We start from the raw sequence: 50993 nt of genomic DNA, 5'->3' as shown, positions 1-50993 counted from the left end.
GGGGTGGGTGGGTGTTCGGCTCCGCCCGGCAACCGCTTCTGCTGCTTGCAAGGGAAAGGTTAGGCAACGCAGGGGAGCATTGCAAGAAAAAATTCTCCCTAAAGTTGTAAAAATCGAAGGCAGTTTCGAGACGTTTCGTTAACCTTTTGAAGGGGCAAGCCGGATGGATGCAACTTGCGGACGGCGACCACTTGAAGGTGAACAAAAAGCGATCATTCTAAGGGTCTGCAGGAGAAGACCGATGCATAACAACTCGCCCGAACAGATGCCGGACACGGGCCGGTCGGTGGACCGGCTGCGCGACCATCTGAAGCTCGAGGGTGGCCGCCCCTTCGTGATGCATTCGGAGTTCAAGCCCGCGGGCGACCAGCCCACGGCCATCGCCGAGTTGGCCCAGGGCATCCGCGACCTCGACCAGAACCAGGTGCTGCTGGGCGCAACGGGAACCGGCAAGACCTTCACCATGGCCAAGGTGATCGAGGAGACGCAGCGCCCCGCGATCATCCTTGCGCCCAACAAGACGCTGGCCGCGCAGCTTTACGGCGAGTTCAAGAGCTTCTTCCCGGAGAACGCGGTCGAGTATTTCGTCAGCTACTACGACTACTACCAGCCCGAGGCCTACGTCCCGCGTTCGGACACCTACATCGAGAAGGAAAGCCAGATCAACGAGCAGATCGACCGGATGCGCCACTCGGCCACCCGTGCGCTTCTGGAGCGCGATGACGTGATCATCGTGGCCTCCGTCTCCTGCATCTACGGCATCGGCTCGGTCGAGACCTACGGGGCGATGACGCAGGACCTCCATGTCGGGCGCGAATACGATCAGCGAAAGGTGATGGCCGACCTCGTGGCACAGCAATACCGCCGGAACGACGCCGCGTTTCAGCGTGGCTCCTTCCGCGTGCGGGGCGACAGCCTGGAGATCTGGCCGGCGCACCTAGAGGATCGCGCCTGGAAACTCTCCTTCTTCGGGGAGGAGCTCGAGAGCATCACCGAGTTCGACCCGCTGACCGGCGCGAAGACGGACACGTTCGAGAAGATCCGCGTCTACGCCAATTCGCACTACGTCACCCCGCGCCCGACGCTCCAGCAGGCGGTGAAGGGCATCAAGGCCGAGCTTGCCCAGCGGCTGGAGCAGCTTGTCGGCGAGGGCAAGCTACTCGAAGCCCAGCGGCTTGAGCAGCGGACGAATTTCGATCTCGAGATGCTGGAGGCCACCGGGTCGTGCAACGGGATCGAGAACTACTCGCGCTATCTGACCGGCCGCGCGCCGGGCGAGCCGCCGCCCACCCTCTTCGAATACATCCCCGACAACGCCATCGTCTTCGCCGACGAAAGCCACGTGTCCGTGCCCCAGATCGGCGGCATGTATCGCGGCGACTACCGGCGCAAGTTCACGCTGGCCGAGCACGGGTTCCGCCTGCCCTCGTGCATGGACAACCGCCCCCTCAAGTTCGAGGAATGGGACGCGATGCGCCCGCAATCGGTCTTCGTCAGCGCGACCCCGTCCGACTGGGAGCTGGAACAGGCCGGCGGCGTCTTCACCGAGCAGGTCATCCGGCCCACCGGCCTTCTCGATCCGCAGGTCGAGATCCGGCCGGTCGAGACCCAGGTCGACGACCTGCTCGACGAGATCCGCCATACCGCGCAGAAGGGTTACCGCGTGCTCGCGACCGTGCTGACCAAGCGCATGGCCGAGGACCTGACGGAATACCTGCACGAACAGGGCATCCGCGTGCGTTACATGCATTCGGACATCGACACGCTCGAACGCATCGAGATCCTGCGCGACCTGCGCCTTGGGGCCTTCGACGTGCTGGTCGGCATCAACCTTTTGCGCGAAGGGCTCGATATCCCGGAATGCGGGCTCGTGGCGATCCTCGATGCCGACAAGGAGGGGTTCCTGCGCTCCGAGACCTCGCTGATCCAGACCATCGGACGCGCGGCCCGGAACGCCGACGGCAAGGTCATCATGTATGCCGACCGTGTCACCGGCTCGATGGAGCGCGCGATCCGCGAGACCGACCGGCGCCGCGCCAAGCAGCAGGCCTACAACGAGGAACACGGGATCACCCCCGAGACGATCCGCAAGAACGTCGATGACGTGATGGCCGGCGTCTACAAGGGCGACGTCGACATGAACCGCGTGACGGCGAAGGTCGAGAAGCCGCTGGTCGGCGCGAACCTGCGGGCGCATCTCGACGGCTTGCGCGACAAGATGCGGAAGGCGGCGGAGAACCTCGAGTTCGAGGAAGCCGCGCGGATGCGCGACGAGATCAAGCGGCTGGAAGCGGTGGAACTGGCCGTGGCGGACGACCCGCTCGCGCGGCAATCGGCGGTGGAGGCGGCGAGCGAGGAGGCCGTCAAGGCGCGCGGTCGGAGTACGGCCGGACGACCCGGGCAGCGCGGGGGGAAGGCCAGAAGGGGGAGGTGAGGCTTCCAATGGCGCGCGTCATGCCGGAGGCATTCCACAGGCCGTGGCGCTTGCTCGGTAGCCAGGCGCCACTCCTCGCGATCGCCAGCCGAACTTGACCGGCGGCCAATAGCCTGGGGCAGGACTTGTCCCGCCACCCCCTCCCCATGCTATCCTCGCCCAAACCGCTCCGACCCAAGGCCCACACCATGCGCCTCCTTCCCCTCCTTCTCCTTCTCCCCACCGCCGCGCTGGCCGACGACTGCACCCAACGCCTGCAATCCCTGCTGGCCACCGACCTCACCGCCGATGGCCCCTACACCGCCATGAACACCAACGTCATGGCGGGGATGGAACAGACCTACCGGCAGTCCTTCGTCTCCGACCGGCATTTCCTGGTGGAACCGCTGACGCCACCCGGTCAGCCCGCGACGCTCCACCACGAGGGCGCCGCCTGGACCGCCGACGGCGCGGGGGGATGGACGCTCGCGTGGGAGACCGATGCCGACGAGGCCGCGCAAGGCATGGAGGATCAGCGGCAGGCCGCGGCGGCCGCCGTGGAAGGTGCGACCTGCACCGAGGGCGACGGGACGGTGGCGATCGAAGGCACGCTCGGGCCGACGCCGCATTTCGGGCCGCAGGCGACGGTGGGCTACCTCGTCGACGCGGCTACGGGGCAGGTGCTGGAAATCTCCTACGCCTATGTCATCAACGGCATGCCGGTGACCGCGAACTACCAGATCAGCCGCGCGCCGGGCCTGACGCTGCCGCTGCCGCCGGACAAGTGACCGCGCCACAGGACCTCGCCGCGACCCACAGCCACCTCTATCCGGGAGCCCGCGGGACGGCCGGGGCGCCGCTCGGAGATGGGCCCGTTTCGCTGACCTTCGCGGACGGGACCCGCGTGGCAGGCAGGCTGACGGGCGACCGGCTGACCATCGACGCGCATCGCACGGCAAAGGGCACGTCGATCCCGCTCAAGACCTGGGTGATCGCGCGGGGCGCCACGGATCCGGACGGGCGGATGCACTTCGTCGTCAGGGCACGGGACGGGGGTGTGGATTCCCTCCGTTGATCGGCGACGCACACATGGGCGAGCATCGGGCATTCTGAAAGGGAGGCCTGCGCAGCTGACGCAGGGCATGGTGCAATGCCTCAATTCCTCATGGGTCTCGGATTCATCACCTTCACCGCGACGGTCGTGATCGTCGGCGACTACGTCCTCAAGCTTGCCGCGGACCGGGGCCACGGGGCCTTCTCGGTCGCCGTGGGCCTCGGGGTGCTGCTCTACGCTGTCTCGGCGCTTCTGTGGTTCGCGGCGATGCGCCACCTCACGCTCGGGCAGGCGGGGGTCGCCTACTCGATGCTCACGCTCGTCGCGCTGGCCCTGATCGGCGCGCTGTTCTTCGGCGAGCGTCTGGGCCTGCGCGAATGCGCCGGCATCGGCTGCGCGCTGACGGCGATGCTGTTGATGGTGCGGGTCGGCTGACCGTACGGGTCCGGCTGACGTGGCGGCTTCAGCCGCCCGCGCCGCCCGGCACCACGGTCAGGCCCAGCATGTTCCAGTTCTGCATGCCGCCACGGTAGTAGCTGATGTTCTCGGCCGGAAAGCCCGCCTCGATCATCCGCCGTGCCGCCGTCGGCGACTGCCCGCACCATGGGCCGTTGCAGAACAGGACCACCTTCGCGACGTTCTCGCCTTCGCAGAGCCAGCCGTCGAAATCGACCTCGCAGCCAAGCTCGCCCAGGCGGTCGGCGGCCTCCGTGTAGGGGACCGAGACGGCGCCGGGGATGGTGCCGGCCTCGAACTCGGGGCGGATACGGCCATCGATCACGACGGTGTCCGGATCCTGCAGCGCGGCCAGAACCTCCAGCTCGCCCACGGGCGTCACGCCCTCGGCGGGGATCATCGGCTGGATGCAGAAATTCGGACATGGCCGCGACGTCAGCGTCCAGTCGCCTTCAAGACGGTGGGCGTTGTCCTGCTCGCGCATGATCTCGACCGAACCCGAGGTGGTCTCGACCGTGACCGACATCATGTCGGGGGTCAGGCCCACCGGATCGGCCAACGCGGTTCCAGCGGCGAGCAAAGCTGCCAGCGCCGTGGCGCCGGGCAGGGTCCATCGTGCCATAGTCGTCCTCCCTTGACTCATGTTGACAGCGTCACCTTTCCAGCGTGTTCCGTCAACCTCCGGCTGCACGCTGCCCTTGCCCCGGGCGCGATACGCCCCACAATGCCGTAGATGACACGCTCCATCGCAATTGCCGCCCTTGTCTTCGCCGCGTCCCACACGGCCGCCTCCGCCTGGGAGGCCGGAGTGGACGGCCCGCTCTGCACGCTCGAGCACGCGGGCGACGGCGCCGAGGTGCGGCTGACCTACGATCCGAGCCTGCCGCTCTACAGCATATCGATCAGGCGGGCGGAGCCCTGGCCCGAAGGTCCCGTTTTCGCCATGCGGTTCGAGGGCGCGCAGCCAAACATGATCACCACGACGCGGCATGTCCTTTCGGAGGAGGGGCGCACCCTCGGCGTGACGGACAGGGGCTTTGGCAACGTTCTGGACGGGTTGGAGTTCAACGACGTCGCGCTGGCGTTCGCCGGAACCGCAGTCGTGGCGCTCGACCTGTCGGGCGCTGCGCCGGAAGTCGCGGCCTTCCGCGCCTGCACCACCGCACCCTCGGCCTGACCTCTAGGGTTCGGCCACAAGGGCATAGCCAACGCCCCGCTCTGTCCTGATCGGGTCGCGGCCGAGCGCGGCAATCACCTGCCTGCGTGCGCGGCTGATGCGCGTGTCGATGGCACGGATATCGTTGTCGGAGTCGCGCCCGAAAACGAGGGCGTGCAGGCGCGCGCGGTCCCAGGTCCGGCCGGGATCGTCCATCATCGCGCCGAGAATGCCGAAGGCCTCGAGACTGAGCGCGACGCTTTCGCCCTTTATGGCGAAGGTCAGGCAGGCCTCGTCGAGAACGAGATCGCCGTGTTCGGCCCGGCCCAACATCGACTGCGGCCTGCACCGCCGCATGAGCGCCCGGAGCGTCAACGCCGTTTCCAGCGGGTCTTCGCCCGGCGCGATCCGGTCGGCGATGAGACCGGGGGGCAGGTTGCCCGGCGACGTCTGGCCGACGGTCAGGACCCCGAGCGTGGCGGTGCGTGCGGCGGCCGCGATTTCGCGCAGAAGCGCCCTTGCCTCGCCGGTGTCGGACACAAGCACGTAGTCGGGCCGTGCGGCCGTCACGTCGAGAAGAAGGTCGCCCTCATCCACCGCTTCGCTGAGCCCGGTGAGGGCCTTTCCCGGTCCTTCGAGAAACGGGCGCAGCGCCGGCTCGAAGGCTGCGGCGAACCCGCGGAAACCGACGTAGAGCCGAAGGCCGGAGTCAGGCGCGGCGGCCATTCCCGTACCGACCGGTTCAGCCAAGCGCGTAGCCGGCGCCCCGCACGGTCCGGATCGGATCGCCCGCATCCGCGGCCCTGAGCGCCTTGCGGAGGCGTCCCACGTGAACGTCGACGGTTCTGCTGTCGACGTAGATGTCGCGGCCCCAGACCCGGTCTAGAAGCTGCTCGCGGCTCCAGACACGGCCGGGGCGTTCCATGAACGCGGTCAGAAGCCGGAACTCGGTCGGCCCGAGGCTGAGGCTGATGCCGTCGCGATAGACGCGATGCTCGGCCAGGTCGACGACGATATCCTCGAACTCGAGACGCTCGCCCACCGCCGCCGGACGGGTGCGGCGCAGCTGCGTCCTGAGCCGCGCCAGAAGCTCTGCGATCGAGTAGGGTTTCACGACATAGTCGTCGGCCCCGGTCTCGAGCCCGCGGACCTTGTCCGTTTCCTCCGAGCGCGCCGAAAGCATGATGACAGGAATGCGCGCGGTGTCGCCCGACATCTTGAGCTGCCGGCAGACCTCGATCCCCGAGACGTTGGGCAGCATCCAGTCGAGGATGATGACATCGGGCGGCGTCTCGCGCACCACGACCAGTGCCTCGTCGCCCGTCTCCGCGGTCACGACCTCGTAGCCTTCCGCGCGGATGTTGTAGGCCAGAACCTCGCGCTGTGCGGGTTCGTCCTCGACCACCAGGACCAGGGGTTCGCCGGCCATGCCTCAGCCTCCGCCAGCTCTACCGCGGGACACCGCCCGCGGCGGACACGTTGTCCTGCTTGGGCCGGTCCTCGCCGGGCATGTCGCCCGTCACCATGTAGATCACCTGCTCGGCGATCGAGGTCGCGTGGTCGCCCATGCGCTCGATGTTCTTGGCCATGAAGTGCAGATGCATGCAGGTGGTGATGTTGCGCGGGTCCTCCATCATGAAGGTGAGGTATTCGCGGAACAGCGCCGAATACATCTGGTCCACCTCGATGTCGCGGTCGCGCACGTCGAGCGCCTTGTCTGCGTCGCGCTGGATATAGGCGTCGAGCACGTCCTTCAGCATCAGTTCCACCTGCCGCGCCATTCGGCGGAGCGAGGCGCCGGTGCCGTTGACCGGGGGATGGTCCATGATCGCCTCGGCCCGCTTGGCGATGTTCTTGGCATAATCCCCGATCCGCTCGAGGTTCGAGGAGATGCGGAACACCGACAGGACGGTGCGCAGGTCGCTCGCGATGGGCTGACGCTGGGCGATGATGCGCGCGGCCTCCTCGTTGATCTGCACGTCGAGCGCGTCGATGGCCGCGTCGCCCTGCCGGACGGCATGCGCCAGCTCGGGATCGCGGGCCTCGAAGGCCTGCGCCGCCTTGGCGATGGCATCCTCGACGAGGCCGCCCATGCGCATGATGTTGGCCTGGATGCCTTCGAGGTCACGGTCGAAGGACGAGACGATGTGTTCGGAAGGAGCCATGATGCAAATGCTTTCCTGGGAGCGCCTCAGCCGATCCGCCCGGTGATGTAGCTTTCGGTGCGGGGATCGTCCGGGTTGGTGAAAATCTTCGACGTGGAATCGAACTCGACGAGCTCGCCGAGGTGGAAGAACGCGGTCTTCTGGCTGACGCGGGCGGCCTGCTGCATGGAGTGGGTGACGATGACCACCGAGAAGCGGGAGCGCAGCTCGTCGATCAGCTCCTCAACCTGCGCCGTCGCGATCGGGTCGAGCGCCGAGCACGGCTCGTCCATCAGAAGGACCTCGGGATTGGTGGCAACAGCCCGCGCGATGCACAGGCGCTGCTGCTGACCGCCGGACAGGCCGGTGCCGGGCGCAGCCAGCCGGTCCTTCACCTCTTCCCAGAGCGCGGCGCGGCGAAGCGACCGTTCCACGATCTCGTCGAGGTCGGCCTTGTTCCTGGACAGGCCATGGATGCGCGGTCCGTAGGCCACGTTGTCGTAGATCGACTTGGGGAACGGGTTGGGCTTCTGGAACACCATGCCGACCTTGGCGCGCAGCTGCACCGGGTCCACGCGCTTGTCGTAGATATCCTCGCCGTCGAGCGTGATCTCGCCCTCGACGCGCGCGACGTCGATGGTGTCGTTCATCCGGTTGAGGCAGCGCAGGAACGTCGACTTGCCACAGCCGGAGGGGCCGATGAAGGCGGTGACGGTCTTGTCCCGGATATCGACATCGACGTGCTTGATGGCATGGGTCTCGCCGTAGAAGACGTCGACATTGCGCGCCTTCATCTTGATTTCCAGGTCGTCCACTTCGCGCTCCGTCACTCTCATGTCGTTCATATTGGCATCCTCCACGGGCGTTACCACCGGCGCTCGAAGCGGCGGCGCAGGATCACGGCCACGGCGTTCATGATGATCAGGAAGACCAGGAGCACGATGATCGCGCCCGACGCCCGCTCGACAAAGGCGGGGTCCGAACGCTGGGTCCAGCTGTAGACCTGAACCGGCAGCGCCGAAGCGGCGTCGAAGAGGCCCTCGGGCGGCGCGGCCGGGAACTCGCGGACGAAGGCCACCATCCCGATCAGGAGAAGCGGCGCGGTCTCGCCCAGCGCCTGCGCAAGCCCGATGATCGTGCCGGTCAGGATACCGGGCGCCGCCAGAGGCATGACATGGTGAAACACGCTCTGCATCCTGGAGGCACCGAGGCCAAGCGCGGCCTCCCGGATCGAGGGCGGCACCGCGCGCAGGCTCGCGCGGGTGGCGATGATGATGGTGGGCAGCGTCATCAGCGTCAGGACGAGGCCGCCGACGATGGGCGCCGATTGCGGCAGGCCCGCGAAGTTGATGAAGGTCGCGAGGCCGAGGATGCCGAAGACGATCGAGGGAACGGCCGCGAGGTTCGAGATGTTCACCTCGATGAGGTCGGTGAACCGGTTCTTCGGCGCGAATTCCTCAAGGTAGATCGAAGCTGCCACACCGATGGGAAGTGCCAGCGCGAGGACGACCAGCATCATGTAGAACGAGCCGACGATGGCCACGCCGAGGCCCGCCGCCTCGGGACGCTGGCCGGAGGCATCGGGCGCCGTCACGAAGGACCAGTTGAACCGCGTTTCCATCGAGCCTTCTTCGGCCAGCGCCTGGGCGAGGACCAGCTGAGCGGGCGTTACGTTGCGGTCGCGCTCGGCCGAAGCCAACGTGACCCGCCCCTTGAAGAAGCCGTCGATGCGCCCGCCGGCCAGCACCTCGACCTCGATGGTCTGGCCGATGAGGTCGGGGTTCGCCAGAACCCGCGCCCTGAGTTGCGCCGGCGCCTCGTCCGAGATCATGGCGGCCATGTCCCGCAGCCCGACGTCATGCTCGATGCCGAGGCTTTCGACATGCTCGACGAATGCCTGCGCCAGGATCGGGAGGTATCCGAAGGTCGTGACCTCGGCCATTTCTGCCGGATTGCGGTTTCCCTCGGGGTCGAGCCGTTCGGCCTGAAGCATCACCGGGAAGGTGATGAAAGTCTGCCGGAAGGAACTCAGACCGTTCGACAGGATCGAAACCAGCAGCAGCACGAGCGCAAGGATGCCGATGATGACGGCGGAAAGGCCATAGGCGCGGAACCGCGCCTCCGCCTTGTTGCGGCGGCGCGTGCGTTCGTCCTGAGCCAGGAGCGAGCCCGCCCCGTGCGGCCGGGGCGCTGCGGTCGCGGTCGCGTCGGTCATTCGTACTGCTCCCGGTACTTGCGGACGATGTAGAGGGCGAGAACGTTCAGCCCCAGCGTGATGACGAAGAGCGTCAGGCCCAGCGCGAAGGCCACCAGCGCCTCGGGGCTCTCGAAGTTCGTATCGCCCGTCAGCTGGCCGACGATCTTGACGGTCACCGTTGTCATCGCCTCGAACGGATTGAGACTGAGCTTGGCCGCGGCGCCCGCGCCGAGGACCACGATCATCGTCTCGCCGATTGCGCGCGAGGCGGCGAGAAGGATGGCGCCGACGATGCCCGGAAGGGCGGCGGGCAGGATCACCTGCTTGACGGTTTCCGATTGCGTGGCACCGAGGCCGTAGGACCCGTCGCGCAGCGACTGCGGCACCGAGTTGATGATGTCGTCACTGAGCGACGAGACGAAGGGGATCAGCATGATGCCCATGACGATCCCGGCGGTCATCACGCTCGACGACGACTGTCCGAGGCCCAGAGGCTCGGCGAAGTAGTCGCGCAGGAGGGGCCCGACCGTGATCAGCGCGAAGAGGCCGTAGACGATGGTCGGAATGCCGGCGAGAATCTCGATCAGCGGCTTGGCGACCGAGCGAAGCCGCCTGGACGCGTATTCCGCGAGGTAGATCGCTGCGAAGAGCCCGATCGGCACCGACACCAGCAGCGCGATCACCGAGATGTAGAGCGTCCCCCAGAGAAGCGGGATCAGGCCGAGGTCGGACCCGCCCTCGAAGCTGGGCCGCCATTCCAGGCCGAAGAAGAATTCGCGCCAGGGATAGAGCTCGAAGAAATTGAAGGTCTCGAACAGCATCGACAGGACGATGCCGACCGTCGTCAGGATGGCGATGGTGGAGGCAAGCAGCAGGATCGAAAGGATGGCGTATTCGACGGCGTTGCGCGCGCGGAACTCCTGGTGCGTGCGCGCATAGGCGAAGGCCAGCCCGAGACCGGCCAGCACCAGAACCACCCCCGTCATGATGGCCTGACCGGTCGCCTTCATCGCCCGGTATTCCTGCGCCGCGACGAGCACCTGGGGCGTGACGTCCGAGCCGAGCGCGACGCCGACCTCGCCGAGACGGGCGCGAATGTCGGTGAACTCCGTGCTGAGGGCGCGCGCATCCCCTGTCGTCAGGGCACCGACCTCGATCGCGGTGTCGATCCCTTCGGCCAGCCGGCGCACCTCGGTCATGACGAGGCTGCGCGAGCCGATTTCCTCCACGGTCGTCGCGGGGATCAGGCTCGTGACGCTGCGCTCGATCACGAGCGGCTGCACGATCAGCCAGACCGCCAGCACCAGAAGCGCCGGCACCACGGTCAGGATCATGGCGTTCGCACCGTAGTAGCCCGGCAACGAATGGAGAAGACGGGTATCCCCGCCGGCGCTCGCGATCGCCTTGCGGCGTCCAAGCACGTAGCCCACGGCCCCGAGAACAAGGATGATGGTGAGCGTCCAGAGAAGCGGCATGGTGCGGGGGCCCGGTCAGGTGAGAAGGACGGGGCCGCGTCGTTGCGGGCCCCGTCCGGGTCTTGGGGGTCTCAGGAGGCGATCACATGCCGCCCATGGTGACGCGCTCGGCGACCACGCGCTGGGTTTCGGCCAGCTCGGGGTCGGAGACGAGGCCGTAGGCGGCCAGCGGGCCGAACGGGCCTGCGATATCGTCGGAGATGAAGAACTCGGCGTATTCCTGCAGGCCCGGGATCACGTCGAGATGTGCCGCCTTGATGTAGAAGAACAGCGGGCGCGACACCGGGTATTCGCCGGTCGAGATCGTGTCGACGGTCGGCTCGATGCCGGACATCGTTGCGACCTGAAGGCGGTCGGTGTTGTTCTCGTAGAACGCCAGACCGAAGACGCCGATCCCCTCGGGGTTGGCGTTGATGCGCGCGAGCGTCTCGGTGTAGTCGCCGTCGATGTCGACCGACACGCCGTCGGCGCGGATCTCGAGGCAGGCTTCCTCGGCGGCGTCCTCGTCCATGCCCATGTCGAGCATGGCCTGCATCGAGCCGGTGTCCTCGCAGCCGGTGAGGATCACGTTCTCCTCGAACACCTCACGGGTGCCGTGACGGGTGCCGGGGATGTAGGCGGCGATGCTCTGGGCGGGAAGCTCGGCGTTCACCTGGTCCCAGGTCATGTTGGGGTTGGCGACCATGGCGCCGTCCACGGGCAGGTTCGCGGCGAGCGCGAGGTACCAGTCCGAGGGAGTGAAGGCGAAAGAGGGGCCGTCGATGTCCGAGGCGAAGACGATCCCGTCATAGCCGATGCGGACCTCGATGATGTCCGTCACGCCATTGGCGGCGCAGGTCTCGATCTCCGAGTCACGGATCGAACGCGAGGAGTTGGCGATGTCGGTCGTGTTCTCGCCCACGCCTTCGCAGAAACGGCGAAGACCCGTCGAGGAGCCACCCGATTCGACGACCGGCGTCGGGAAGTCGAAGTTCTCGCCGAAGGCTTCGGCGACGATGGTGGCGTAGGGCAGCACGGTGGAGGAACCGGCGATCTGCACGGTGTCGCGGGTCTGTGCGGAGGCTGCGACTGCCGTAACCGCGACGATGGCGGCTGCGGCCGTGGAAAGCTTCAGATGGGACATGACTACTCCATGGATTTTGTCCGGGACGACGAGCGTCCTCGGGCGCTGCCTACCTGCCCTGCGCGACGGTTCTTTAACAGTTTTGTAACGGCTGTATGACACTCGACGTGGCAAGGATTACCCCCCTGAACTCCAAGGGGTTTTTGTCTGTGGAGATATGTCCGCGATGCCGAATCTGCGGCCCAGGGGCGTCGACTCGGGCGCCTGGAGCTCAGGCCGAGGCCGAAACCTCGGCTCGCGCGTTCAGGTGTCCGGCCGCCCATGCGGACACGAGAACCATGATCGCCGCCGTGCCGAGCGTCAGGGCAAGTCCCCCCACCTGGTAGGTGAGCCCCGACAGAAGCGTTCCCATCAGCCGCCCCCCTGCGTTCGCCATGTAGTAGAAGCCCACATCCATCGTCACCCGCTCGGCCCGCGTGAAGGCGAGGATCAGGTAGGAGTGGAGCGAGGAATTCACCGCGAAGAGCCCACCGAAGCAGAGCAATCCCGCCACCAGCAGCGTGGTGAGCCAGGATGCGGGGCCGCCGGCGAGTAGAATCGCCGCCGCCAGGACGGCGGGCACCGCCGCGAGGGCCAGCGCCCAGCCACGTGCCGCCGCGATGAGTTCCGCCTGCGGACGGCGCGCCGCCCCGAGCAGCCGCGGCGCCGCCGCCTGCACGCCGCCGTAGAGGATGATCCAGCCCGCCATGAAGGTGCCGATCAGGAAGAAGGCCGCGCGGTTGCCTTCGGTCGTGCCATCCGAAAGGACCGCGTAGAAGTAGACCGGGATGCCGACGACGAACCACACGTCGCGGGCGCCGAACAGGAACACCCGGGCGGCGCTCAGCCAGTTGACGTTGGAGGATCGCGAAAAGACCTCGGTGAACTTCGCGCCCTTGCGCCCGGAGGGCAGCCCCGCGGGCATTGCCACGAGGACCGCCAGCAGGATCACGGCGAGAACCGCGGCCATGCCCAGCACCGAGGCCGTGAACCCCGCCGTGGCCAGCAGGGCGGCACCGAGGAGAAAGCCCAGCCCCTTGACCGCGTTCTTCGACCCCGTGAGCCACGCAACCCAGCGGAAGAGCCCGTCGCCCTCGGTCGGCGCCAGAAGCTTGACCGCCGACTTCGAGGACATCTTGGCCAGGTCCTTGGCCACGCCCGACGCGCCCTGCACCAGCATGACGTAGGCGACGGAGACCCCGATGGCCCAGGACGGGTCGAGCCGCGCCAGCGCGAGAAGCGCCAGCACCTGTAACCCGAGCCCGACGTATAGCGTCCGTGTCAGGCCGAACCTTGCCGCGATCCAGCCCGCCGCGAGGTTCGTGACCATGCCCGCGATCTCGTAGAGCACGAAGAGATAGGCGAGCTGCACCGGCGAGAAGCCGAGCGTGTGGAAATGCAGCAGCACCAGCATCCGCAGCGCGCCGTCGGTGAGCATGAAGGCCCAGTAGGATGCGGTGACCGCGATATAGGCCGACAGACCGTCTGGACGGCTTGGGGTGCTCACACCGAGGCCCCGACCATCAGCGCGACATCGACAAGGCGGTGGGCATAGCCCATCTCGTTGTCGTACCAGGCGTAGACCTTCAGCTGGGTTCCGTTGACGACCATCGTGGACGGGCCGTCGACGATCGAGGACCGCGTGTCGTTGGTGTAGTCGGCCGAGACGAGCGGTCGGTCCTCGTAGCCGAGAATGCCCTTAAGCGGCCCCTCGGCAGCGGCGCGGAACAGTGCGTTGACCTCCGTCGCGGTCGTCGCCCGCTCCAGCTCGAAGACGCAATCGGTGAGCGAGGCGTTCAGGAGCGGGACGCGCACGGCATGGCCGTTCAGCCGACCCTTGAGCTCGGGGTAGATCAGCGTGATCGCCGTGGCGCTGCCCGTCGTGGTCGGAATGAGCGAATTCAGCGCCGAGCGGGCGCGGCGCAGGTCCTTTGCGGGCCGGTCCACGATGGTCTGGGTATTCGTCACGTCATGGATCGTCGTGATCGAGCCGTGGCGAATTCCGAGGTTCTCGTGAACCACCTTCACCACCGGGGCGAGGCAGTTCGTCGTGCAGGACGCCGCCGTCACGATCCGGTGCCGCGCGGGGTCGTACGTGCCCTCGTTGACCCCGTAGACGATGTTCGCGGCCGGTCCGTCCTTCACCGGGGCGCTGACCACGACCTTCTTCACGCCCGCTTCGAAATAGGGGGCGAGCTTCGCCTCGGACTTGAAGACGCCAGTGCAGTCGATCACCACGTCGACGCCATCCAGCGGAAGCGCGCCGGGATCCTTCGCACCGATGAACGGCAGACGCGTGTCGTCGATCGTGACGCTGTCCGCATCGCTGGAGAAGTGCGCCGGCCAGCGCCCGTGCACCGTGTCGAACTCCAGCAGATGCGCGTGCATCTCCGGATCGCCGACCGCATCGTTGATCCAGGCGACCTTCGCCCCACGCTGCAGAAGCGGCCTGAGCGCGAGCTTTCCGATCCGGCCCAGCCCGTTCAGCGCGTAGACGGTCATTCCGTGCTCTCCTTCGTGCGGCCCAGAGCGTCGACAGCGCCCTGCAGCGACAGCGCGTCAAGTTCACGGAGCGGCAGGGCTACGAAGGCCGCGATCCGGTTGCGCAAAGCGCCGTAGACCTCCTGGAAGGCCAGTGCGCGCTCGGCCTCCGTCCCCTCGGCCCGCACCGGGTCGGGCATGCCCCAGTGGCCGCTGACGGGCTGACCGCGCCAGGGCGGGCAATCCTCGTTCGCGGCACGATTGCAGACGGTGAAGACGAAGTCGAAAGGCACCGCATCCGGCCCCTGGTACTCCGCGACGTTCTTGGCCCGGAGGCTCGACACGTCGTGGCCCTTGTCTTGCAGCACCCGCACCGCGAAGGGATGCAACTCGGACCGCGGCCTTGTCCCGGCCGAATGCACCTCGAAGCGGTCTCCGCCCAGATCGCGAAGGAGACACTCGGCAAAGATGGAACGGGCCGAGTTGCCGGTGCAGACGAAGAGCACCCGGAACGGTCTGTCGGTCATGCCACTTTCTCCCAAAGCCGGAAGCTGACCCGATGGCGGGCACAGGTCCGGTCGACCGCGGCAGCATTCCAGCAGAAGGTAGTCGAAGGTCCCGCGCACGGCCGACATGTCGGGCGCATAGAGCAGCGAGGTTCCGGCCCGTTCCTGCGTCACCAGCCCCACCTGCATCAGCGCGGCGAGATAGGCCGAAAGCGTACTGGCCTTGAGCGCGAGCGCCTCGGCGATCTCGCCCGCCGGAAGCCGGTCGGGATAGCGCCGGATAAGCAACCTCAGGATGGCGAGGCGCTGTGGATGGCCAAGGATGGCGAGCCGGCTGGATATGACTGATTCCATATTTCACGAATAACGGAAATATGTAACAGAATAAAGACAGCCTGCCCCGGCCTGGCCCGGAAACGCTCAGAAATCGAAGATGTCGTCGAGGAAGGAGCCGCGCCGCTTCTTGCGGTATCCGCCGTTGTCGTCGTCGTAGCCCCGATGCGGCGCAGGCGCGGCCGGAGCCACAGGCGCAGCCGACACCGCGGGCGCCGAACGCTCGATGATCTTGTCGAGTTCACCCCGATCGAGCCAGACCCCCCGGCATTCGGGGCAATAGTCGATCTCGACCCCCTGCCGGTCCGCCATGACCAGGGTGCTTCCGTCCACGGGGCATTTCATTTCTGCATCTCCAAGGGTCATGCGGTTGCTTCGATGCACATAGGGCTGCCCGGCTCCGCCGCAACGGACTTCGGGAAAACCTATGGCGCGCCACCCTCTTCGGAAATGGCACGAGAGATCTGCGCAGCCCATTCGCCGATGATGGGAATGAACGAGATCTGGCTGAGCGACCAGACGATGAGCGACAGAAGAACCGTCGCGCCGATCACGGTGCCGAGGCCCACGGCCATACCGGATGCAAAACGGAGCAGCAGGACACGCGTCACCGACTGGTAGAGAACGAACATCCGGTGCTCGCGCAGCATCGTCAGTTCCTGCCGGAGCGCGCGCACCTCCGCTTCGAGGCCACCCTGCCCCTCGCCGGATCCATCCCGGCCATTGTCGTCGTTGGTGCTGGTCTCACCGGTCAAGGATCACACCGCGTCGTGGGTCGCGAAGACTTCGTACATCACCGGCTCGAAACTCCGACACAGCGCGTTGATCCGGCGATTGCGCGCCCGCATCTCGTCGCTCTTCAGCATGGCCTTGAAGTCGTCGCGGCTCTGCCACTGGCTGTAGTTTGCGACACGCGTCTGGGCGTCGTTCACATGCAAAGCCGCGGCGATGAAGCCCGGCTGTTTCGAGATGAACTCGGAATAGGCCGCGCTCAACTCGTCGATGAGATCGGCACAATTGCCGGGCGAGGTGTCGAAGGTGGTGATCACGGTCTGAAGGCTGGCGTCCCGGGTGATGTGCGGCATGGCTGGCTCCTCCCCGGGGCCAGCCTAGCAACACGGGCGCCTTACGGCCAGACACGACTGTGGCGGACCGCTCCTCAGTATCGCACGTCCGCAGCGGCGCGGGCGGCCTGCTGCAGGCGCATCACTTCCTGCTCCGTGTCGAACCGGTCGTCGATCACGTAGCTTGACACCATGCCCTCGGCCTCCCGGGCGGTGCCCTGGCTCGTCGCCGAAATCAGGGCGATGGCACCAAGGGCGAGCCCCACCGAAAGGGAGGAGAACACGACCCATTCGACACCGAGGGCACCGGTTTCGCTTGCGGCAAAGGCGAGAATTGCGTTGGTCATGAAAAAATCCATCTGGGTCAAATCCGCTGTTTGTGGCGGTGGCCGCCTGACTTGCGGGCCGAAATTGACCGCCTGCGACCACAGCTTTGCCACATTTGGATAGCCGACCCTGCCCCCATCGATCTACCGCCAATCGGGAAACGGTCTGTCTCCCGTTACCGGATCACGCCAGCCAGGGCCGCATCGCCTGGTAGGCCACCGCCGTCACCGCGTTGGCGAGGTTGAGCGAGCGGATATGCCGGCCGGGCATCGGCAGGCGAAAGACGCGGTCGGCGAAGGAGGCAAGAAGGCCCGGCGGCAGGCCGACCGTCTCGCGCCCGAAGACGAGGTAGGCCCCTGCCGGGTAATCGGGGTCGTAGACAGTGCCGGCCGCGCCGTCATCCTCGAAGAGGAAAAGCGCCTCGCGCGGCGGGCGGCGATCGGCGACGAAGGCGTCCCAGTCGTCGTATTCGGCCAGGCGCACGTGTTTCCAGTAATCGAGGCCCGCGCGCCGCACCGTCTTGTCGCTGAGCTCGAACCCGTAGGGCCGGATCAGGATCAGCTCCATCCCGAGCGCCACGCAGGTACGCCCGATGGTGCCGGTATTTCCGGGGATCTCCGGCGCGACGAGAACGATCTTCATGTCCGGAACGGACAGGGCCTCAGGCATTCGGGCGCAGGCCGAAGCCGAAGCCCCTCGCGCGTCCCACGCCGCCGATGCGGGGCCGCGGCCGCGAAAGAACCGTCAGAAGCGCAGAGCGATCCGACGCGTCCAGACGGCCCGCCGCGTAGGCCTCGGCCCAGCCGAGCATCGCCTCGCGATCCTGCGGGCGCAGCCGCATCGCACCCTCGATCAGCAGGCCGAGGTTGCCCGGCAAAGTATACCAGGGGTCCTGTATCTCGCGCACCCGTCCCGGCAGGAGCGAGCCGATACCCCGGATCAGACCAGACTCCGAGAACCTGACAAGCAGACGCCCCATGTCGTCGCGGGAGTAGCCGATCAGCGGCGGGAACGTGTCCAGGTAGACCGCGCCCGCGGTGGCATCGATGGCGAAGTTATGGACGCTGGCATGAAGGCCGATCCGTTCGGGCCGCTGCGCCACGCCGGCCCAGAAGCTGCAGACTGAGTCCGCTGCGCCCTCAAGAAGCTGGAGCGCCGCGCCGAGGCCACGACCGGAGATGAGCGCCGACAGAAGCGCCTCGCGGGGGACGGCGTCCTGAACGACGACAGGCCGGAGAAACCCGTGCTCGTCCAGCAGCAGAAGCCGGGTCGGGGGCACAGGAAGGCCCGCCCGGTCAAGGCAGTCGAGATAGCTTTCGTGACGGCGCACGAGCTGTTCCAGCAGTTCGGGGTCGCGACCCGTCCTGTAGGGCTTGAGCACCTTGGTCGACAGGGGCCCGGACGAGGGACGGAACGGCGCGCTGAAATAGCCCATGCGGTCCGGCTCTCCGGCCCGGGCATCGGCAAGCGCCGCGCGCACCTGTCCTGCGAGTTCGCTCATCGGTGCTTGCCCACGCTCCAGCCGGTGGCTTCCACGAGGCGCGCCTCCCCCTTCGAGATCGGCAGATCCTCGAGCGCGGAGCCCATCGAGTCGTTCCAGCGGTTGAGGTAGCCGAAGAGCGCGACAACCCCCATGATCTCCACGATCGCCTCGGGCGCCCAGTGCGCCTTGAGACGGGCGCCCACCTCCTCGGTCACGGCGTTCGGCACGGCCGTCGCGGCCTGCGCGAAGGCAAGCGCGGCCTTTTCCGCATCCGAGAAATGTTCGCTTGCCTCGAAGTCGAAGACATCGGCCAGCCGCTCTTCGGAGGCGCCGAAGCGTTCGGAGGCAAGGATCATGTGTGCCTGGCAGTAGAGACAGCCCGAAGCGAAGCTGGAGACATAACCCAGGAGGCGTTTGAACTCCGGCGTCACGGAACCGTAGTCGGTCATGACCGCGACGTTGAGATCGGTGAATGCACGCGCGATCGGCGCCCGGTGCGCCATCGTGCGCACGGAATTCGGGATGACACCCAAGGGACCCTTGAAGAACTGCACATGGTCGCGCAGCGCGGGGTCCATCCCCTCTTCGTCGAGTGGATCGACAAGGGCCACTGCGACTCCTCCCCAGGCAGATCTATGGCAGAGTCGGAGGCTGCCCGAGCGGACTTGGCCGCGCAAGATGCCGCAAGCGCCGTTAGCGTTTCGTTAACCATGTCACAGGCATTCTTTTTCAATGCGTTGCGCCGCCGCCACGATTCCCGGGCAGAGGCTCGGGCCGCGGGGCGGCGACCGGGCGGGAAAGGCATGTGCGATCCTGCTTTCGGCGATTCTCTCGTCTTGGGCGGCCGCGAGCGACGCCGGACCATGGGCGCGCGAAGCCGGCGATGTGTTTCTGTCCTTCACCATCTCGGGCGAGGAGGCGCGCGCGGCGCTTCTCGCCGGACGGGTGGAGGCGGAGCCCAACCTCTCCGCATTTGCCGAAATCGGCCTCGGACACAGGCTTACCGGCGGGGCGGAGCTGAGTTGGGGCGATACCTCGCAGATGACCGTGCTGTTCTTGCGTCGGACCCTGACGCCGCCCGACACCGCCTGGCAGGTCGCGCTCGACGCCGGGCTCGGGATGCGGACGGTGGACGGACCGGGATCCGACGCGCTGGTACGGCTCGGCGGCTCCGTCGGGCGCGGCTTCGGCGGCTGGGAAGGCGCGATCGGCGCGTTGCCGTTCGGCCATGCCGGAGGCTGGGCCACGATCGAAGGCGCGGCCTATTTCGACACCGGCGGCACGCTCGCGATCTGGCAGACAGAGGCCACGCTGGGGCTGCGCCTTGCCGACCGTCTGCGCACCATCCTGGCGCTGAAGGCCGAGGAATGGCCCGGGGCCGACCCGATCGTGACCGTGCGGCCATCGGTGGTGCTGGACCTGCGCGAAGGGACGTCCCTTCAGGCAGGACTTCACGCAGGGATCGAGGGCAGCGACACCGTGGGCCTGTCACTCTCCCTCTGGCAGGAGTTCTAGCGACCCGCTCACCCCCCATGCTAACCTCGCGCATGGCCGAGAAAACGACCGATCCGATCCGCCCCACCGACGAGGAGGCCCGCGCACTCGCACGTGGCCTGATCGCGGGGGCACGCCACGCCGCGCTCGGCGTGATCGACCCCGAGACGGGATCGCCGATTGTCACGCGCATCGCGGTGGTGCCGGGACGGGATGGCGTGCCCCTGACGCTCGTCTCGACGCTTTCGAACCACACCGCTGCGCTCGAGGCGAACCGGGCCTGCTCGCTCCTGTTCGGCGAGCCCGGCGCGAAGGGCGATCCGCTGACCCATCCCCGCCTGACCCTGCAGGCCCGGGCGGAGGCCGCCGACAAGACCGCGCTGAAGGCGCATTACCTCGGGCACTACCCCAAGGCGCAGCTCTACTACGATTTCGGGGATTTCCGTCTTCTGCGCCTCGCCCCCGTCGCGGCATTCCTCAACGGCGGCTTCGGCAAGGCCTACCGCCTGACACCCGAGGATCTGCGGCCTACCAGTGCAGGGTCCCCGCCGCCCCCTTGATCCGCCCGGTCAGGTTCGGCGTCACCCATCCTCCGTAGAAATCGCCGGGCTGCGGCTGCACCCGGATATCGCCGACCCAGGCCTCGTCGACGGACCCTGCGTAGAACGACAGGTGGTCCTTCAGCGCGGCATAGCGGGCCACCGGCGCGGGATAGCACCAGGCCGCGTTCCGCGAACGGCGTCCATCGAGGACGATGTCGAAATAGGACGCCCTGCCCTTCCACTCGCAGAACGTCTCGCGCGATGTCGGCACCAGCGTGGCCATCAGCACGTCCTCGGGCGGGATGTAGTAGGAGGGCGCATGGTGCGTCTCGAGAATGCGCAGTCCGCGCGTCGTGTCGGCGATGATGACCCCGCCGAAAATGACCCGCAGGCGCTCGGAGACCGGTTCGAGCGCCGGCGGGCGCGGGTAGTCCTGGACATTCTCGAGCGGAAGCGCAGTCATCGGGTCGGCCCCTAGGGTTGGTTGCCGCCGTCAGCTAGCGCGGCAGGGGCCACAGGGAAACCCCCGCCTTGCGGCGGGGGTGTCAGAGGCTCGTGGAACCTGCGCGGAAATCGGGCCGGACCGGCGCATCAGGTGTCGCAGCGCGCGGTCAGGTGCACGGCGCCCCGGACCGGCTCGGACCATGTCAGCTCGATCGCCTGCCGGGTGGCCCCGGCCCGGGTCAGGGCGTAGGGCATGGTGAACACCGGCGCGTCGGCCGCGTTCCGCACCGCCCCGTCCGGCAACACCGAGAGCGCGGCCACCGCCTCGCAGCCGAAGGGAAGCGCATCCGAGAGGTCGATATCCCAGACCGTGGTTGCCGTGTTCTCGACCGCGCGGCGGATGACCGGGTTTTCCGTCCGCTTGGTCACCCCGTGGAACGTGTTTCCCTGGAACAGCACGTCGTTGGCCCGCGTGAGGTCGAGGGGCGCGATGGAGGCGTCCACCCCCTCCACGGCCTCCAGCGGCGGTCCGTTCGTCTCCTTGAAGAGGTTGTCGCAGACGGACACGCCATTGAGGTAGTGGTCCGGCCCGTAGGGCTTCACCATCAGGAACTTCATGAAGGGCGAGGCGTTCGAGGCGAAGAAGAGGTTGGCGTTCACCCTCAGCCCGTGGAAGCTGAACTCGCTGACCATCGCGGGCTCGGCGTCGTGCTCGTTGCCCCATTCGACGAAGCAGTTGTCGATGTAGTTCCCGCTCAGCGTCGTGCGTGCATTGGTCCGGGTGAAGATCAGCCCGGCCGAACGCAGGCCGTTCGTCTCGCCGTCGCCCTGGAACAGGTGGTTGCCGGACAGGATGTTGCCGGCGCCGCCCATCACGCCGAAATGGAGAAAGCGGACCGCCCGGTTGTCGCGCACCTTGATGTCCGAGGCATTGGCATTGAAGCCGATGGAGGCGCGATCCTGCACCCGCAGCGGTTGTTCGTTCGACAGGAACTGGCAGCGGTCGATCTGCATTCCCTGGCAGCCGGTGCCGGACGATGTGATGCCACGGTCCTTCGGCCCGGTGAAGAAGCAGTCCTGCACCTGGAATATCAGGCCGTCCACCGGCAGCATCAGCGCCGAACACCGGCCGGCGCAGAGAAACTCGATATCCGAGACGACGAAGCGTTGCAGGTTCAGGAAGCCCGAGAAGTCGAGCAGGTAGCGGAACCGCGTGAAGGTATATTCCTGCTGCGAAGGCGCCCCCCAGGGCGGCGCCGAAAGCGTGATCCGTCCCTGCGCCGCGTTCACGGAGGTGACATAGACCTCGCGCCCCACGCCCTGCGGTGCTGTCACCAGCGCGCCGACCGGGATGGTGGCCGCGTTCACCACGCCGGACAATTCGTTCGGCGCGGCGGCCGACCAGGTGCCGTTGCGAACATGCACCTCGTCATCCCAGCCCGTGCTGTCACCGGCCGAAAGCTGACCGTTCCGGATGACGCGACGGTTCGCATAGGTGGTCTTGTTGCCCACGACCGCCTGCACGTCGACCGGTTCGGTCAGGATCACGCGCCGCCCGCAGAGGTCGAAGGCCTCGAACTCGGACTGGTTGAAGAGGACCTGCAGCCCCTTCCTCAGTCCCGCGACGTCATCGCCGAAGGCCTCGGCATAACCGTCGAGGTCGTAGTTCTGCAGAAGCGAGAGACGCGCGAAATCCGGCATGACGAGACGGCCTTCGAACCGAACCGGGGCCGTCATCGTCAGGTGGTCGCCGATCAGGTAGTCGCCTGCCGGGACCAGCACCTCGCGCCCCGCCGCGGCGGCATCGGCGGCGAGGAAGGCGGCGCGGTCATCGGTGATGCCGTCGCCGACCGCACCGAAATCGAGGACATCGACCCAGTCCATCATCTTGCGGTGGAAGACATGGGTGACGTCCTCGATCCGGATGCTCTCGATGCGCACCTGGCCCGAGTTCGGCCCCGTCAGATCCAGACCAAAATGCCCGTAGGCCGCGCCGGGCCAGGCCATGTCCACGCCCGTCCGACCGCCGGTGCCGACGATGGCCGAGACGGTGACGACCTCGCCGTAGCCAGAGGGCGTGGCCACGGGCCCCATGAGCGTCAGCCCCGGCACGGCGGCACCGCCCGCGTCCCCTGCCCAACCCGCGACACGCAGGGTTGGCAGGTTGCCGGACAGGACCTTCACCCGTGCCGAAACGCGAAAGTACATGCCCGGAAGGACGGGTGTCTGCCCCATGTGACGCAATTGCGTGACGCTGTCGGTCTTCACGATTTCGAGGCAGGCGCCGAAATCGGCATCGGCGGGGACAAGCGCGGCGTTCGCCGCCGTGGCCCAGGTGTCGCTCCCCGGCAGGCCGTCCTGCCGTGACCAGACCGAAAGCCCCTCGGAAAAGGCGGGCGGCATCAGCGCCAGACCGTCCGTGATCACCTGGTTCATGTTGTATCCCCTAGCGGCGTGGCCGACGGGGCAAGCAAGGCGCGCCCCGGTCAAGGCCACCTCGATTGTGCATGCGATGTCTGAAAGAGGATCCGCCGGCGACGGCGGACCCTTTTGCGGTTCTAGTGCGGAGCGGTTAACGCCGGGTTAAGCGGCCGGGCCTCAAGCCCCGACCTGCGGCGCGCGCAGGACCTGCACGCCGTTGATCCGCCAGCCTTCGCCCGTTTCGATCATCTGGTAGCCGAGGTAATGGGCGGTACCGGCCTGATCGATCACTTCGACCCGCTGCACGAGGATGCCGCCAAGCGACTGCAGGTCGATGAACTCCACCCGCCCGGGCGTCCAGACCATCGGATACCCCTGCTCGACCATGCGGCCGAAATTCTCGGGGCTGCCGAAAAGGCTCTGGATGTTGGGGCTGGCATATTGCCAGGCCTCGCCGACGTCGCGATCGAGGAAAGCGTCGAACTGGTTCTGGATGGTGGTCTCGATGGCGGGGTTCGGGGCAAGCCGTTCCTGCGCGGAGGCAAGGGGAACGGTCAGAACGAGGGCCAGGCAGGCGATGAGAACGCGCAGCATTCCGGGGTCTCCTGTGTCGCGACGGTGTCCTGAAATGCCGAGATAGCGCGGCACGGCGCGGTTTCACGCCCATCATGGATCGAGGAAGGAAAACGCCCTTCTGAGTTCCTCGGCACCGTTCCGGGCATACCAGCGCCCGTGGGACAGGATCACCCGCTCGGGTGCCCACCCGATCATCCGCCGGACGGCGTCGGCAAGCGCCGCCTTGTCGAAGGTCAGCCGCATGTCGCGCGGCATCGATCCATCGGGGTCCTGGTTGCCCGCGACCCAGGTCGTCAGCCGAAGGTGCCAGGGAAGCTTGTGCGGCTCGAAGTTCTCGATCAGGTCGGTCAGGATCAGAGTGCGGCTGGACGTGTGGAAGAACACGGCCTCGCGGTGGATGCGACTTCCGGGAACGATCATCTGGACGAGATCGTCGGCCCAAGCGTCGGGCGCGGCATCCTGCAGCCCGTGGTCGACGCGAAGGCGCACGCCCCGGCCCTTCGCGCGCTCCGCGACACCGGGGGCGGCCCATGTCTCGGCGGCCGGAACGGCATCGGCCCAATCCTGCACATAGGCGTAGTGCAGCCAGTTCGGCGCGATCAGGTGGCGGACCGGGCCCAGCGCCTGCACCTCGTCCAGAAGAGCGGCCGAGAAGGCGATCGGCGAATGCAGCCACAGGGCGCCGGACGACAGCCGGACCACGGTCATCCGGGTCGGAAAGGGCATCCGGTAGAGGTCGATCTCGGGGCCATCGACGATCCAGACGTCACCGGCCACGGGCTTGAGCGTGAAGAGCGGCGGATATGTCCCCTCCGCCGCCATGCGCTCAGTCGGCGAGCCGCCCCGCAAGACCGTCGGCGATCAGCGCCTTCGTCTCGTCGATCCCGTAAAGCGCGATGAACCCGCCGAAGCGCGGGCCCTGGCTTGCGCCCATCAGCACCTCGTAGAGCGCCGAGAACCAGGCGCGCAGAGGCTCGAACCCGTGGATCTTGCCGACCGCGAAGACGATGGACTGCAGGAACTCGTCGTCATGCCAGTCGACCTCGGGCAAGGGCATGTCCTTGCCTTCCTGTGCGTTCTTGCGGGCGATCACGTCGAGCGCCTTCTCGGCATCCCCGAGGCAGGCCGAAAGCTCTTCCATCGCGGCGCGTTCCTGGTCGGTCGGCGCGCGGAAGACCTTCGTGGGCTTCACGAAATCGTTGTAGTAACGCACCGCGAAGCCGGCGGCGGCGTCGAGGTCGGGATGGGTCTCGGGGCTCGCCTCGGGTGCATAGCGGCGGATGAAGCCCCAGAGCGCCTCCTTGTCGTCGGCGTGCGCCACGCTGGCGAGGTTCAGCAGCATCGCGAAGCTCACGATCATCGTGGAGGCCGGAACCTCGCCCGAATGGATGTGGTAGACGGGGTTCGCCAGCTGCTGCTCGAGCGTCTGCTCGGGGTAGGCCCTGAGCTGCTGGTGATACTCGTCCACCGCCTTCGGGATCACGTCGAAATAGAGCCGCTTGGCCGTCTTCGGCTTGCCGAACATGAAGTAGCTGAGGCTCTCGGTCGCGGCATAGCTCAGCCATTCGTCGATCGAGATGCCGTTTCCGGACGACTTGGAAATCTTCTGCCCGTTCTCGTCGAGGAACAGCTCGTAGGTGAAATGCTCGGGCGCGGGCGCACCGAGGATCTCGCAGATCGAATCGTAGATCGGCGTATTCGTCGAATGGTCCTTGCCGTACATCTCGAAATCGACGCCGAGCGCCGCCCAGCGCGCGCCGAAGTCGGGCTTCCACTGAAGCTTGCACTGGCCGCCCGTGACGGGGACGGTCCATTCGCGGCCGGTCTCGTCGTCGAAGGTGACGGTGCCCTCCTTCGCGTCGACATGCTTGATCGGCACGTAGAGGACGCGCCCCGTCTCGGGATGGAGCGGCAGGAAGATCGAATAGGTCTGCTGCCGTTCCTCGCGCAGCGACTTCAGCATCACCTCCATCAGCGCGTCGTAGCGTTCGGCGGCACACAGGAGGATCTCGTCGAACTGGCCCGAGGTGTAGAACTCGGTCGCGGAATAGAACTCGTACTCGAACCCGAAGGTATCGAGGAACCGGCGCAGCATCGCGTTGTTGTGGTGTCCGAAACTCTCGAACTCGCCGAAGGGGTCGGGCACGCGCGTGAGCGGCTTCTGAAGGTGTTCGCGCAGCGCCTCCTGGTTGGGAACGTTGCCCGGCACCTTCCGCATCCCGTCCATGTCGTCGGAAAAGCAGATTAGCCGCGTGGGGATGTCCGAGATCACCTCGAAGGCGCGTCGGATCATCGTGGTGCGCAGGACCTCGCCGAAGGTGCCGATATGCGGCAGGCCGGAGGGGCCATATCCCGTCTCGAACAGGACGTGTCCCTTTTCGGGCGGCGCCTTCTCGTAGCGTTTGAGCAGGCGGCGCGCCTCTTCGAAAGGCCAGGCCTTCGAGGTCATCGCGGCATCGCGCAGCTCGGTCATGTCGTCCATCCTCGGTGGGGTCCGCCGGACCCGCTGCCCGGCGCGCACCCGCACCTATTGCTCCGGCCCCCCGCCGTCAATAAATACCGCCGTCGTAGCAGCCGGAAGGACAACGACGATGCAGGACCACACTCTCAGCCCGGAAGACGCACTCGTGGCGATCATGGTCGCCGTGTCCGTCTCGGACGAGTCGATCCGCACGGCGGAGCTCGTGAAGATCGAGCAGATCGTGAACAACCTGCCGGTCTTCGCCACCTATGACGCAGACCGGATGCGCGCGATGGCGCAGACGGTGTTCGAGCTTTTCGAGGACGAGGACGGGCTCGACGCGCTTTTCGGGCTTGTGCGCGAGGCGCTGCCCGAGCGGCTGAACGAGACGGCCTATGCCATCGCCTGCGATGTGGCCGCCGCCGATGGCGCGCTGGAGCAGACCGAACTTCGGTTTCTCGAGGAGTTGCGCTACGCGCTCAACATCGACAGGCTGCACGCCGCCGCCATCGAGCGGGGCGCACGGGCGCGGCACCTCACGCTCTGATCAGCGGAACATCGCGGCCCAGCGTTCGATCAGCGCCTGTTGCAGGCGCTTGGCCCGCCTGTTGTAGCTCCGCCCACCCGGTGGACGCTCCATCTCGTCGCGGCTGAGCTGGTCGCGGCGGTCGAGATCGGCGCAGAAGATCGAGAAGGCGAGCGTGCGGTCGGACGGCGTCTGCACGTAGCCCGCCAGCGTCGACACGAAGTTGAGCGTGCCGGTCTTGGCGACGACCTGAAGCGGATGGTTCACGATGGGGGCGCCGTTCGCGTCAAGCATCGCGATATCCCGCATCAGACCGCGCAACATCCCGTTCGGCCCCGCCGCGACCAGCGCGCTGGTCATGTCGTGGGGCCTGATGCGGCTGCCGACCCCGAGGCCCGAATGGTCGATGAACCGCGCCTGCCGTGCGCCGAGACGCTCGCGCATCCAGGCGCTCATCTCCGCACCGCTCTCGGCCAGGGTGGTCGGCCTGACCCCACCGGCCTGGGTCGCGGTCAGGCCGACCACCTCGGCCGTGAGGTTCGTGGACCAGCGCATCATGCCGCGCAGGATTTCGTCGAGCGGCGGGCTCGCGTGCTCGACCAGCACGCGCGCGGTTGCCGGCGCGCTTTCCGACAGAACCGGCGTGCCAAGCGCGATGCCGCGCTCTCGCGCGATCAGGCGGAACACCTCGGCTGCGTAGTCCGAGGGCCGCCGGACCGGAAGCCACCGCCCCCCGCCATCACCCAGCGCGGCACGCGCCACGGTCCATTCGTCGCGCGGCCCGTCGCTGTCGAAGGTGTAGACCGGGTAGTCGCGGTCCTCGACCGTCATCCGCGAAACCGTGACGGACGGCGACAACCGCTCGCCCCGGGCATCCATCCGGATGGTGTAATCCGTCCCCGAAGGCTCCCACTCGAAGAAGACGCGGTTGAAGTTGAGGTTCAGCGCCGAGACGGAAGGGTTGTACCCCGAATGCGGAAGCTGCGCGGGATCGATCTGGTCGATGAAGGGCAGCGCATCGGTCGCGACACGGAAGGAACCGGTCACCTGTGTCAGGCCGATGTCGACCAGCGCGCGGGCGATATCGTCCAGAGTGTCGGTATCCATCAGTGGGTCACCGCCGCCCACCAGCCACAGGTCACCCTCGAGCCGGCCATCGGCCAGCGTCCCGTCGCTGACCAGCGCGGTGCGGAACCGGTAGCCCGGCCCCAGCCGGTCGAGCGCATAGGCTGTCGTTATCGCCTTGGCGACGCTCGCGGGCGGAAGCGGATAAAGCGCTTGGTAAACCTCGAGAATTTCGCCGGTCGCGGCATCGGCCACGGCACACCCGACACGGCCCGGCAGGTTCGCATCGGCGATGGTCTGCGCCAGCGGCTGAATGGCCCGCCGGAACATCCCATCGGGCCTCAGCTGGGGATAGAGCGAGGTCTCCGGCGCACGCGCCCAAGCCCGACCGGCGGTCGCTGACAAGAGCAGGGAAGGCGTTGCTGATATAAATGTGCGCCGGGATAACATTTGCGACTGAACCCATTAAGCCTTCGGGACACTATGCAGACGAAAAGAGTCGTCTCAACCCCCGGGTTTCCCGACGCTACCACTCCCCGCGCGCGCGGATCTCGCTTGACGAGACATCCACCATCGGCACGTTGAGGAACGCCCAGGCCGGCGCCTCGGCATGTGCCAGCGTCCGTGCCGCGCCAGCCGGACGACGGGCGAACCGGTAGATCTGCGCCGCCTTCGCGGTCCGGGCCGAGATACGCTGACCGGGACGCGCGAGCACGCAGATCGGCACGGTGCGCATGATCCGCTCCCAATGCTGCCAGCGGTCGAACTGCGCCAGGTTGTCGGCCCCCATGAGCCAGACGAAACGGACGCCGGGATAAAGGCGGCGCAGTGCCGCGATCGTTTCGGCGGTATACCGGGTGCCGAGCTTGGCCTCGATGTCGGTGACGACGATGCGGGGATGGTGCACGAGCGCGCGCGCGGCCTCCAGCCTTCGCTCCAGCGGTGCAGGACCCCTGTCCTTCAGCGGGTTGCCGGGGCTGACCAGCCACCAGACCCGGTCGAGACCGAGCCGCTTTAGCGCTTCGCGGCTGACATGCAGATGGCCCGCATGCGGCGGATCGAAGGATCCGCCGAAAAGCCCGACGGTCTGGCCGGGCAGCGCAAGGGGCAGTTCGGAACGCAGCACGACGGGGCGGGCCCTTCCTGTGTCACTGGCGCCCGTTCATGGGTCGGTCCGGGGGCCGCTGTCAACGCGGCAGGCGTCCCGGCGCGAGTTGCCGCGCGCCGGGACAAGGCGCTCCCCGTCACATGAACCGCAACGGGTTCATGTCGGGGGGCGCGTGGGACCGCGTGATCCGGTACTTCGGCGGCAGGCCCAGATCCTCGCGCAGGCCGTCGGGAACCTCAGCACCGCTCAGCGGCGGCGGCTTGGCTTGCCGCCGGGGCGCGACGCGCGCGCGGAGTGCCGCTGCCAGGAGAACAAGGGGCTGAAAGAAGATGGTTTTTTGCATTTCTGGCTTTCCTTCTTTTCGAGGGAAAGCCGCCACGGGACGGGAATCGGAAGGCAAGAAAAAAGGCCGCGTCGCGTGGCGGCCTTCGGGAAACGGACAGGTTTCGCGCGCCGCTTAGCGGGTAAGGGGCTTTGCCCCGAGTCGATACGCGCGAATCGTTTTCATGGAACCTTCCTCGTCCGTGTGGGCGCGGGATACCCGCCCACCTCCGTTGCGGGCAACGCTCTCGGGCGGGAGGGGCCAATTCCGACCGAGACCCGCGCTTTCGCGGCCACACCGGGACCGGCAGAGGGGAACCGGCCGCTCCGCAGGGCCTCGCTCGGCGCCGCGTTCAACCGTTGCACCGTGAAAGGAATGACGTGTTGTGCGGGATCGGGATGTTGCCGCCGCCCCGGGTCCGCCGATTGCGAAGCGCGTGCCGGAAGGCTAGATGACCCCCAACGGTTCACGAAGGAACGCACGCATGGCCAGCTACCAGTACGTCTACCACATGGATGGTGTTTCCAAGACCTATCCCGGCGGCAAGAAATGCTTCGAGAACATCCGCCTCAGCTTCCTGCCCGGGGTGAAGATCGGCGTCGTCGGCGTGAACGGCGCGGGCAAGTCGACGCTTCTGCGCATCATGGCGGGCTGGGACAAGGATTTCTCGGGCGAGGCCTGGGCCGCCGAGGGCGCCCATGTGGGCTACCTGCCCCAGGAACCCCAGCTTGACGAAAGTCTCACCGTGCGCGAGAACGTCATGCTTGGCGTGGCGGGCAAGAAGGCGAAGCTCGACCGGTTCAACGAACTGGCGATGAACTACTCCGACGAGACGGCCGACGAGATGGCCACGCTCCAGGATCAGATCGACAGCGAGAACCTCTGGGACCTCGACAGCCAGATCGACATCGCGCTCGAGGCGCTGCGCTGCCCGCCCGATGACGCGATGCCCGAGAACCTTTCGGGCGGCGAACGACGCCGCGTCGCGCTGTGCAAGCTGCTGCTCGAAGCGCCCGACATGCTCCTGCTGGACGAACCGACCAACCACCTCGACGCAGAGACCATCGCCTGGCTGCAGCAGCACCTGATCGACTACAAGGGCACCTGCCTGATCGTCACGCACGACCGCTACTTCCTCGACGACATCACCGGCTGGATCCTCGAGCTCGACCGAGGGCGGGGCATTCCCTACGAGGGGAACTATTCCAGCTGGCTCGAGCAGAAGGCCAAGCGGCTGGAGCAGGAGGCGCGCGAGGACAAGTCCAAGCAGAAGACGCTGCAGCGCGAACTTGAATGGATCCGCGCCGGCGCCAAGGCGCGGCAGGCCAAGCAGAAGGCCCGGATCAACGCGTATAACGACATGGTCAACCAGTCCGAGCGCGAGAAGGTCGGCAAGGCCCAGATCATCATCCCCAACGGCCCGCGCCTCGGCGCGAAGGTGATCGAGGTGGACGGCCTGAAGAAGGGCTATGGCGACAAGCTTCTGATCGAGGATCTGACGTTCTCGCTGCCGCCGGGCGGCATCGTCGGCGTGATCGGCCCGAACGGCGCGGGCAAATCCACGCTTTTCCGGATGCTGACCGGGCAGGAGCAGCCGGACGGCGGCACGCTGGAATACGGCGACACGGTGAAGCTGTCCTATGTCGATCAGTCCCGCGACGCGCTCGACCCCGACAAGACGGTGTGGGAGGAGATCTCGGGCGGCGCGGAGATCATCGAACTTGGCGACGCCTCCATGAACTCCCGCGCCTATTGCGGGGCGTTCAACTTCAAGGGCGGCGACCAGCAGAAGAAGGTCGGCCTCCTGTCCGGCGGCGAACGCAACCGCGTCCACATGGCTAAGCTGCTGAAATCGGGGGGCAACGTGCTCCTCCTCGACGAGCCGACGAACGACCTCGACGTGGAGACGCTGCGCGCGCTCGAGGACGCGCTCGAGGATTTCGCGGGCTGCGCGGTGATCATCAGCCACGACCGCTTCTTCCTCGACCGGCTCTGCACCCATATCCTCGCCTTCGAGGGCGAGGCGCATGTCGAATGGTTCGAGGGCAACTTCGAGGATTACGAGGAAGACAAGAAGCGGCGGCTCGGGCCCGACGCCCTGGAGCCGAAACGGGTGAAGTACAAGAAGTTCGCGAGGTGAGGTCCCGCGCCGGCCTCTGACCGGTGTGAGATCGCTTGCTCCAAGGGCGGCTTCGGCCGCCCTTGCCGTTGCGGACGACCCCTTTGCGGAGTTCGCGGCATTTCCGTCCCCCTTGCAACGAATCCCCTTTTGCCCCATATCACCCCCGCGACCGTTACCGCACTCGATACCCTGTCTCCTCTACCCGGACGTCAGCCTCGATCTGCCTAGAACTGACGCCACCCCGCCGCACTTCCGCGGGCGGACAAAGACAGGAGACATCACGATGGCCACCGGCACCGTGAAATGGTTCAACAGCACCAAAGGCTTCGGCTTCATCGCACCCGATGATGGCGGCAAGGACGTGTTCGTCCACATCAGCGCCGTCGAGCGTTCGGGCCTCACCGGCCTCGCCGACAACCAGAAGATCAGCTACGATCTGGAATCCGGCCGCGACGGCCGCCAGAGCGCGGTAAACCTGCAGCCCCAGTAAGGCCGCGGCACCGACAGGATCAGGGGCGCGCCCACCGGGGCAGCGCCCCTTTTTCATGTCCGGTCGCTTGGAATGCGGGCAAAGCGGCATTAAGTTGACTATGACAACTTGATCAGAGGTCCGACCATGTCCCATCACCTCACCTGCCTGTCCTGCGGCTCCGTCAACCGGGTGCCGGCCGAGCGCCTGTCGGCCCATCCAAAATGTGGAACCTGCGGCGCGAAGCTGGCCGAGCCGCGCGTCCACGACATCGACACCGCGACCCTCAGGAAGGCCGAGACAAAGGACACCCTGCCCCTGCTCGTCGACTTCTGGGCACCCTGGTGCGGGCCCTGCCGGATGATGGCGCCCGAGTTCGAGAAGGCCGCCCGCGCGCTTGCGCCGAACGCCCGGTTCGCGAAGGTGAACACGCAGATCCATGGCGACGCCTCGCAGCGATACGGCATCCGGGGCATCCCGCTCCTGATCCTGTTCCGGGGCGGGCAGGAGGTCGCGCGCCTCACCGGTGCCCGGCCCGCGGCCGAGATCGAGGCCTTCGTGCGGAGTCACATGGCCGCGGCCTGACGAAAGCGCCGACTGGACAGACGCGCGGGCTGTCGCCTAGCGTTGGGACATGTTCAGGCGTTCATTCCTTCTTTGCGGAACCGCGAGCGTGGCGGCCTGCCAGCTGGCAGACCCGACGACCGTCCGGGGTGGTGTCTCGCTTTCGCCCGGAACGACGCTGATCGTCCTGCGCCATGCCGAGCGCGACGACGAGGCCCTGTCGCGGCAGGGGCATAACCGGGCGCAGGCGCTGGTCGCCGCGCTCGAAGGTGTGCCGGTCGACGCGATCTACACCCGCGACATTCCCCGCAACCTCGAAACGGCGGCTCCGCTTGCGCGTGCACGCGGGCTGCCCGTCTCGGTCATCGCTGCCGAAAACCCGGCGTCCGAACTTGCGCGGCTCGGCGCGGGGCGTACCGTCGTCTGGGTCGGCAACCGGGACAATCTCGCCGACATCTGGACCGCGCTCGACGCGCCGGGAGAAGCACCCGTCGTCTACGGAGAGCTGTTCTTCGTGTCCGCCGGCCGTCCGCCCCAGGTCGACAGACGGCGCTTCGGCGCCTGAGCCGAGGGCGCACGGCGCGTCACGATTCGGGCGGAGCGCGAACCGCTGGACAGGGCTGTAACCGGGCCTGACGGCCTTCATCGGCCCCCGATGGCCGCCAAACTCCTCATTTTTCGGCGGAAATCCGCCATTGTTCGCGTTTTGGAAACAACTTTGTATGCGCGCCCAAAATTTACCACATTTTTACCCTACGAACGTATCCGTGGGTTCATGCCGAACCCTTGAGGAGGGACTGCGTGGCAATAGGACTGGTCTTCCTTGCGGGCTTCATCGCGCTTCCAGTGGCACTTGGCGCCTGGATACTGGGCGGTGCTACCTTCGTGGGAGCCGTGTTGATCTATGTCGGCACGGGTTGGGCGGTCCTCAGCGCAGGTATGCTGTCCTCGATCCTCGCGTCGGTCTTTGCTCGGTCGAACGCCATGCCCCACGAACCGGCGCACGTCGCCATGAAGGTCAAGGTCGTAGACCGCGGTTGACCTGCCCGGCCGGTGTGCGCACCGCCTCGCTCCCATTCACCCGAAACCCGTCGCCGCATCGCGTCTGACGCAATGACCCGAACTGAATTCGAGTCACTGCGCCAACGACCCAGGAGCAGGTGATCACGACGAGGGGCGGAGCGGTCAGCACCGCCCCGCGCGGGCCGGTCCGCGTTCAGCGAACGGCGATGACGAGCAGCACGGGAATCGCCATCGCGCTCCAGATGCAGAAGAACATCGCCGCGCGGCCCATCTTGTTCCACAGCGCGATGTCGGCATCTTCCTCGGTCTGAGCGACGGCGATTTCGGGCTCGATATAATCCATCCGCGACATGTCTGGTCTTCTCCGTCTTTTGGTTCGTGCCATGTGGCTCGCGCCAAATCCAAGATAGCGCACCGGCCCGACGCGTCCAGCGTACATCGGCGATCTCGGCACAAGACGCGATCTCCCGCCGATGCGGCAGGCGGATGGCGCCACCGGCATCGGCCACGCCGAATGCCCATCCCGCCACTGGCCACGCGCCGTTTCGCGGCTATGCTGGACCAAAGCGGCGCGCCGGCCGCACCTGCCTTGCCGAGAGACCACGATGATCAGACGCGCGCTTCTTGCCCTGTCCGCCAGTATCGCCTTCGCCGCGCCCACCGCCGTCCTGCCGACGGCCGCAAAGGGCCAGAGCGCCGAGGAAACCGCCTTCGTGATGGCCTTGATGGAAGGGATGAACCAGCTCTCGGTACGTTTCGACCGGGAGGTCTGCGGCTTCATCCTGCGCGACGCGGAGGGGCGCTATTCCTCGACCAAGGTTTCCTGGGGCGGGTCGGCGAGTTGCGCGTCATTGCCGCTCGGCCACGGGGTCATCCCGGTCTCGTCGTGGCACACCCATGCCGCCTGGGCCCGCGGCTACGACGGCGAGGTTCCCTCGATCCAGGACGTGGAGGGCGACATGTCCATGGGCGTCAACGGCTGGGTGGCGACGCCGGGCGGACGCCTCTGGTTCGTCGAGGGCGCGACCGGAAGCCTGCGCCAGGTCTGCGGACGCGGCTGCCTTCCGGTGGACCCGGGCTTCGTGCCCGAGGAACATGGGCCTGTCCCCGAGGGCTTTTCCCTCGACGGCCTCTACGCGCGGTTCGGGCGGTCGCGCTAGGCAGGACCGCCCGAAGAGGCGCCTACTCGGCCGCGTCGAGGTATTCCTCGACCGGCGGACAGGTGCAGACGAGGTGGCGGTCGCCGTAGACGTTGTCGACCCGGTTGACCGGTGGCCAGTACTTGTCGACCCGGAAGGCCCCCGGCGGGAAGCACCCGGCCTCGCGGGTGTAGACGCGGTCCCAGTCGCGCACGAGGTCCTCCATCGTATGCGGCGCAAGGCGAAGCGGGCTCTCCTCCACCGCGATGGAGCCGCTTTCGACCGCCGCGATCTCGTCGCGGATCGCCAGCATGGCGGTGACGAAGCGGTCGAGCTCGGCCTTCGTCTCGCTTTCCGTCGGCTCCACCATCAGGGTGCCCGCGACCGGCCAGCTCATCGTCGGCGCATGGAAGCCGTGATCCATCAGCCGCTTGGCGATATCGTCGACGGTGACGCCCGCCTCCGCGAAAGGCCGCGTGTCGAGGATGCATTCGTGCGCGACACGCCCCCGACCGCCGGTGAAAAGGACGTCATAGGCGCCCTTCAGCCGTGCCGCGATGTAGTTGGCGTTCAGGATCGCCACCTTCGTCGCCTGCGTCAGGCCCGCGCCGCCCATGAGCCGCACATAGGCGTAGGAGATCGGCAGGATCGAGGCCGAGCCGTAGGGCGCGCCCGACACCGGACCCTCGGCGCCCCCCGTCTCGGGATGCCCCGGAAGGTGCGGCGCGAGATGCGCCTTGACCCCGATCGGCCCCATGCCCGGCCCGCCTCCGCCATGGGGAATGCAGAAGGTCTTGTGCAGGTTCAGGTGGCTCACGTCCGCGCCGATCTCGCCCGGCTTCGACAGGCCCACCATCGCGTTCAGGTTCGCGCCGTCGAGATAGACCTGCCCGCCATGGGCATGGGTGATCTCGCAGACCTCGCGCACCGTCTCCTCGAAAACGCCATGGGTCGAGGGATAGGTGATCATGCAGGCCGCCAGCCGGTCACCCGCCGCCTCCGCCTTGGCACGGAAATCGTCCAGGTCGATGTCGCCGTTCTCGGCCGCCTTCACCACGACCACGTCCATGCCCGCCATCTGCGCCGAGGCCGGGTTCGTGCCATGGGCCGAGACCGGGATCAGGCAGACGCGCCGGCGATCCTCGCCGCGCGCCTTGTGATAGGCGGCAATCGTCAGAAGACCCGCGTATTCCCCCTGCGCGCCCGAATTCGGCTGCATCGACATCGCGTCATAGCCGGTGATCTCGCAGAGCTTGTCCGACAGGTCCGCGATCATCTCGGCATAACCCTCGGCCTGGTCGGCGGGCGCGAAGGGGTGGATGCCGTTGAACTCGGGCCAGGTGACCGGCATCATCTCGACCGCCGCGTTCAGCTTCATCGTGCAGGAGCCCAGCGGGATCATCGCCCGATCGAGCGCGAGGTCCCGGTCCGAAAGACGGCGCATGTAGCGCATCATCTCGCTCTCGGCGCGGTTCATGTGGAAGATTGGATGGGTGAGATAGTCGCTCGTCCGCAGAAGCGGATCGGGGATCGCGGGCGCGACCGATGCGGGCAACTTGCCAAGCCCGAAGGCCTCCGCCACCGCGTCGAGATGTGCCTCGGTCGTGGTCTCGTCGACGGAAATCCCGATTCGGACCGACCCCACGTCGCGCAGGTTGATGCCGCGGGCCACCGCGGCGGCCATGATCCGCGACTGTTTCGCGCCCACCTTCACCGTGATCGTGTCGAAGAACGCGTCCGCTTCCGGCGCGAACCCCTTGGCCTTCAGCGCCGCCGCCAGCCGCGCGGCCTTGATGTGTACCCGCTCGGCGATGGCGCGCAGGCCCTTCGGCCCGTGGAACACCGCGTAGAAGCTCGCCATCACCGCCAGGAGCGCCTGCGCCGTGCAGACGTTCGAGGTCGCCTTCTCGCGCCGGATATGCTGCTCGCGGGTCTGCAGCGAGAGGCGGTACGCCTTGTGCCCGTGGCTGTCGACCGAGACGCCGACGATCCGCCCCGGCATCGCGCGCTTGTGTGCGTCGTGGCAGGCGAGGAAGGCCGCGTGCGGCCCGCCATAGCCCAGCGGCACGCCGAAGCGCTGCGCCGAGCCCACGGCGATGTCCGCGCCCATCGCACCCGGCTCCTTCACCAGCGTCAGCGCGAGCAGGTCCGTCGCGACGATTCCGATGGCCTTGTGCTCGTGGAGCGCCGCGATCGCCTCCGACGGATCCACGAGGTGCCCGTAGGTCCCGGGATACTGGAAGATCGCTCCGAACACGGCCGCGGGGTCGAGGTCCTCGGGCGGGCCGACGATCACCTCGATCCCCAGGGGCTCGGCCCGCGTGCGCATCACCGCGATGTTCTGCGGATGGCAGTTCTGATCGACGAAGAAGCCGCGCGCCTTCGACTTCGCCACGCGCTCGGCCATCACCATGGCTTCCGCGCAGGCGGTGGCCTCGTCGAGCAGCGAGGCGTTCGCGATCTCCAGCCCCGTGAGGTCCGCGACCATCGTCTGGAAGTTCAGAAGCGCCTCGAGCCGCCCCTGCGCGATCTCGGGCTGGTAGGGCGTGTAGGCGGTGTACCAGGCCGGGTTTTCCAGCACGTTGCGCTGGATCGCGGGCGGCGTGTGGGTGCCGTAGTAACCCTGCCCGATCATCTGGACCATCGGCTTGTTGCGGCCTGCGATCTCCCGCATGTGGTCGAGAAGCTCCGCTTCCGACATCGGTGCCCAGTCGAGCGGCGCGGCCTGCCGGATCGCGGCGGGCACCGTCTGTTCGATCAGCTGGTCAAGCTCCTGCACGCCCACGACTTCCAGCATCTCGGCCATCTCGGCGGGCGAGGGGCCGATGTGGCGGCGGTTGGCGAAATCGGTCGGGTCGTAGTCGGTCGTCGTCCAGGGCATCTTCCGCTCCAAATGGCCTCGGGTCTGGTGGCCGAAATCCCGCCCGCGGCGCGCCTCCGGTTCCGGCCTTCATCCTGGCCGAAAACTCCGGGGGAGACGCCGCAGGCGTCGGGGGCAGCGCCCCCTATCTCGAAGAATCGCCGCCGCAGGCGGCCGGACCTATTCCCCGATATGGTCCTTGTACTCGTCCTCGGTCATGAAATCGTCGAGCGCGCTCTCGTCCTCGACCTTGATCTTGAAGAACCAGGCGTCGCCCATCGGGTCCTCGTTCACCAGCGCGGGGTTCTCGGTCAGCGCTTCGTTCACCTCGACGATCTCGCCGTCGATCGGCGCGACGATGTCCGAGGCCGCCTTGACGCTTTCGATCACGACGATCTCGTCGCCCTTGGCGACCTGCGTCTCGATCTCCGGCAACTCGACATAGACCACGTCGCCCAGCTGCGTCGCGGCGTATTCGGTGATGCCCACGACGATCACGTCACCCTCGGGGCGGAGCCATTCATGGTCTTCGGTGAACTTCATCTGTCCCTCTCTCGGTCTTGGCCAGGGTTGTCTCAACGTTTGTAGCCGGGTGGCACGAAGGGCAGCGGCGCCTGGCGCGCGGCGAGGCGCCTGCCCCGAACCTCCCCGAAAATCGTGGCATCGGAAGGCACGCCCGCGTCAAGCAGCGCGATCGCCACGGGGGCGCCGAGCGTCGGCCCGAACCCGCCCGAGGTCACGTGGCCCACCTGCGCCCCGCCCTCGGCGGCCTCGAAGAGCGGCGTTCCCGCCCGCATGGGCGCGCGGCCCTCCGGCAAAAGTCCGGCACGGCGGCGCGAGGCGCCATCAGCGAGCTGGCGCAGGATCACGTCCGCGCCCGGGAACCCGCCCGCACGTTCCCCACCCGTCCGGCGAACCTTCTGGATCGCCCAGGCCAGGCCCGCCTCGACCGGCGAGATCGTCGGCCCGAGGTCCTGTCCGTAAAGCGGCAATCCCGCCTCCAGCCGGAGCGAGTCGCGCGCGCCGAGGCCCACTGGCGCCACCCGGTCGTCGGCCAGCAGCGCCCGGGCGAAAGGCTCGGCCACCCCGGCGGGCATTGAGATCTCGAAACCGTCCTCACCGGTATAGCCCGAGCGCGTCACGCGGAGCGCCGCGCCCTCCCAGTCCATCCGCCGCGCATCCATGAAGCGCATCCCGGTGACCTCCGGCAGAAGGCACGACAGCGCCGCCTCCGCCATCGGTCCCTGAACCGCCAGAAGCGCGAGCCCCTCCAGCACATCGACCGCCGGCAGATGGGCCTTCAGGTGCGCGATATCCGCCTCCGCGCAGGCGGCGTTCACGACGAGGTGCAGCCCGTCGCCATGCCGCGCGATCATCAGGTCGTCGTGCAGGCCGCCGGCGTCGTTCGTGAAAAACGCATAACGCTGCCGCCCCTCCGACAGGCCGACGATATCCATCGGCACCAGCGCCTCGAGCGCCGCGCCCTCATCTGCGGGCAGCATCACCTGCCCCATGTGCGACACGTCGAACAGCGCGGCCTTCTCCCGGCACCACAAGTGCTCGGCCATCACGCCGGGACCATAGCGCACCGGCATCTCCCAGCCGGCGAACGGCACGAATTGCGCGCCAAGTTCCTCGTGAAGCGCGCGGAGCGGCAGTGTCTTCAGGTTTTCCGTCGCAGGCGCGGTGTCGGCCATCTTTCCCCGTTCCCCGGGCCCCGATCGATCGAGGATTGGCCCGGCATCGCTGTGACGCGCAAACGCGCCCTCTCCGATGCCCCCTCTGTCCTTTCGCCTGAGATCGTTATCCCTTCGGCGGATGCGGACCGCGCCGCATCTCTCTCCAGAGTCCTTCGCCCACCGAGGTCCGTTTGCCTGAGAGTTTACCGGGGCGGTTGCTCCTTCGGCCCTGTCCGTCCCGATCCGGTCCGTCCAGCGTCTCCCCCATGCGGGCAGCGTCACAATAGCGAATGCGTACGCCCCCGCAAGAGGGCTTGCAGGCCGTTGGCGCATGCGACAAGTCTGCGCCCATGCCGACGCGCGATCCCTTCTTTTTCGGTTACGGCAGCCTCGTGAACCGCGACACCCATGCCTTCCCGCATGTCGCCCGCGCGCGTGTCCGGGGCTGGGCCCGGACATGGAAACGAACGCGACTGCGCAAGGTCGCGTTCCTCACCGCGGTCGAGGCGCCCGGCATCGAGATCGAGGGGCTGATCGCCGCCGTTCCGGACGCCGACTGGGTCGCGCTCGACGCGAGGGAATACGCCTATCACCGCCTGCCCGTGCTGGAAATCGACCACGAGCACGCCCCCCACGCGCTCGACGTGCAGATCTACCGGACCAAGCCCGAACACGACACGGACGGGTCCGAGGAGCATCCGATCCTGCTCAGCTACCTCGACACGGTGATCCAGGGCTACCTCCGCGAATTCGGCGAAGCCGGCGCGCGCCGTTTCTTCGAGACCACCGGGGGATGGGAGGCGCCGGTGTTCGACGACAGGGCAACGCCCGTTTACACCCGCGCGACGGCCATCTCACCCGAGGAGCGGGACTTCGTCGACGCGGAACTGACCCTGCGCGGCGCGCGGCGGATCACGCGGCTCTGAACAAGGCCTCTCCAGCCGCGCCATAAACCCTTCGGTAACGCGAAGGGCCTATCCATCCGGACGAACATGGACCCGGCGAAGGGGGAGGCCGATGACAGGACGATGGAAGGTCCGCAACGACCAGAGCGTTTCCGACTACTGGCCGATGATCGAGATGATCGACCGCACCCAGGCCCGGATCGAGTTCCAGCCCGATGGAACCATCAACTGGGCCAACGCGAATTTTCTCGCAGCCACAGGTTTCACCCTCGACGAGATCAAGGGACGGCACCATCGGATCTTCTGCGACGCGGACTATGCCCGCAGCGGGGAATACACGGATTTCTGGCGCCGTCTCGCCGCCGGCGAAAGCTTCTCCGGGGAATTTCCGCGTGTGACGAAGGATGGCAGGCGGCTCTGGATCTTCGCAACTTACGCACCTGTGCTGAACAATGACGGAACCGTGCAGCGGATCATGAAGCTCTGCACGGACATCACGGCGCGCAAGATCGCCGTGGACAGGATCGCCGCCGCGCTGACCGAACTGGACCGCGGTCGCCTCGACGTCCGGCTGGACCTTGGCCAGGGGTCCGGTCTCGAACACGTGGAACCCGCCTTCAACGGTGCGATGGTCGCCCTTGAAGGGGCGACGAAGCGAACGCTGGCGACCATCGACATTCTGGAGGAGACGCTGGCGCGGGCCGTCGGCGAGGGACGGCTTGCCATCGAAGAGACCGGCGCAAAGGCCGACGAATGCCGCCGGACGCGCGAGCAGGTGGGGCATGCCGCGCTGTCGCTCGGCGCCGCGGTCGGCCGTGTCCAGGACGCAGGCTCGGTCTTCGGCCGTGGCGTCGACGATGTCGGCTCTGCGGCCACCATGGTCGATAGCGCCCTCGGCGCCGCCCGCGAGATGGGCGACGAGGCGCGCGCGATGATTTCGGTGAACCGCCTGATCGAGGACGTGTCCTTCCAGACGAACCTGCTGGCCCTCAACGCGGGAATCGAGGCCGCCCGCGCCGGCACCGCGGGCGCAGGCTTCTCCGTCGTCGCCGCGGAAATCCGGACGCTGGCGCAGCGCGCGGCCGATGCCTCGCGCGAGATCGCCAACCGGATCCAGAAAATCAACGACCATTCCGCGGGGCTGATCTCACGCGTCGACGAAGGGCACCGCAAGCTCGCCGATGTCCTTGCCGGCCTCGCGGAGGTGTCCGGCAGCATGGCCTCGATCGGGGATCTGACCCGGACGGAGGCCGAGACCTTGCGCAGTTCGGACCAGACGCTGGCGCGTCTGACGCAGCGTCTCGAGAAGGCACACCATGACGCGATGAGCCGCACCGCGGAAACGGAGGGACAGGTGGCTCAGTTGGCCCGCGTGGGCGCCGAGATGAGATCGATGCTTGGCCAGTTCGCAGACGAAACGCCGACCGGACGGTTCGCCGCACAATGAGCGCCAGGGCCTGCTCGCCGCCCTCCGCAGGGCGGCATGTCTTCAGAGCGTCGGCTTCTTCTGCAGAAGCCGCATGACATCCGCCATCTCGGGACCCTTCTCAAGCCCGGTCACCGCCTTGCGCAGCGGCATGAACAGCGCCTTGCCCTTGCGACCGGTCGCTTCCTTCACCGCGGTCGTCCAGTTGCCCCAGGTCTCCCCATCATAGGGTGGGTCCGGAAGCATAGCGAAGGCCCCTGCCACGAAGTCCCGGTCCTCCGGCGCAACGACAGGCGCCGCCCCGTCGCGGAACAGGGCCCACCACCCCGGAATGTCGGCCCGCGTCCCGATATTGGCGCGCGCGACCTCCCAGAAGTCACGGGCCAGTGCATCGGGCACGCCGAGGGCCGCGATCTCGCCCGCAACCTCCTCGAACGAGGTCTCGTGCAGGACACGTGCCGTAAGCGGCCAGAGATCGGCCTCGTCGAACTTCGTCGGCGCCGAGCCGAAATGAGACAGGTCGAACCCGTCCGCGATCTCGTCGAGCGATCCGGCGATCTCCACCGGCTGGGACGAACCGATCCGCGCCATGTGGCTGAGAAGCGCCATGGGCTCCACGCCCGCCGCGCGCAGATCGCGCAGGCTGAGCGTGCCAAGCCGCTTCGATAGCGCCTCGCCCTGCGGCCCGGTCAGAAGCGAATGATGCGCGAAGGCAGGGTGCCCGTGGCCCAGCGCGGCCATGATCTGGATCTGCGTCGCGGTGTTCGTCACGTGGTCGGAGCCGCGCACCACATGGGTGATGCCCATGTCCACGTCGTCCACGACCGAGGCGAGCGTATAGAGCACCTGTCCGTCCGCGCGGATCAGGACCGGGTCCGAGACGCTGCCCGCGTCGATCGACAGCGCGCCAAGGATGCCGTCTTCCCACTCGATCCGCTCCTGGTCGAGCTTGAAGCGCCAGACACCCGGCCCGCGCTCGGCCCTGAGGCGCGCCGTTTCCTCCTCCGACAGCGCCAGCGCGGCACGGTCATAAACAGGCGGAAGCCCCATGTTCAGCTGCTTCTTGCGCTTGAGGTCAAGCTCGGTCGGCGTCTCGAACGCCTCGTAGAAGCGGCCCATGTCGCGCAGACGATCGGCCGCCTCGGCATAACGGTCGAGCCTGAGGGACTGCCGTTCGATCCGGTCCCAGGTCAGGCCGAGCCATTCCAGGTCCTCCTGGATCGCATCGGCGTATTCGTCCTTCGACCGCTCCGGATCGGTGTCGTCGAGCCGCAGGATGAAGGTGCCACCGGCCTTCCGCGCGATCAGGTGGTTGAACAGCGCCGTGCGCAGGTTGCCGACATGCAGGAAACCCGTGGGGGACGGCGCGAAACGGGTGACGGTCATGGGTGATGCTCCCGGACGGCAGATGCGACGCGTCCTCTTTCACAGACGCGGGTCAAAGTCCATAAGGGGGACATGGAGCGACGCGCCGATTGCACTGACTGGACCGCGCCGGGCCTCGGCGAGTTCGAGGCACTGGCCGATGGCGCGCTCGCCATGCTGCCGCAGCCCTACCAGAAGGCCGCCCGTGACCTCGTGATCCGGGTCGAGGATTTCGCGCCCCGCCGCCTCCTGCTGGAAATGGGGGTCGAGGACCCGTTCGAATTGACCGGTCTCTATGACGGCACCCCGATGACCGAGAAGTCGGTGACCGACCAGCCCGGACAACCCGACACGATCTGGCTATTCCGCCGCCCGATGCTCGACGAATGGGCGGACCGGGGCAACGTCAGCCTGGGCGAACTCGTGACCCATGTCCTTGTCCACGAACTGGCGCATCACTTCGGCTGGAGCGACGACGACATCGCCCAGATCGACCCCTGGTGGGAATGATGTCCCGCCACCGCTTGCGGTAACCGCACCTTAAGTATTTGACGCCATCTTCTCGCCGGAGACCCGGCCCACTCTGGTGCGCCGTATCGGTATACGGGAGAGCCTTCGCATGAGCGCCCAGGTCGCAACGATCCGCAAGCCGGTCGCACCGCCTCTGGCCGCGTTTCTCGATTCCGTTCCCCTGCCGATGTGCCTTCTTCGCCCCGATCCCGGCGGCATGCCCGAGTTCCTGCACGGCAACGGCGCGCTCGGGCCGCAGGCCGCAAGGCTCTGGGAAAGGACCTGTCGCGCGGACGGAGATCCGACATGGCTGGACGGACCACGCGGGCGGATCCTGCGCGCGGTGAACGCAAGCGCGACCTCGCGACTTCCCGTCATGGTCGACGAGCGGACCGAACGCGATGGCCAGGCGCAGTGGTCTCGCACGGTCCTCACCCGAATCGAAGACGACGGTGACGTGCTCGTGCTGGCCATCACCATGCCGGCCAGCGACGACCAGGCCGCGGCATTCGAAACGGCGCGCGCCCTCACCGACCTGTCGGTCCGGTTCGAGGAGTTTCGTGTCTTCGCGACGATGGCGGCACATGACGCACGCGCGCCGCTGGCCACGGTCGCAAGCCTGCTGGACCTCGTCGTCGACGACTTCAGCGACCTAGGCAACGGCAAGGCCGAGCTTCTGCACCTGTGCCGCGACACGGTGGTCGAGGCGATGAACCAGATCGCGACGACACTGGAACGCGCCCGCATTCTGCATGCCGCTCAAGGGTTCGAGCAGGATGTCGACATCGGGCGTCTCTGCGCCGACGTGGCCGGTCTCATCGACCCCGAGGGGCGGCTGGACATCGCCATGCCACGGGGCCGGGTGGTCTGCGACCCCGCCGTGCTGCAGCTGGTTCTGCGCAACCTGATCTCCAACGCCGCTGGGTTCTGCAAGGGGCGGATCGAGGTCCATCTCGGGGCAGACGCCTCGCGGGGCATCCTCGTGCTTCACGTCGCCGACGATGGCCCCGGCCTGCCCGCGGACTTCGATCTGTCGCGGCTGATCCGCTCGGCGCGCGAACGCGACGGTGCGCACGGTTTCGGGCTCGCCTCGATCGTCCAGCTGACCCGCGCAAGGGGCGGCAGCCTCCGGATCGGGGCGGCTGGATGGCAGACCGACCTGCCGGGGGCGGTCTTCCGGCTGGAGCTTCCCGGTCGACTGCTCGGCGCGGAAGGGGACATGCCCGGGGTGGCTGCATCCAGGTAGCTTTGGCCGAGCGGGTCCAGCCCGGCGTCGATCAGCCCTGCGCGGGCGACGGCCCTTTTGCTCGAACGGTGGTTCATGGAATGGCAACCCTTGCCGGGCCTCTGCTCGCCATGCCGCGCGAGGACATCGCGGACATCTGCATTTGAGGCAACACATACGCAGAAGGGTTCGCAGGGCATCGTCCGGGCGATCTCCACAGCGGTCGAACGCGTCCAGCCCGTCGTCTGCGCCGGGAAGCGTCCCCGGCGCAGACATGCGGGGCAAAGCCCGTCAGGCGATCTTCGCGGTCAGTTCCACCTGACGCCGGGCCTGGTGGCGGATGGCGGCGGCGACCTTGTCGGTAACCTCGCCGGCTTGGGTGGACACGCCGTAGGGGTTGCCGCCGGCCTCGAAGAGCGAGGGGTCGGTGTAGCCCGGTGCGACGATCACGGCCCCCCAGTGCATCGCCGTCGTGTAGAGCGAGACGAGCGTCGTTTCCTGCCCGCCATGCACGTTCTGCGCCGACGTCATGGCGCTGAAGGTCTTGTTGGCGAGCTTGCCCTCGAACCAGAGGCCGCCAAGCGTGTCGATGAAGGCGCGCATCTGGCTGGCCACGACGCCGTAACGGGTGGGGGCCGAGATGAGATAGCCATTGGCCCATTCCATGTCGGCATTGGTCACCTCGGGGAGATCGGCGGTTTTCTCGGCCTGCGCCTTCCAGGCGTCCTGGCCCGCAACGACTTCGGCGGGCGCAGTTTCCGGCACGCGGAGAAGACGGACTTCGGCACCGGCCTCGCGGGCGGCCTCGGCGGCGATCTCGGCCATGCGATGGTTGGTGCCATAGGTCGAATAGTAGATGACGGCGAGTTTGACGTCGGACATCGGGTAGCTCCCTGTTCACGGATTGATTTCCGCGCCATCAGGTGCTCCGCTGCGGCGCAGCGCTCAATTCCGCAGCGCCGCATGTCCGCTGTGCGCCGTTTCACACGTCAGCGGAACGGCGTGCCGTGGCACCAGACGGTGAGGGAATGGCGCTGTCCGCGCGTGACCGGCACCACCCGGTGCAGGACGAAGGAAGGAAACAGGGTCGCGGCGCCGCGCGCCCTTTCCGCCGAAAGCGCGCCGGCCCCGGGCATGACCTCGAGCGTGCCGCCATCGTATTCGTCGGGTTCGGACAATTGCACGACGATCGTCAGCTTCCTGCGTTCCGCGAGCCGTCCCTCGCCGATGTCGGAATGCCAGCCGAAATGCCCCTCGCGCTCGGCGCCGTAGCGGGCGACCTGCGGGCTTTCGGCGAACTCGGTGATGTCGAAATCGAAGACCTCGCGGTTCGCCTCCCTGACAAGGGCGATCATCCGGTCCATGACCCAACCCGTCCCCTCGACCTCGTCCAGCCAAACCAGGTCCGCGCGGCGCAGGTTGTGGTCGCGGGCCTGCCGCACGAGCCCCGCGTCACGGGCCGGAGCATCGGCCAGAGCGTCCAGAAGCCGGGTGCATTCGGCACCTGTCAACGCATCGCGCACGGTGTGAACGGCGATCATTCGCGGTCTCTCCAGAGGGAACGCGCGGACCGTGGATCAATTCCGGCCGCGTCGCATTCACGCGAGATGGCGCCGGCGCATGCCCCGGTCAAGATGGGTCAGACGCGCTTGCCCTCCGCGAGCCGTTCGAGAAAGCGTTCTGCGCTGTCCAGCGCGCCGCTCCGCTTCTCCTCCGACATCCGCGCCCAGGTTCGGTACATCTGGGCCATGCGCGGGTTCTTTCCGAACCGGTCGCGGTTCCGATGCAGGAAGGCCCAGTAGAGATAATTGAACGGACACGCCTTATCCCCAGACTTTTCCCCAACATCATAGCTACATTTCTTACAATAATCGGACATCTTGTGGATATAGACGCCCCCGGAAACATAGGGCTTCGAACCCACGATTCCGCCATCGGCGAACTGGCTCATGCCGATGACGTTCGGCGCCTCGACCCATTCGTAGGCATCGGCGTAGACCGCGAGATACCATTCGTGGACCTCGTGCGGATCGATGCCCGCCAAGAGCGCAAAATTGCCGGTCACCATCAGCCGCTGGATGTGGTGGGCATAGGCCTCGTCCCGCGTCTGCTCCACCGTCCGCGCAATGCAGCGCATGTCGGTGTCGGCCGTCCAGTAGAAGTCCGGCAGCTTGCGCTGGTGGTCGAGCACATTGCGCCGGACGTAGCCGGGCCCCTCGCGGAAGTAGATCCCCCGCATGAATTCGCGCCAGCCGATGATCTGGCGGATGAAGCCCTCGACGGCATTCAGCGGCGCGTCCCCCGATCTGTAGGCGGCCTCGGCGGCGTCGCAGATCTCGCGCCATCCCAGAAGCCCGGCGTTGAGGTACATCGATATGACGGAGTGGTAGAGGAACCGGTTTCCGTCCAGCATCGCGTCCTGGTAATCGCCGAAGCGCGGGAGCGCGTTCGCGATGAAATGCCCCAGCGCCCGGCGCGCCTGCCCCCGGTCGGTCGCGAACCAGAAAGGGCGGAGCGTGCCGAAGTTCCCGCCGAACCGCGCCTCGACAAGCGACAGCACCTCCTCCACCGTCTCGTCCGGGTCGAAGTGCATCGGCCCGCCGAAGCCGATGTCGTCCGGCGCGGGCTTGCGGTTCTCGTGGTCGTAGTTCCACTTGCCGCCCTCGGGCTTGTCGCCATCCATCAGAAGCCCGATCTTCCGCCGCATCTCGCGGTAGAACCACTCCATCCTCAGTTCCTTGCGCCCCTCGGCCCAGGCGTCGAAATCGGCATGGGAACAGAGGAACCGGTCATCGGGGAACTGGTGGACGGGAAGCGGGCAATCCTCCAGCGCGGCGATCAGACGGAATTCGCCCGGTTCGGTGGCAAGGACCTCGGTCGCGCCGGCCTCCTCGGCCCGTCGCAGAAGCTCGCCGGAGATGGAACCCGCGTTCTCGGGGTCGTCGAGGCGCGTGTAGCGCACGCGCCAGCCATCGGCCTCCAGGCCCGCCGCGAACTTGCGCATGGCGGCGAAGAGGAAAGCGATCTTCTTGGGATGGTGGGGGACGTAGGAGGCTTCGTCCATCACCTCGGCCATGACGACAATATCGCGGGCGCGGTCGGCCTCGCGGAGTGCCACGATGTCCGTGGACAGCTGATCCCCGAGGATCAGGACGAGGCGTTTCGTCATGGGCGGCTCACCACGGGATCTCGCGGCCGGCGTAGTCGAAAAAGCCGCCAGACTGCGCCTGCGTCAGACACTCCATCACGTCGAGAAGGTTGCGCGCGGCCTCCTCCGGCGTGCTCTTGCCGTGGGCCGGATCGTAGCCCTCGGTGAATTGCGTGGCGACCGTGCCGGGGTGAAGCGCGGCGATGACCGCCTCGCGATGCGACCGGCCAAGCTCGATCGCCGCGCCATGCACGATCTGGTTCAGCGCGGCCTTGGAGGCGCGGTAGGAATGCCAGCCGCCGATCCGGTTGTCGCCGATGGAACCCACGCGCGCGGACAGGACACCGGTAACCGAGCGGCCCTTCTTGGGCAGGAGGCGCGGGAGGTGCGACAGGATGAGCGCGACGCCGATGGTGTTGACCGCGAAGACCCGCGCCATCGCCGCGCCATCGATTGCCGACAGTTGCTTTTCCGGGCCGCTTCCTTCCGGTGCGAGGATGCCGATCGACACGAAAACGGCCTGGAACGGGCCCTCCAGCGCGCCCAAGGCCAGCGCGACCGAGGCCGGGTCGGTCACGTCCAGGCCGTCGTCCGATCGCGACAGGGTCGTGACGTTTCCGCCGCGGGCACGCATCTCGTCCACGACCGCCCGTCCGATGCCGCCCGAGGCGCCGATGACCAATGCTTCCATCATGCCGCGGGCAGCTAAGGCGCGAGTGGCTCTGGTCAATCCGGACCCCGCGTCGCAGTCTGAGACAGCCAGAGGAGGACCGGATGTCAAAGCCCATCATTTACCACATCCCCGTCTGTCCCTTCTCGCAGCGGGTCGAAATCCTGCTGGAACTGAAGGGCCTGCGCGGCGCGGTGGAGTTCCGCGTGGTCGACATCACCAAACCGCGCGATCCGCATATCCTCGAGCTGTCGCGCGGGACAACTGCACTGCCGATCATGGACCTTGGCGGTGGACGGGTGCTGAAGGAAAGTCTCGTCATCCTGCGCTACGTGGAAGAGGCCTATCGGGAACTGCAGATCGCCCGCTCCGATGCCTACGAGCGCGGAGTGGAACGGCTGCTGATCGACCGCGCCGGCGATTTCACCATGGCGGGCTACCTGATGGTCATGAACCGCGACCGCGAAAGGATCGGGGAAAAACGGGAGGCGCTGCTCGGCCATTATGCCTGGCTCGACGACTTTCTGCGCCACCACAACCCGGATGGGACGTTCCTGTTCGAACGGTACGGTCTGGCCGACCTCGTCTACACACCGATGTTCATGCGGTTCTGGTTCCTCGACTACTACGAGGGCTTCGACCTCCCCGTCGATCCCGCCTTCGCACGCGTCAGGCGCTGGCGCGACGCCTGCATCGCCCACCCGGCGGCGCAGCAGGTCAGCTATGAGGAAATCGTGAAACTCTACTACGACTACGCCGCGGGTCTCGGGAACGGGGCCCTCGGACCGGGGCGTTCCCGGTCCAGTTTCGCATTCGATCCGGACTGGCGCGCGCGTCCGATGCCACCGAAGGACAAGTACGACCGGATCGCCTCGGACGAAGAGTTGGGGTTGGTCTGAGCGTCCCAGACGGGTCAGCCGCACTGACCCGATTGGGGCTTTTCAACCCCGGCCCGATGGGTATTGTCTCGGCCCCATGACCATGCAGGTTCATATCGCCCCGCTGCCCGCGCCGAGTGCGCGGCCGCTCCTGCTTGGCCTTCTGCTCCTTAGCCGCCTCTGAGCGTGCCACTCGGCGCGACCGCTCAGGGGAGGATCAGCGCCGGCGACACGACACCAGACGCTAAGGAAACACCACCATGACCACCGAAAACCGCGTGTTGATCTTCGACACAACCCTCCGCGACGGCGAACAATCGCCCGGCGCCACCATGAGTCACGAGGAAAAGCTGGAGATTGCCGCGCTCCTCGACGACATGGGCGTCGACATCATCGAGGCGGGCTTTCCCATCGCATCGGAAGGCGATTTCGCCGCCGTCTCGGAAATCGCGAAACTTGCGAAGGACGCCACGATCTGCGGCCTCGCGCGCGCCAACCTCAAGGATATCGACCGCTGCTGGGAAGCGGTGCGGAACGCGCGGTCGCCGCGCATCCACACGTTCATCGGCACGAGCCCGCAGCATCGCGCCATCCCGAACCTGACCATGGACGAGATGGCCGAGCGGATCCACGAAACGGTCACCCACGCGCGCAACCTCTGCGACAACGTGCAATGGTCGCCGATGGACGCGACGCGGACCGAGTGGGACTATCTCAAGCGCGTCGTCGAAATCGCCATCCGCGCGGGCGCGACGACGATCAACATTCCCGATACCGTGGGCTACACGGCGCCCGTCGAAAGCGCCGAGCTGATCCGGCGGCTGATCTCGGAATGCGAGGGCGGCGAGGACGTGGTCTTCGCCACGCACTGCCACAACGACCTCGGCATGGCGACGGCGAACGCGCTGGCCGCCGTTGCGGGCGGCGCGCGCCAGATCGAATGCACGATCAACGGGCTGGGCGAACGCGCGGGCAACACGGCACTGGAAGAGGTCGTGATGGCCATGAAGGTCCGCCACGACATCATGCCCTACACCACGGGCGTCGACACGACGAAGATCATGCACATCTCGCGGCGCGTCTCGACCGTCTCGGGCTTCGCGGTTCAGCCGAACAAGGCCATCGTCGGCAAGAACGCCTTCGCGCACGAAAGCGGCATCCACCAGGACGGGATGCTGAAATCGGCCGATACGTTCGAGATCATGCGCCCCGAGGATGTGGGCCTTGCCGGCACCTCCCTGCCCCTCGGCAAGCATTCGGGGCGTGCGGCGCTTCGGGCGAAGCTGAAGGACCTCGGCTTCGACATGGTCGACAATCAGCTCAACGACCTTTTCGTGCGGTTCAAGGCACTGGCCGACCGCAAGAAAGAGGTCTTCGACGACGACCTGATCGCGCTGGTGACCGATGCCGCCGCCGCCGGGACCGAGGATCACCTGGAGCTGAAGTTCCTGCGCGTGATCTGCGGCACCGAGGCGCCGCAATCGGCCGACATCACGCTTCGCGTGGGCGACAAGGACCGGCAGGCGACGGCACAGGGCGACGGGCCGGTGGACGCCGCCTTCAACGCGGTCAAGGCGCTCTACCCCAACGACGCCGTCCTGCAGCTCTACCAGGTGAGCGCCGTGACGGAGGGAATGGATGCGCAGGCGACCGTGATGGTCCGGATCGAGGAGGACGGGCGCATCGCCACGGGACAGTCGGCGGACACCGACACGGTCGTGGCCAGCGTGAAGGCCTACGTCAACGCACTCAACCGCCTGATCGTGCGGAAGGAGAAGCTCGGCTCGGACCGGCGCGAGGTCTCCTACAAGGACGTCAGCTGATGCGCGGCGCGGCCATCGTCCTTGTCGCGATGGCCGC

General features: G+C 67.1%; 55 protein-coding genes and 1 riboswitch. Of the genes, 20 read left to right on the top strand and 35 right to left on the bottom strand.

All coding sequences use genetic code 11. From position 1 onward, the window contains the following. Nucleotides 1-265 precede the first annotated feature (265 nt). From uvrB to N8I71_RS19600, 4 genes are all read left to right on the top strand, one after another. Nucleotides 266-2434 (top strand): excinuclease ABC subunit UvrB, encoded by a 2169-nt coding sequence (gene uvrB / locus N8I71_RS19615; RefSeq protein WP_262879738.1) that lies wholly within the window; start codon nt 266-268, stop codon nt 2432-2434. A gap of 188 nt (nt 2435-2622) precedes the next feature. Then, on the top strand, nt 2623-3201 hold the full coding sequence (locus N8I71_RS19610; protein WP_262879736.1) for a hypothetical protein: 579 nt from the start codon (nt 2623-2625) through the stop codon (nt 3199-3201). Beyond that, the gene (locus tag N8I71_RS19605; RefSeq protein WP_262879734.1) at nt 3198-3488 is read left to right on the top strand and encodes a hypothetical protein; all 291 of its coding nucleotides are present in this window, start codon (nt 3198-3200) and stop codon (nt 3486-3488) included. The genes N8I71_RS19610 and N8I71_RS19605 overlap by 4 nt, the downstream gene beginning before the upstream one ends. A gap of 90 nt (nt 3489-3578) precedes the next feature. Further along, complete coding sequence (locus tag N8I71_RS19600) at nt 3579-3902, top strand: EamA family transporter (RefSeq protein WP_262879732.1); 324 nt, start codon at nt 3579-3581, stop codon at nt 3900-3902. Nucleotides 3903-3930: 28 nt separating this feature from the next. Here the strand turns inward: N8I71_RS19600 and N8I71_RS19595 are convergent, their stop codons facing one another. Then, nucleotides 3931-4545: a rhodanese-like domain-containing protein gene (locus N8I71_RS19595; protein ID WP_262879731.1), complete on the bottom strand. Its 615-nt coding sequence runs from the start codon at nt 4543-4545 to the stop codon at nt 3931-3933. A 111-nt stretch (nt 4546-4656) separates the two neighbouring features. Between N8I71_RS19595 and N8I71_RS19590 the strand changes: the two genes are divergently transcribed. Then, on the top strand, nt 4657-5100 hold the full coding sequence (locus N8I71_RS19590) for a hypothetical protein (RefSeq protein ID WP_262879730.1): 444 nt from the start codon (nt 4657-4659) through the stop codon (nt 5098-5100). 3 nt (nt 5101-5103) lie between these two features. On the opposite strand, the gene N8I71_RS19585 is transcribed toward N8I71_RS19590, so the two are convergent. The 17 genes from N8I71_RS19585 to N8I71_RS19505 all read right to left on the bottom strand — a co-directional run bounded on the left by N8I71_RS19585 (nt 5104) and on the right by N8I71_RS19505 (nt 18802). Next, entirely contained in the window at nt 5104-5829 is a 726-nt protein-coding gene (locus N8I71_RS19585; RefSeq protein WP_262879729.1) for a winged helix-turn-helix domain-containing protein, read from the bottom strand. Further along, nucleotides 5822-6508, bottom strand: coding sequence for a phosphate regulon transcriptional regulator PhoB (gene phoB, locus N8I71_RS19580; protein ID WP_262879728.1), 687 nt, complete (start codon nt 6506-6508; stop codon nt 5822-5824). Before phoB ends, N8I71_RS19585 begins: the two co-directional genes overlap by 8 nt. A gap of 19 nt (nt 6509-6527) precedes the next feature. Further along, nucleotides 6528-7244, bottom strand: a complete 717-nt coding sequence (gene phoU, locus N8I71_RS19575) for a phosphate signaling complex protein PhoU (protein WP_262879727.1) — start codon at nt 7242-7244, stop codon at nt 6528-6530. Between the two features lie 26 nt (nt 7245-7270). After that, entirely contained in the window at nt 7271-8068 is a 798-nt protein-coding gene (gene pstB, locus N8I71_RS19570; RefSeq protein ID WP_262879726.1) for a phosphate ABC transporter ATP-binding protein PstB, read from the bottom strand. Between the two features lie 20 nt (nt 8069-8088). After that, nucleotides 8089-9438 (bottom strand): phosphate ABC transporter permease PstA, encoded by a 1350-nt coding sequence (gene pstA / locus N8I71_RS19565; RefSeq protein WP_262879725.1) that lies wholly within the window; start codon nt 9436-9438, stop codon nt 8089-8091. Further along, nucleotides 9435-10895 carry a phosphate ABC transporter permease subunit PstC gene (gene pstC, locus N8I71_RS19560; RefSeq protein ID WP_262879724.1) on the bottom strand — a complete coding sequence of 487 codons (1461 nt, stop codon included), beginning with the start codon at nt 10893-10895 and terminating at the stop codon, nt 9435-9437. The genes pstA and pstC overlap by 4 nt, the downstream gene beginning before the upstream one ends. 82 nt (nt 10896-10977) lie before the next feature. After that, entirely contained in the window at nt 10978-12018 is a 1041-nt protein-coding gene (locus N8I71_RS19555) for a substrate-binding domain-containing protein (RefSeq protein ID WP_262879723.1), read from the bottom strand. Nucleotides 12019-12229: 211 nt separating this feature from the next. Then, the gene (gene arsJ / locus N8I71_RS19550; RefSeq protein WP_262879722.1) at nt 12230-13504 is read right to left on the bottom strand and encodes an organoarsenical effux MFS transporter ArsJ; all 1275 of its coding nucleotides are present in this window, start codon (nt 13502-13504) and stop codon (nt 12230-12232) included. Next, a complete protein-coding gene (locus N8I71_RS19545) occupies nt 13501-14499 on the bottom strand; it encodes an ArsJ-associated glyceraldehyde-3-phosphate dehydrogenase (protein WP_262879721.1) in 999 nt (332 codons plus the stop codon). Before N8I71_RS19545 ends, arsJ begins: the two co-directional genes overlap by 4 nt. Next, nucleotides 14496-15338: an arsenate reductase/protein-tyrosine-phosphatase family protein gene (locus tag N8I71_RS19540; RefSeq protein ID WP_262879720.1), complete on the bottom strand. Its 843-nt coding sequence runs from the start codon at nt 15336-15338 to the stop codon at nt 14496-14498. The genes N8I71_RS19545 and N8I71_RS19540 overlap by 4 nt, the downstream gene beginning before the upstream one ends. A 66-nt stretch (nt 15339-15404) precedes the next feature. Further along, nucleotides 15405-15662 (bottom strand): TFIIB-type zinc ribbon-containing protein, encoded by a 258-nt coding sequence (locus tag N8I71_RS19535; RefSeq protein WP_262879719.1) that lies wholly within the window; start codon nt 15660-15662, stop codon nt 15405-15407. An 80-nt stretch (nt 15663-15742) separates the two neighbouring features. Next, nucleotides 15743-16072, bottom strand: coding sequence for a DUF5665 domain-containing protein (locus tag N8I71_RS19530; RefSeq protein ID WP_262879718.1), 330 nt, complete (start codon nt 16070-16072; stop codon nt 15743-15745). A 3-nt stretch (nt 16073-16075) separates the two neighbouring features. Further along, entirely contained in the window at nt 16076-16402 is a 327-nt protein-coding gene (locus N8I71_RS19525) for an antibiotic biosynthesis monooxygenase family protein (RefSeq protein WP_262879717.1), read from the bottom strand. A gap of 74 nt (nt 16403-16476) precedes the next feature. Beyond that, complete coding sequence (locus N8I71_RS19520; protein ID WP_262879716.1) at nt 16477-16728, bottom strand: hypothetical protein; 252 nt, start codon at nt 16726-16728, stop codon at nt 16477-16479. A 163-nt stretch (nt 16729-16891) separates the two neighbouring features. Continuing rightward, a complete protein-coding gene (locus tag N8I71_RS19515) occupies nt 16892-17350 on the bottom strand; it encodes a tRNA (cytidine(34)-2'-O)-methyltransferase (protein WP_262879715.1) in 459 nt (152 codons plus the stop codon). Nucleotides 17351-17369: 19 nt separating this feature from the next. Then, nucleotides 17370-18209, bottom strand: a complete 840-nt coding sequence (locus tag N8I71_RS19510) for a DUF6206 family protein (RefSeq protein ID WP_262879714.1) — start codon at nt 18207-18209, stop codon at nt 17370-17372. Beyond that, nucleotides 18206-18802, bottom strand: a complete 597-nt coding sequence (locus N8I71_RS19505; protein ID WP_262879713.1) for a carboxymuconolactone decarboxylase family protein — start codon at nt 18800-18802, stop codon at nt 18206-18208. Before N8I71_RS19505 ends, N8I71_RS19510 begins: the two co-directional genes overlap by 4 nt. A gap of 274 nt (nt 18803-19076) precedes the next feature. Between N8I71_RS19505 and N8I71_RS19500 the strand changes: the two genes are divergently transcribed. Next, complete coding sequence (locus N8I71_RS19500) at nt 19077-19706, top strand: hypothetical protein (RefSeq protein WP_262879712.1); 630 nt, start codon at nt 19077-19079, stop codon at nt 19704-19706. A 32-nt stretch (nt 19707-19738) separates the two neighbouring features. After that, complete coding sequence (locus tag N8I71_RS19495; RefSeq protein ID WP_262879711.1) at nt 19739-20245, top strand: HugZ family pyridoxamine 5'-phosphate oxidase; 507 nt, start codon at nt 19739-19741, stop codon at nt 20243-20245. Here the strand turns inward: N8I71_RS19495 and N8I71_RS19490 are convergent. The 5 genes from N8I71_RS19490 to N8I71_RS19470 form a co-directional block, all read right to left on the bottom strand. Beyond that, nucleotides 20214-20690, bottom strand: coding sequence for a DUF427 domain-containing protein (locus N8I71_RS19490; RefSeq protein ID WP_262879710.1), 477 nt, complete (start codon nt 20688-20690; stop codon nt 20214-20216). The two genes, N8I71_RS19495 and N8I71_RS19490, sit on opposite strands and share 32 nt — an antisense overlap. Before the next feature lie 128 nt (nt 20691-20818). Continuing rightward, entirely contained in the window at nt 20819-23107 is a 2289-nt protein-coding gene (locus tag N8I71_RS19485; RefSeq protein WP_262879709.1) for a glycosyl hydrolase family 28-related protein, read from the bottom strand. Between the two features lie 162 nt (nt 23108-23269). Continuing rightward, nucleotides 23270-23686: a DUF4864 domain-containing protein gene (locus N8I71_RS19480; protein WP_262879708.1), complete on the bottom strand. Its 417-nt coding sequence runs from the start codon at nt 23684-23686 to the stop codon at nt 23270-23272. 72 nt (nt 23687-23758) lie between these two features. Beyond that, the gene (locus tag N8I71_RS19475) at nt 23759-24490 is read right to left on the bottom strand and encodes a DUF4336 domain-containing protein (RefSeq protein ID WP_262879707.1); all 732 of its coding nucleotides are present in this window, start codon (nt 24488-24490) and stop codon (nt 23759-23761) included. Nucleotides 24491-24494: 4 nt separating this feature from the next. Beyond that, nucleotides 24495-26141: a lysine--tRNA ligase gene (locus N8I71_RS19470; RefSeq protein ID WP_262879706.1), complete on the bottom strand. Its 1647-nt coding sequence runs from the start codon at nt 26139-26141 to the stop codon at nt 24495-24497. A gap of 118 nt (nt 26142-26259) precedes the next feature. Here N8I71_RS19470 and N8I71_RS19465 point away from each other — a divergent pair, with 118 nt between their 5' ends. Continuing rightward, on the top strand, nt 26260-26676 hold the full coding sequence (locus N8I71_RS19465; RefSeq protein WP_262879705.1) for a tellurite resistance TerB family protein: 417 nt from the start codon (nt 26260-26262) through the stop codon (nt 26674-26676). Here N8I71_RS19465 and dacB read toward each other — a convergent pair whose 3' ends face one another. The 3 genes from dacB to N8I71_RS19450 form a co-directional block, all read right to left on the bottom strand. Beyond that, entirely contained in the window at nt 26677-28050 is a 1374-nt protein-coding gene (gene dacB, locus N8I71_RS19460; RefSeq protein ID WP_262879704.1) for a D-alanyl-D-alanine carboxypeptidase/D-alanyl-D-alanine endopeptidase, read from the bottom strand. Nucleotides 28051-28246: 196 nt separating this feature from the next. Next, nucleotides 28247-28843: a nicotinate-nucleotide adenylyltransferase gene (locus tag N8I71_RS19455; RefSeq protein WP_262879737.1), complete on the bottom strand. Its 597-nt coding sequence runs from the start codon at nt 28841-28843 to the stop codon at nt 28247-28249. Between the two features lie 121 nt (nt 28844-28964). Further along, nucleotides 28965-29171, bottom strand: a complete 207-nt coding sequence (locus tag N8I71_RS19450) for a hypothetical protein (protein WP_262879703.1) — start codon at nt 29169-29171, stop codon at nt 28965-28967. 463 nt (nt 29172-29634) lie between these two features. Between N8I71_RS19450 and ettA the strand changes: the two genes are divergently transcribed. The 5 genes from ettA (at nt 29635) to N8I71_RS19425 (ending at nt 33346) form a co-directional block, all read left to right on the top strand. After that, complete coding sequence (gene ettA, locus N8I71_RS19445; protein ID WP_262879701.1) at nt 29635-31290, top strand: energy-dependent translational throttle protein EttA; 1656 nt, start codon at nt 29635-29637, stop codon at nt 31288-31290. 265 nt (nt 31291-31555) lie between these two features. Next, nucleotides 31556-31762: a cold-shock protein gene (locus tag N8I71_RS19440; RefSeq protein ID WP_262879700.1), complete on the top strand. Its 207-nt coding sequence runs from the start codon at nt 31556-31558 to the stop codon at nt 31760-31762. A gap of 126 nt (nt 31763-31888) precedes the next feature. After that, the gene (gene trxC, locus N8I71_RS19435) at nt 31889-32326 is read left to right on the top strand and encodes a thioredoxin TrxC (protein WP_262879699.1); all 438 of its coding nucleotides are present in this window, start codon (nt 31889-31891) and stop codon (nt 32324-32326) included. 49 nt (nt 32327-32375) lie between these two features. Then, a complete protein-coding gene (locus tag N8I71_RS19430; protein ID WP_262879697.1) occupies nt 32376-32870 on the top strand; it encodes a histidine phosphatase family protein in 495 nt (164 codons plus the stop codon). 236 nt (nt 32871-33106) lie between these two features. Further along, a complete protein-coding gene (locus tag N8I71_RS19425) occupies nt 33107-33346 on the top strand; it encodes a hypothetical protein (RefSeq protein ID WP_262879696.1) in 240 nt (79 codons plus the stop codon). Between the two features lie 175 nt (nt 33347-33521). Here N8I71_RS19425 and N8I71_RS19420 read toward each other — a convergent pair whose 3' ends face one another. Next, nucleotides 33522-33680, bottom strand: a complete 159-nt coding sequence (locus tag N8I71_RS19420) for a hypothetical protein (protein WP_262879695.1) — start codon at nt 33678-33680, stop codon at nt 33522-33524. Nucleotides 33681-33933: 253 nt separating this feature from the next. Between N8I71_RS19420 and N8I71_RS19415 the strand changes: the two genes are divergently transcribed. Further along, nucleotides 33934-34488, top strand: coding sequence for a DUF4329 domain-containing protein (locus N8I71_RS19415; RefSeq protein WP_262879694.1), 555 nt, complete (start codon nt 33934-33936; stop codon nt 34486-34488). Nucleotides 34489-34510: 22 nt separating this feature from the next. Here N8I71_RS19415 and gcvP read toward each other — a convergent pair whose 3' ends face one another. From gcvP to gcvT, 3 genes are all read right to left on the bottom strand, one after another. Beyond that, entirely contained in the window at nt 34511-37348 is a 2838-nt protein-coding gene (gene gcvP / locus N8I71_RS19410) for an aminomethyl-transferring glycine dehydrogenase (protein ID WP_262879693.1), read from the bottom strand. A 159-nt stretch (nt 37349-37507) separates the two neighbouring features. Further along, nucleotides 37508-37870 (bottom strand): glycine cleavage system protein GcvH, encoded by a 363-nt coding sequence (gene gcvH, locus N8I71_RS19405; protein ID WP_262879692.1) that lies wholly within the window; start codon nt 37868-37870, stop codon nt 37508-37510. A gap of 32 nt (nt 37871-37902) precedes the next feature. Next, nucleotides 37903-39024: a glycine cleavage system aminomethyltransferase GcvT gene (gene gcvT / locus N8I71_RS19400; protein ID WP_262879691.1), complete on the bottom strand. Its 1122-nt coding sequence runs from the start codon at nt 39022-39024 to the stop codon at nt 37903-37905. A 155-nt stretch (nt 39025-39179) separates the two neighbouring features. Further along, a riboswitch (glycine riboswitch) is annotated at nt 39180-39281 on the bottom strand. Between the two features lie 75 nt (nt 39282-39356). On the opposite strand from gcvT, the gene N8I71_RS19395 reads away from it, so the two are divergent. Next, nucleotides 39357-39932 carry a gamma-glutamylcyclotransferase family protein gene (locus N8I71_RS19395; protein ID WP_262879690.1) on the top strand — a complete coding sequence of 192 codons (576 nt, stop codon included), beginning with the start codon at nt 39357-39359 and terminating at the stop codon, nt 39930-39932. A gap of 91 nt (nt 39933-40023) precedes the next feature. After that, on the top strand, nt 40024-41358 hold the full coding sequence (locus tag N8I71_RS19390; protein ID WP_262879689.1) for a methyl-accepting chemotaxis protein: 1335 nt from the start codon (nt 40024-40026) through the stop codon (nt 41356-41358). A gap of 42 nt (nt 41359-41400) precedes the next feature. Here N8I71_RS19390 and gltX read toward each other — a convergent pair whose 3' ends face one another. After that, a complete protein-coding gene (gltX, locus tag N8I71_RS19385) occupies nt 41401-42723 on the bottom strand; it encodes a glutamate--tRNA ligase (RefSeq protein WP_262879688.1) in 1323 nt (440 codons plus the stop codon). Nucleotides 42724-42795: 72 nt separating this feature from the next. Between gltX and N8I71_RS19380 the strand changes: the two genes are divergently transcribed. Both N8I71_RS19380 and N8I71_RS19375 read left to right on the top strand, forming a co-directional pair. Next, complete coding sequence (locus tag N8I71_RS19380; RefSeq protein WP_262879687.1) at nt 42796-43212, top strand: metallopeptidase family protein; 417 nt, start codon at nt 42796-42798, stop codon at nt 43210-43212. Nucleotides 43213-43321: 109 nt separating this feature from the next. After that, nucleotides 43322-44458 carry a sensor histidine kinase gene (locus N8I71_RS19375; protein WP_262879686.1) on the top strand — a complete coding sequence of 379 codons (1137 nt, stop codon included), beginning with the start codon at nt 43322-43324 and terminating at the stop codon, nt 44456-44458. Between the two features lie 270 nt (nt 44459-44728). On the opposite strand, the gene wrbA is transcribed toward N8I71_RS19375, so the two are convergent. The 4 genes from wrbA to N8I71_RS19355 form a co-directional block, all read right to left on the bottom strand. Then, the gene (wrbA, locus tag N8I71_RS19370; protein ID WP_262879685.1) at nt 44729-45319 is read right to left on the bottom strand and encodes an NAD(P)H:quinone oxidoreductase; all 591 of its coding nucleotides are present in this window, start codon (nt 45317-45319) and stop codon (nt 44729-44731) included. 107 nt (nt 45320-45426) lie between these two features. Further along, entirely contained in the window at nt 45427-45978 is a 552-nt protein-coding gene (locus tag N8I71_RS19365; protein WP_262879684.1) for a 2OG-Fe(II) oxygenase, read from the bottom strand. 98 nt (nt 45979-46076) lie between these two features. After that, entirely contained in the window at nt 46077-47606 is a 1530-nt protein-coding gene (locus tag N8I71_RS19360) for a cryptochrome/photolyase family protein (RefSeq protein WP_262879683.1), read from the bottom strand. 7 nt (nt 47607-47613) lie between these two features. After that, nucleotides 47614-48279 carry an SDR family NAD(P)-dependent oxidoreductase gene (locus N8I71_RS19355; protein ID WP_262879682.1) on the bottom strand — a complete coding sequence of 222 codons (666 nt, stop codon included), beginning with the start codon at nt 48277-48279 and terminating at the stop codon, nt 47614-47616. A gap of 80 nt (nt 48280-48359) precedes the next feature. On the opposite strand from N8I71_RS19355, the gene N8I71_RS19350 reads away from it, so the two are divergent. Continuing rightward, nucleotides 48360-49154: a glutathione S-transferase family protein gene (locus N8I71_RS19350; RefSeq protein ID WP_262879681.1), complete on the top strand. Its 795-nt coding sequence runs from the start codon at nt 48360-48362 to the stop codon at nt 49152-49154. A gap of 239 nt (nt 49155-49393) precedes the next feature. Further along, nucleotides 49394-50956 carry a 2-isopropylmalate synthase gene (locus N8I71_RS19345; RefSeq protein WP_262879680.1) on the top strand — a complete coding sequence of 521 codons (1563 nt, stop codon included), beginning with the start codon at nt 49394-49396 and terminating at the stop codon, nt 50954-50956. Nucleotides 50957-50993: the final 37 nt, after the last annotated feature.

The organism is Roseicyclus sediminis (assembly GCF_025515305.1).
In the GTDB taxonomy this organism is placed as follows: Bacteria; Pseudomonadota; Alphaproteobacteria; order Rhodobacterales; family Rhodobacteraceae; genus Roseibacterium; species Roseibacterium sediminis.
This window is presented reverse-complemented; position numbering and strand designations above follow the sequence as displayed.

Excerpts from the sequence above, each read along its gene's own strand:
- pstA (WP_262879725.1), bottom strand. The coding sequence starts at position 9,438 with ATGACCGACGCGACCGCGACCGCAGCGCCCCGGCCGCACGGGGCGGGC.
- N8I71_RS19450 (WP_262879703.1), bottom strand. The coding sequence starts at position 29,171 with ATGCAAAAAACCATCTTCTTTCAGCCCCTTGTTCTCCTGGCAGCGGCA.
- N8I71_RS19480 (WP_262879708.1), bottom strand. The coding sequence starts at position 23,686 with ATGCTGCGCGTTCTCATCGCCTGCCTGGCCCTCGTTCTGACCGTTCCC.
- N8I71_RS19525 (WP_262879717.1), bottom strand. The coding sequence starts at position 16,402 with ATGCCGCACATCACCCGGGACGCCAGCCTTCAGACCGTGATCACCACC.
- N8I71_RS19390 (WP_262879689.1), top strand. The coding sequence starts at position 40,024 with ATGACAGGACGATGGAAGGTCCGCAACGACCAGAGCGTTTCCGACTAC.
- uvrB (WP_262879738.1), top strand. The coding sequence starts at position 266 with ATGCCGGACACGGGCCGGTCGGTGGACCGGCTGCGCGACCATCTGAAG.
- N8I71_RS19600 (WP_262879732.1), top strand. The coding sequence starts at position 3,579 with ATGGGTCTCGGATTCATCACCTTCACCGCGACGGTCGTGATCGTCGGC.
- N8I71_RS19555 (WP_262879723.1), bottom strand. The coding sequence starts at position 12,018 with ATGTCCCATCTGAAGCTTTCCACGGCCGCAGCCGCCATCGTCGCGGTT.
- N8I71_RS19350 (WP_262879681.1), top strand. The coding sequence starts at position 48,360 with ATGTCAAAGCCCATCATTTACCACATCCCCGTCTGTCCCTTCTCGCAG.
- N8I71_RS19475 (WP_262879707.1), bottom strand. The coding sequence starts at position 24,490 with ATGGCGGCGGAGGGGACATATCCGCCGCTCTTCACGCTCAAGCCCGTG.
- N8I71_RS19545 (WP_262879721.1), bottom strand. The coding sequence starts at position 14,499 with ATGACCGTCTACGCGCTGAACGGGCTGGGCCGGATCGGAAAGCTCGCG.
- N8I71_RS19430 (WP_262879697.1), top strand. The coding sequence starts at position 32,376 with ATGTTCAGGCGTTCATTCCTTCTTTGCGGAACCGCGAGCGTGGCGGCC.
- N8I71_RS19540 (WP_262879720.1), bottom strand. The coding sequence starts at position 15,338 with ATGGAATCAGTCATATCCAGCCGGCTCGCCATCCTTGGCCATCCACAG.
- pstB (WP_262879726.1), bottom strand. The coding sequence starts at position 8,068 with ATGAACGACATGAGAGTGACGGAGCGCGAAGTGGACGACCTGGAAATC.
- N8I71_RS19535 (WP_262879719.1), bottom strand. The coding sequence starts at position 15,662 with ATGAAATGCCCCGTGGACGGAAGCACCCTGGTCATGGCGGACCGGCAG.
- N8I71_RS19375 (WP_262879686.1), top strand. The coding sequence starts at position 43,322 with ATGAGCGCCCAGGTCGCAACGATCCGCAAGCCGGTCGCACCGCCTCTG.
- gcvP (WP_262879693.1), bottom strand. The coding sequence starts at position 37,348 with ATGCCCTGGACGACGACCGACTACGACCCGACCGATTTCGCCAACCGC.
- ettA (WP_262879701.1), top strand. The coding sequence starts at position 29,635 with ATGGCCAGCTACCAGTACGTCTACCACATGGATGGTGTTTCCAAGACC.
- trxC (WP_262879699.1), top strand. The coding sequence starts at position 31,889 with ATGTCCCATCACCTCACCTGCCTGTCCTGCGGCTCCGTCAACCGGGTG.
- N8I71_RS19515 (WP_262879715.1), bottom strand. The coding sequence starts at position 17,350 with ATGAAGATCGTTCTCGTCGCGCCGGAGATCCCCGGAAATACCGGCACC.
- N8I71_RS19415 (WP_262879694.1), top strand. The coding sequence starts at position 33,934 with ATGATCAGACGCGCGCTTCTTGCCCTGTCCGCCAGTATCGCCTTCGCC.
- N8I71_RS19440 (WP_262879700.1), top strand. The coding sequence starts at position 31,556 with ATGGCCACCGGCACCGTGAAATGGTTCAACAGCACCAAAGGCTTCGGC.
- N8I71_RS19365 (WP_262879684.1), bottom strand. The coding sequence starts at position 45,978 with ATGATCGCCGTTCACACCGTGCGCGATGCGTTGACAGGTGCCGAATGC.
- N8I71_RS19495 (WP_262879711.1), top strand. The coding sequence starts at position 19,739 with ATGGCCGAGAAAACGACCGATCCGATCCGCCCCACCGACGAGGAGGCC.
- N8I71_RS19520 (WP_262879716.1), bottom strand. The coding sequence starts at position 16,728 with ATGACCAACGCAATTCTCGCCTTTGCCGCAAGCGAAACCGGTGCCCTC.
- N8I71_RS19485 (WP_262879709.1), bottom strand. The coding sequence starts at position 23,107 with ATGAACCAGGTGATCACGGACGGTCTGGCGCTGATGCCGCCCGCCTTT.
- N8I71_RS19590 (WP_262879730.1), top strand. The coding sequence starts at position 4,657 with ATGACACGCTCCATCGCAATTGCCGCCCTTGTCTTCGCCGCGTCCCAC.
- phoU (WP_262879727.1), bottom strand. The coding sequence starts at position 7,244 with ATGGCTCCTTCCGAACACATCGTCTCGTCCTTCGACCGTGACCTCGAA.
- N8I71_RS19470 (WP_262879706.1), bottom strand. The coding sequence starts at position 26,141 with ATGACCGAGCTGCGCGATGCCGCGATGACCTCGAAGGCCTGGCCTTTC.
- gcvH (WP_262879692.1), bottom strand. The coding sequence starts at position 37,870 with ATGAAGTTCACCGAAGACCATGAATGGCTCCGCCCCGAGGGTGACGTG.
- N8I71_RS19595 (WP_262879731.1), bottom strand. The coding sequence starts at position 4,545 with ATGGCACGATGGACCCTGCCCGGCGCCACGGCGCTGGCAGCTTTGCTC.
- N8I71_RS19465 (WP_262879705.1), top strand. The coding sequence starts at position 26,260 with ATGCAGGACCACACTCTCAGCCCGGAAGACGCACTCGTGGCGATCATG.
- N8I71_RS19380 (WP_262879687.1), top strand. The coding sequence starts at position 42,796 with ATGGAGCGACGCGCCGATTGCACTGACTGGACCGCGCCGGGCCTCGGC.
- N8I71_RS19355 (WP_262879682.1), bottom strand. The coding sequence starts at position 48,279 with ATGATGGAAGCATTGGTCATCGGCGCCTCGGGCGGCATCGGACGGGCG.
- dacB (WP_262879704.1), bottom strand. The coding sequence starts at position 28,050 with ATGTTCCGGCGGGCCATTCAGCCGCTGGCGCAGACCATCGCCGATGCG.
- gltX (WP_262879688.1), bottom strand. The coding sequence starts at position 42,723 with ATGACCGTCACCCGTTTCGCGCCGTCCCCCACGGGTTTCCTGCATGTC.
- N8I71_RS19345 (WP_262879680.1), top strand. The coding sequence starts at position 49,394 with ATGACCACCGAAAACCGCGTGTTGATCTTCGACACAACCCTCCGCGAC.
- N8I71_RS19610 (WP_262879736.1), top strand. The coding sequence starts at position 2,623 with ATGCGCCTCCTTCCCCTCCTTCTCCTTCTCCCCACCGCCGCGCTGGCC.
- gcvT (WP_262879691.1), bottom strand. The coding sequence starts at position 39,024 with ATGGCCGACACCGCGCCTGCGACGGAAAACCTGAAGACACTGCCGCTC.
- N8I71_RS19395 (WP_262879690.1), top strand. The coding sequence starts at position 39,357 with ATGCCGACGCGCGATCCCTTCTTTTTCGGTTACGGCAGCCTCGTGAAC.
- N8I71_RS19360 (WP_262879683.1), bottom strand. The coding sequence starts at position 47,606 with ATGACGAAACGCCTCGTCCTGATCCTCGGGGATCAGCTGTCCACGGAC.
- N8I71_RS19420 (WP_262879695.1), bottom strand. The coding sequence starts at position 33,680 with ATGTCGCGGATGGATTATATCGAGCCCGAAATCGCCGTCGCTCAGACC.
- pstC (WP_262879724.1), bottom strand. The coding sequence starts at position 10,895 with ATGCCGCTTCTCTGGACGCTCACCATCATCCTTGTTCTCGGGGCCGTG.
- wrbA (WP_262879685.1), bottom strand. The coding sequence starts at position 45,319 with ATGTCCGACGTCAAACTCGCCGTCATCTACTATTCGACCTATGGCACC.
- N8I71_RS19490 (WP_262879710.1), bottom strand. The coding sequence starts at position 20,690 with ATGACTGCGCTTCCGCTCGAGAATGTCCAGGACTACCCGCGCCCGCCG.
- phoB (WP_262879728.1), bottom strand. The coding sequence starts at position 6,508 with ATGGCCGGCGAACCCCTGGTCCTGGTGGTCGAGGACGAACCCGCACAG.
- N8I71_RS19510 (WP_262879714.1), bottom strand. The coding sequence starts at position 18,209 with ATGAGCGAACTCGCAGGACAGGTGCGCGCGGCGCTTGCCGATGCCCGG.